This is a genomic window from Micromonospora sp. CNZ297, from assembly GCF_007827625.1.
The window spans coordinates 1-57,671 of the sequence record NZ_VISU01000014.1 but is presented as its reverse complement, the minus strand read 5'-3'; the positions used below and the strand labels follow the sequence as shown (position 1 = coordinate 57,671).

Genomic DNA, 57,671 nt, shown 5'->3' with positions numbered 1-57,671 from the left:
CGGCGAGCACCCGGCCGATGCGCAGCCCGGCCAGGTTGTCGGTGATCCTGGTGACCCGGTACCAGCCGGGCAGGTCGCGATAGAGCTGTCGCTCCGCCTCGGACGTGCAGCTGTGACTGCTGCGGCGCAGCACCCCGCCGGCCGGCAGCGTCGCGCGCAGGGCGTCGGGCTCGCCGGGGTCGCCGTTCACCGCGCGTACGGCGGCGGCGCCGCGCTCCGGGGGCAGGTCCCGTACGTACCGCGCGTTCGGGTCGGCCGCCATCGTCTCCTGGAGGCGGCGTTCCAGGGCGGTGCCGTATCCGTGCCGGCGGGCGTAGGACACGTCGTCGAGGACGTACGGGAATTCGCGCAGCTCCGGCACCGGCTGCCGGGGCACCGGCCAGTAGCGGAACCCGCGACGCTGCATGCAGTCGCGGATCAGCGCCTGCGTGGCGGCGTACCGCACCTCGGCGGGCGTACCGGAGACGGGCGGGACCGGCACGGCGGCCGCGCTCGCCGCGGGCGGCCCGGCCGAGGCGTGACCCTCGGACGGCGGCGCGATGTCCGGGTGGGCGCCCAGCGCCCCGGCCACCGCCGCCGCGAGAGCGGCGGGGACCGCGACGGCGTACCACAATGACCGCGTTCGGCGCGACACCACCGCCATGACATGCACCTCGGCTGTCCGGGGCGCCCGATGCGCCCGTCAGAAGACAGCTTCGGCGCGGGGCGAGCCCCGGGACAGAGACCTTCGATCAGGCTCGAACGACAGGCCCCGGCGTACGGCGGATCAGGTCTGCGCGGCGCGGGCGATGCTCGCCCGGATGGGCGCGTAGTGCTCGGCGACGGCCGAGCGCAGCGCCGCCGCGTCGGCGGCGGTGAGGGCGGCGACGATCGCCTGGTGCCGCTGGGCGGTGATGACCCGGTCCTCCGGCTCGGTCTGCAGCGTGGGCGCGACGATGGCCTGCACCTGCCAGAACGCCTCGGTCAGCTGGACCAGCAGGTCGTTGCCGAGGGGTTCCATCAGCTTCAGGTGGAACGCGCGGTCGACGTCGAGGAAGTCCTCGCCCCGGGCCGCCCGGCTGTGCATCTCGTCGGCGAGCGCGGACAGCTCCGACCGGTGCTGCTCGTCCAGGGCGTCGATGACGGTGGCGGCCAGCCCTTGCTCCAGCGTCTGGCGGATGTCGACGACCTGGGCCAGTACGCGGTGGTCGTCCTCGCCGCTGAGCAGCCCGCGGAAGGTCAGGCTCTCCACCAGGGCGTTGAGGGACATGCGGCCGACGAACGTGCCGTGCCCGTGGCGCACCTCGACGATGTCGAGCGCGGAGAGGATCTTGACGGCCTCGCGGACGCTGGATCGGCTGGCGCCGACGGCCTCGCACAGTTCCGCCTCGGTGGGCAGGAGGTTTCCCGGCTTCAGGCGGTTGCGCAGGATGTACTCCTTGATCCTGGTGGCGACCTCCTGCCTGCGAGGGCTGGGCCGCTCGGCGCCGCGTAGCGGACTGGCGTCAATGGTCGTCATCTGCCCCTTGCCCTTCGTTCCCGAATCTGACACCCTCACCCTACCGGCATCAGACGTCAGACGTCATACACCTTATGCTTCACATCCCCGAGCGCGAGCGGTCACGCGAGCGCATGAAGAGCCTATGGAGGCAGCTACGTGAGCACCACCGGTAAGCCGTCGAGGAGCCGGCACGTCCCCCGGGGCCGCGTCCGCTCCCTGGCCGTCGCCACCCTCGCGGGTGGCCTCGCGGTCGCGCTGGCGGCCTGCAGTGGCGGTCCCGCCTCGACCAACGCCGTGGGCGACGGGAAGGGGGGCACGTCCATCGAGGCCACGCTGGCCTTCACGCTCTCCAGCGGTTTCGATCCCAGCAACGCCTCCTCGGCCGTGGCGACGGCGGTCAACCAGCACGTCTTCGAGGGCCTCGTCGACCTCGACCCGATCACGCGGGAACCCTACAACGCCCTGGCCAAGAGCGACCCGACCCCCGGGGCCGACGGCCGGACCTACACCGTGACGCTGCGTGACGGGGCGAAGTTCTCCGACGGCACCCCGGTCACCGCCGAGGACGTGGCCTGGTCCTTCACCCGCGTGCTCAAGCCCGCGGACCCGAAGGCGCCGCCGCTGATGCAGGGCTTCGTGTCGTTCCTCGACAGCGTCGCCGCCAAGGACGCGACGACCGTCGAGTTCAAGCTGAAGTACCCGTTCGCCCTGTTCAGCGAGCGGATCGCGGTCATCAAGATCGTCCCCAAGGCCAAGACCGGCGACGCCGCCGCGGCCAAGGCGTTCGACACCGCCCCTATCGGCTCCGGCCCGTTCAAGGTGGACAGCGCGTCCAAGGAATCCGGCATCAAGCTGAGCAAGAACGCGAACTACAACGGCCCGCGCGCCGCCAAGGTCGAGACGATGACGTGGAACACCACCACCGAGGCGTCGGCCCGCGTGTCGGACCTGCAGGGCGGCCGGGTGCAGGCCATCGAGGCCGTGCCCTACCTGAACGTCGACTCGCTCAAGGACAAGTACACGATCGACGTGAAGCAGGCCTTCAACCAGGTCTTCCTCATGTTCAACAACTCCGCCGCGCCGTTCAGCGACAAGCGGGTGCGCCAGGCCCTGCACTACGCCATCGACAAGGAAGCGGTCATCAAGACCGCGCTCAACGGCTACGGCAGCCCGGCGACCAGCTACCTCGACGAGGGCAACAAGGCCTACCAGAAGGCCGCCACCGTCTACGACTACAACCCGGACAAGGCCAAGGCCCTGCTCCAGGAGGCCGGCGTCACCAACCTGTCGTTCCGGCTCGACACCACCGACAGCTCGGTGGTCAAGGACGTCGCCCCGCTGGTCATCGAGCAGTGGAAGAAGATCGGCGTCAACGCCACGCTGAACACCGTGCCGTCCTCGGCCATCTACGGCGACATCGTCCCCAAGGACACCTTCCGGGTGCTCATGGCCACCGGTGACCCGAGCGTCTTCGGCGTCGACACCGACCTGCTGATGCGCTGGTACTACTTCGGCGAGACCTGGCCGGGCCAGCGCTACCGCTGGAGCGACGCCGACCGCAAGGCCATGGGCGACCTGCTGGACAAGGCCGCGCAGACCTCCGACGAGACGGCCCGCAAGGCGCTGTGGAAGCAGGCCCTGGACATGGCGGCGGACCAGGTGCCGCTGTACCCGATCCTGCACACCAAGGTCGTCACCGCGTACGACCCGGCCAAGGTGGACGGCTTCTCCGGCGCCTCCACCACCGGCCTGTACTTCCTGGGCACCGGCCGGACCGGCTGAGCCCACGCGCGGGGTTCCGGCCCCGCAGACGTCCCGCCCGGCCCACGTGACCCGTGCGGCCGGGCGGGACGTCCCGGCGCCCCGCCACGAGAAAGAGAATCCATGCTGACCGTCCTGAACCTGGTCGCACGACGATTCCTGACGCTGATCCCCCTGGTGCTGGGCATCACGCTCTTCGTCTTCGTGATCATGCAGTTCTCCCCGATCGACCCGGCGTTGTCAGTCCTCGGTGACCAGGCCACGCCGGCGCAGGTCGAGGCGTTCCGTGCCGCCAACGGCCTGAACGACCCGCTGCCGCTGCGCTACCTGCACTTCCTCGGCGACCTCGTCCGCGGCGACCTGGGCATGACGTTCCCGCCGTCGGTCCCGGTCGCCGAGAAGATCGCCATGGCGCTGCCGCTGACCATCCAGCTCACCGCGCTCGGCGTCGCCGGCGCGCTCGTCATCGCACTGGCGCTCGGCATCCCGGCCGCCCTGTACCGGGACCGCTGGCCCGACCAGGTCATCCGGATCGTCTCCATGGCCGGCATCGCCACGCCCTCGTTCTGGCTGGCCCTGCTGTTCATCCAGGAGTTCTCCGTCCGCCGACCGATCTTCCCGACCGGCGGCTACGTCAACCCCGCCGACTCGGTCGGTCTGTGGTTGCAGTCGCTGGCCATGCCCGCTCTGGCGCTGGCCGTACCGGTCGGCTGCTCGCTGGCCCGCATCGTCCGCACGTCGATGGTCGAGGAACTCGACAAGGACTACGTCCGTACCGCGATCGGCGCCGGACTGCCGCCGCGCGTCGTGATCGGCCGCAACGTGCTGCGCAACGCGCTGGTCAACCCGCTCACCGCGCTCGGCCTGCGGATCGGCTACCTCATCGGCGGCACCGTCGTCATCGAGGCCATCTTCTCGCTACCAGGCATGGGCACCCAGATCATGAGCGCCGTCCAGCAGAACGACACCGCGCTGGCCCAGGGCACCGTGCTGACCATCGCGCTGTGCTTCGTCCTGGTGAACCTGGTCGTCGACATCCTCTACCTCTTCGCCAACCCCCGACTGCGCGGAGGCCACTGATGCGCCGGTCCCTCACCACGCGGCTGTCCCGCCCCGGCATGGCCTTCGCCCGGCTCGGACTCGCGGCCCGGTTCGCGCTCGGCTTCGTCGCGCTCATCGTCGTGGTCGGCGTGCTCGCCCCGCTGCTGCTGCGCCACGACCCCACCCAGACCGGGCTCGGACCGGCGCTGACCGGCCCGAACGGCGACTTCTGGTTCGGCCTGGACAAGCTCGGCCGCGACGTCTTCTCCCGGCTGGTCGCCGGCACCCGGCGCTCCCTGGTCGTCGGGTTCGGCGCGGCCGGCATCGCGCTGGTGCTCGGCGCGATCCTCGGCGCCGTCGCCGGCAGCAGCCGCACCGTCGTCGACGAGATCATCATGCGCTGCCTCGACGTGGTCATGGCCTTCCCCACGATCGTGCTCTCCGCGCTGCTGATCATCTCGTTCGGCAAGAACAGCCTGCTGGTCCTCGTGATCGCGATCGGCTTCGTGTTCACGCCGTCGGTCGCGCGCATCGTCCGCGCCAACGTGCTGTCCCAGTACGGCGAGGACTACGTGGCCGCCGAGCGCATCATCGGTGCCCGGCGACCGCACATCCTCTGGCGGCACGTCCTGCGCAACTGCGCCGCCCCGATCCTCGTCTTCGTCACCGTCATGGTGGCCGACGCGATCGTCTTCGAGGCGTCGCTGTCCTTCATCGGCGGCGGTCTCGCCCCGCAGGAGGCGGCCTCCTCGTGGGGCTCGGTGATCGCGTTCGGCAAGGAGATGGTGCAGATCGGCGGCTGGTGGGCCACGTTCTTCCCCGGCCTGCTGATCCTGCTCACCGTGCTGGCGCTCAACGTGCTCTCCGAGGGCATGTCCGACGCGTGGGCCGCCCCGGCCGCGCGCCGTGCCACGTCCACCACCAGCGGTGACGCGCTGGAGCAGGCGAAGCCCGGCACCGGTGAGGTGGTCGAGCTGCCGGGTCTCGCCGAGGCGGCGCAGCGGCTGCGCGAACGCGCCCGTCCGCTGCCGCAGGGCAAGCCGGTCCTTCAGGTCAGCGACCTGTCCATCGGCTTCGAGGGCCGCCACCGCGGCGTGGACATCGTCGACGGGCTCTCCTTCGACGTCCGCCCCGGCGAGGTCGTCGGCCTGGTGGGGGAGTCCGGCTCGGGCAAGTCGCTGAGCGTCCTCGCGGTGATGGGCCTGCTGCCGCAGGGCGCCCGGGTACGCGGCGAGATCCGCTTCCAGGACACGAACCTGCTGAAGCTGAACGCCAGGGGCCGCCGCGCCCTGATGGGCCGCGAGATCGCCATGGTCTACCAGGACGCGCTGTCGGCGCTGAACCCGGCGCTGCGAGTCGGCACCCAGCTCGCCCAGATGATCCGCCGCGGCGGCACCCGCTCGGCCGAGGAACTGATGCGGCTGGTCGGACTGGACCCGCAGCGCACGCTCGCCGCGTACCCGCACGAGCTGTCCGGAGGGCAGCGGCAGCGCGTGGTGATCGCCATGGCGCTGTCCCGCGACCCGAAGCTGATCATCGCGGACGAGCCGACCACCGCGCTCGACGTCACCGTGCAGGCCCAGGTGATGAAGCTGCTGCTGGACCTGCGCGAGCGGCTCGGCTTCGCCCTCATCCTGGTCAGCCACGACCTCGCCCTGGTCAGCGACGTCTCCGACCGGGTCGTGGTGATGTACGGCGGGCAGATCGTGGAGACCGGCGTGACCGCCGACGTGATGGAGGCACCCGCCCACCACTACGCCCGCGGCCTGCTCGGTTCCGTCCTGTCCCTGGAGACCGGCGCGGAACGGCTCACCCAGATCCGCGGCGTGGTGCCGTCACCCGCCGACTTCCCGAAGGGCTGCCGGTTCTCCGACCGCTGTCCGATGGCGACCGAGATCTGCCGGGACACCGCACCCGCCCTGGAGGGCACGGACGGCCACGGGTACGCCTGCCACCACCCCGCCGTCACCGTCAGCGAGAAGGAGCCGGCCCGATGAGCGCCACCGCCGAGCACCGGCCGATCGCCGAGCTGAGCGACGTGCACGTGGTGCACGCCGCGCGCGGCGGCGGCATGTTCAGCCGGGAGAAGGTCTACGCGCTCACCGGCGCCGACCTGGTCATCCGGGCCGGCGAGACGGTCGGCATCGTGGGCGAGTCCGGCTGCGGCAAGTCGACGCTCGCAAAGGTGCTCGTCGGCCTGCAACGGCCGACCGCCGGCACGGTGTCGTTCGCCGGCAAGGACGTGTGGTCGATGAGCGCCGCCGAGCGGCGTGAGCACATCGGCGCAGGCGTCGGCATGATCTTCCAGGACCCGGCCACCTCGCTGAACCGCCGCATGCCGGTACGCGACATCCTGCGCGACCCGCTCGACGTGCACCGCCGGGGCACCCGGCAGCAGCGCGAGCAGCGGGTGGCCGAGCTGATGGCACTCGTGGGCCTGCCCCGCTCGGTCGCCGACGTGCTGCCCAGCCAGCTCTCCGGCGGCCAGCGCCAGCGGGTGTCAATCGCCCGCGCGTTGGCCCTGGAACCGGGACTGGTCATCGCCGACGAGCCGACCAGCGCGCTCGACGTCTCGGTGCGGGCCCAGATCCTCAACCTGCTGCTGGACCTCAAGGACCGGCTCGGCCTGGCGATGGTGCTGGTGTCGCACGACATCCAGACCGTCAAGCGGGTCAGCGACCGGGTCGTCACCATGTACCTGGGCCGCATCGTCGAGCAGACGCCCGCCGACCTGCTGCCCGAGGGTGGCCGGCACCCATACACCCGGGCGTTGTTCTCGGCCACGCCGGGCCTGCTCTCCCCGATCGAGCCCATTCCGCTCGTCGGCCCGGTCCCGTCGGCCACCCGGCCGCCGAGCGGCTGCCCGTTCCGGACCCGCTGCTGGGCCGCCACCGACGGCTGCGCCGTGGACATGCCGGCACCGCGCCCCGCCGAGGGCGAGGGCCACGAGTTCCGCTGCCACCACCCGGTGCCCGCCGGAACCGCCAACACCGAACTGGTCGCGCTCGCCACCTCGGCGACCGGCCGCACCACAACTGAGTCTGTCGAGGAGAACTTGTGACCACCCCAGCCCCGCGGTTCGCCGGAGTCGTGCCGCCGGCCGTGACCCCCCTGACCGATGAGGGCGAGGTCGACGTCCACTCGCTGGAACGGCTGGTCGAGTGGCTGCTCGACGCCGGCGTCGACGGCATCTTCGCCCTCGGCAGCTCCGGCGAGACGGTCTTCCTCACCGACCGGCAGCGGGACCTGGCCCTGGAGACCATCGTGAAGACCGCCGGCGGTGCCGTGCCGGTCATCGCCGGCTGCATCGAACCCACCACCCGCCGGGTCGTGGAGCGGGCCGAGGCGTCCACCCGGCTGGGCGCGGACGGCCTGGTCGTGACCGCGCCGTTCTACGCCATCGTCGGCCCGCACGAGATCGAGCGGCACTTCCGCGCGGTCGCCGCGGCGGTCGAGCTTCCCCTGCTGGCGTACGACATCCCGGTCTGCGTGCACAGCAAGCTCTCCGTCGACCTGCTGACCCGGCTCGCCGCCGACGGCGTGCTCGCAGGTGTCAAGGACTCCAGCGGTGACGACGTCGCGTTCCGCCAGCTGGCGCTCGCCGTCGCCGAGCACGCGCCGGAGCGCGACTTCAGCCTGCTCACCGGCCACGAGGTGGTGGTCGACGCGATGATGCTCGCGGGCGGCTCCGGCTCGGTGCCCGGACTGGGCAACGTGGACCCGGCCGGGTACGTGCGGCTGCACCGCGCCTGCATGGCCGGCGACTGGGCCGCCGCCCGCCGGGAGCAGGACCGCCTGACCCGGCTGTTCCGCATCGTCGACGCCGCCGACCCGGCCACCTCGGCGGGCGCCACCCGGGGCGTCGGCGCGTTCAAGACCGCGCTGTCCCTGCTCGGCGTCATCGCCGGTAACGCGGTGTCGCTGCCGCTGCGGCCGCTGGACGCCGCCGAGACGGGCCGCGTGCGTACCCAGCTGGAACTGGCCGGGCTGCTCTGACCATGCCCGAGGTGAGCACGACCGGTCTGGTCGCCGCGCTCGACATCGGCGGCACCAAGACCACCGCCGCCCTGGTCACCGCCGGGGGAGAGGTCGTCGGCCGGCGCACCGCGCCGACGCCTGGTCGCTCCGGCGCCGCCGCGGTGCTCGACACCGCCGCCGGCCTGGTGGAGAAGCTGCGGGCGGACGCACCGGGCGTCGTACGGGCGCTCGGCGTCGGCAGCGCCGGAGTCATCGACAGCGGCTCCGGCCTGGTGCTGTCCGCCACCGACGTGCTGACCGGGTGGACCGGCACGGATTTGCGCGGCGACCTGAGCCGGCGCCTGGGCGTGCCGGTCACCGTGATCAACGACGTGCACGCCCACGCGCTGGGCGAGGCGCGTCACGGCGCCGCCGCCGGGTACGACACAGTGCTCTACGTCGCCGTCGGCACCGGCGTCGGAGCGTCGTTCGTCCTCGGCGACTCGGTGCTCGCCGGTGCGCACAGCGCCGCCGGGCACGCCGGGCACCAGCCGTCCCCGTACGCCGGAACGCTTGCCTGCACGTGCGGCGGGCGCGGGCACCTGGAGGCGATCGCCGCCGGTCCCGCACTCACCGCCGAGTACGTCCGGCGTACCGGCCGGCCGGTGGCCGACCTGCGGGCCGTCGCCGCGCTCGCCGCGGACGGCGACGAGGCGGCCCGGGAGGTCGTCCGGCTCGGCGGCTCGGCTGCCGGTTCCGCCGTCGGCGGCCTGGTCAACGTGCTCGACCCCGCCGCCGTGGTGATCGGCGGCGGCGTCACCGGCCTCGGTGAGCCGTGGTGGCGGGCGCTGCGCGACGCGGTGCGCGCCGAGACGCTGCCCGGCCTGGCCGGCGTGCCCGTGCTCGCCTCCACCCTCGGCCCCGACGCGCCGCTGCTCGGCGCCGCCTCGCTCGCCTGGAAGGTCTCATGAACGCGCTCGTCGACCAGCTCCGTGACCGCCTGGTCGTCTCCTGCCAGGCGTACCCGGGTGAGCCCATGCGCGACCCGGACACCATGCGCCGGGTCGCGCTCGCCACCGCCCGGGGCGGCGCCGCCGGCATCCGCGCCCAGGGACTGGCTGACATCGCCGCCATCCGCGCGGCGGTGGACCTGCCGCTGATCGGGCTCTGGAAGGACGGCGACGACGACGTCTTCATCACCCCGACGCTGGAGCACGCGCTCGCCGTCGCCGACGCCGGGGCGCACGTCGTCGCGCTCGACGGCACGTCCCGGCCCCGGCCCGACGGCCGCACCCTCGCCGACACGATCGCGGCCGTGCACGAGCGCACCGGCGCGCTGGTGATGGCCGACTGCTCCACGCTGGACGAGGGCATCGCGGCGGCCGCCGCCGGCGCCGACCTGGTCGGCACCACGCTCGCCGGGTACACCGCGTACACCACCAAGGGCGACGGACCGGACCTGGACCTGGTCGCCCGGCTCGCCGCCGCGGTGGACGTCCCGGTGGTCGCCGAGGGGCGCATCCACACGCCCGAGCAGGCCGCGCAGGCGCTGCGGGCGGGCGCGTGGACGGTCGTTGTCGGCACCGCCATCACCCACCCGAGCACCATCACCGGCTGGTTCGCCGCCGCCGTGCAGGAGGCCGCGTCGTGCCGCTGACCGACCTCGACCTGGCCGGCTGCCTCGCGTACCGGCCGGAGCTGGACGTGCCGGCGGACCTGGACGCGTTCTGGTCGCGCACCCTCGACGGCGGCGGCGACCCGGAGGCGGCGGTCTACGAGCCGGTCGACACCGGCCTGACCCAGATCCGGACGTACGCGGCCAGGATCCCCGGCTTCGGCGGCGAGCCGGTGCGCGGATGGCTGCACCTGCCCGCCGGGGCCGACGGGCCGCTGCCCTGCCTGGTCGAGTACCTCGGCTACGGCCGGGGCCGCGGCCTGGCGCACGAGAAGCTGTTCTGGGCGGCGGCGGGCTTCGCGCACCTGATCATGGACAGCCGGGGCCAGGGCTGGAGCGCCGCCACCGGCGGCACGCCCGACCCGCACCCCTACCCGGCCGGCACCGTGCCCGGCTTCCTCACCCGGGGCGTCGCCGACCCGGCCGACCACTACTACCGGCGGCTCATCACCGACGCGGTGCGCTTCGCCGAGGCCGCCCGGCGGCACCCCGCCGTCGACCCCGCGCGGGTGGCGGTCACCGGCTTCAGCCAGGGCGGCGGCCTCGCTCTCGCCGCCGGCGCGCTGTGCCCGGACGTCGCCGCCGTCATGCCGGACGTGCCGTTCCTGTGCGACATCCGCCGGGGCGTGCGCGTCGCCGGCCCGGACAGCCCGTACGCCGAGGTCGTCGACTACCTCGCGCTGCACCGCGACCGCGCCGACCAGGTGTTCCGCACCCTGTCCTACCTGGACGCCGCGGTGCTTGCGCCCCGCGCGACCGCGCCGGCGCTGTTCTCGATCGCCCTGCGGGACCAGGTCTGCCCACCGTCGACATGCTTCGCCGCCTACCACCGCTACGGCGGCGACAAGGACGTGCGGGTGTACGAGTTCAACGACCACGAGGGCGGCGAGGCCGAACACCAGCGCGAACAGCTCACCTGGTTGCGCGGGATCCTGGGCGGCTAACGGGCGCGTTCCACCACGTAGTCGGTCAGCTCCAGCAGGAAACGGCCGTCCTCGGTGTCGGCAGCGTCGCCGAGCGCCCGCTCACCCTCGCGCCGGGCGGCCAGCGCGAGATCCCGGGCGCTGCGCCGCGCCGACTCCACACAGTCGTACGCGAGCAGCCGCCCGTGCAGCCAGCGCACCTCGGCGGTGGTGCGCTGCGCCCGGGTACGGCTCAGCAACCGCACGAGCCGTTCGCGTTCCTCCGGCGTGCACCGCCGCATGAAGTCGATCAGGATCAGCGTGCGCTTGCCCTCCCACAGGTCACCGGCGATCTCCTTGCCGTACCGGGCGTAGTCGCCGGTCAGGTTGAGCGCGTCGTCCTGGATCTGGAACGCCGCACCCAGGTACCAGCCGTACCGGTCCAGCACGTCGACGGCGTTCTCTCGGCCGGTCGCCGCGAGGATCCCGGTGCGGCACGGGTAGATGCACGTGTACCAGGACGTCTTCTTCAGGCACATCCGGTAGTAGTCGTCCGCGTCCAGGTCGCACACGTTGTCGCGGATCCAGCCGATCTCGATCGCCTGACCCTCCAGCGAGTGGCGCATCATCAGCTCGGTCTCGGTGAACAGCCGCCAGGCGATCCCGGAGCCGAGCGCCGCCCGATTCGCCGCCAACCGTCGCAACGCCAGCAGGTTCGTCATGTTGCCGACGTTCAGGGCCACGCCCACGCCGTACTCGGCGTGCAGCGTCCGCCCGCCGCGCCGCTGCTCGCTGGAGTCCTGGATGTCGTCGTGGATGAGGAAGGCGTTGTGGAACAGCTCCACAGTCACGGCGGCGTTGAGGCCCACCGCGTCGCCGCCGCCGAACGCCCGGCACGTGGCCAGGCACAGCGCGGCGCGCAGCCCCTTGCCCCACCGCCGTGGGTACTCCGCGACCAGGTCGTAGAGGTATCGCGGGCCGCCGTCGGGCACGTCGTCGAGCAGCGCGCCGAGGGCGAGCCCGCGATAGCGCTCCAGCATCCGTTCCACGTGCCCGCCGGCCACCCCGGTGGTCGGCGCCATCGCGCGGCTACCGGTCCGTCGGCCGCTTCGGGGCCGGCGACGCCAGCCGGTCCGCGAGACCGTTTGCGACCTCGGGGGCCAGCCGCGCCAGATTGAGTACGGTGTCCAGGGCGTCGTGCGCGTCCGACGTGTACCGCCGGATCACCTCGCCGCGCTGGTCGTCGGCCATCTTCAACTGCCCGACCACGGTGTCGATGAGGGCGTGCCCGTCGGTGCGGACCCGCGCGACCAGTTCGTCGAACGCCTCCGGGTCGACCCGGCGGCTCTCGGTCAGCTTCTCCTCGAGTCGCCGTGCGCCGGCCAGCCCCGCCGCGAGTTCCTCCTCCAGCACCGTGGCCGCGTGGGTCACGGTCTCCGAGGTCTCCTCGGCCACCTTCTCGAAGCGCTCGTTCGTGCGCTCACGCTCCACGTTCTCCATGCGGCGGAGTCTTCACCGGCCCCCGGCGGCGGGCTAGAGATGTGTCGCGATGGTGACTGGCGGTAATGATGACGAGCTCGGCTCGCCATCCGGCGGTGACTGGGTACGCGTACTCAGCGCAGTACCGTCCCGTCGCTCATGTGCGGGCGCGGCGGCGTCGACAGGATGCTTGTCATGGCCGAGACGCTGCACCGACACGCCGCTGCACGTACCGTCGACACGCCCCTGCCCGCCGAGGCCGCGCTGGCCCCCGCCGGCCGCGCGGTCGCCGCGCTGGCCCGGCTCGTCGCCCACCACCCCGCCGGCTGGCGCTGGCTGGCCCGGCGCCACCACCCGGTCCTCGACCGGCTCGCCGCCGCGAACGCGCGGTCGACCTGCGTGCGGGCCGCCCGGCGGGTGCCGGCTTACCAGGCGTTCCTGCGGGCCCGCCCGGGCGGCCTGCGCCGCCGGCTGCGGGACTTCCCGGAGACCGACAAGCGCGGGTACGTCATGGCGTACGACGCCTCCGCCCGCTGCCGGGACGGGCGGATGCCGGATCGGGGCGTGGTGGTCGACGAGTCGGCCGGCTCGTCCGGGCGGCCGTTCAACTGGCCACGCGGCGAGCGGGAACTACGGGCGGTGCACCGGGACATCGCCGGCTACACCGGACTGGCGTTCCCGATGCGCCGGCCGTTCGTGATCAACGCGTACTCGATGGGCGCCTGGGCGACCGGCACCACCACCGGCGCGGCGATGGCCCGGATCGCGACTGTGAAGAACACCGGCCCGGACCTCGGGAAGATCGTCGACACGCTGCGCGAGTTCGGTCCCGGCCACGACTACCTGGTGACCGCGTACCCGCCGTTCCTCAAGCACCTGCGGGACCGGCTCGACGCCGAGGACTTCCAGTGGTCGCGGTACCGGATCTTCGCCAGCTGCGGCGGCGAGGGGATGACCGAGGCACTGCGCGACTACCTGGAGCAGCGGTTCGTGCGGGTGCGCTCGGCGTACGGGGCGTCGGACCTGACCATCGGCATCGGTGCGGAGACCCGGTTCACGGTGTGGCTGCGGCGGCGGCTGCGCACCGATGCGGGACTGCGCGCGGAACTGCTCGGCCGCGGCGAGCAGCGGCTGCCGATGGTGTTCCAGTACAACCCGTTCGCCACCTACCTGGAGACGAACGAGCGGCGGGAACTGCTCTGCACTGTGGCCAGCCCGCACATGCTCCAGCCCCGGCTGCGCTACAACGTCGGCGACGAGGCGCTGCTGGTGCCGTACCGGCGGATCGTCGAGCTGGCCAACGCCGACCCGGTACGCCGCGCCGAGTTCCGTACCGCGGTGTCCGAGGAGCGGATGACGCTGCCGCTGCTGCTGTTGTTCGGCCGCAGCGACTCCACCGTGTCCTACCTGGGCGCGAACCTCTACCCGCAGGACGTCGAGTACGGCCTCTACACCGGCAACCCGTACGCCGCCGAGATCAACAGGTTCTGTCTCACGCTGCACGAGGACGCGGCGCTGGAGACCCGGCCGGTGATCCACGTCGAGCTGCGCCGTCCGCTGGACGCCGCGGCACGCGCGGCGCTCGCCGACGCCTGCCGCGACGGGGTACGCGCGCACCTGACCTCGGTGTCGCGGGACTTCGCGCAGTCCCTGGTGGAGGACCCGACCGCCGGCGACCTGCGGGTCGAGCTGCACGAACCGGACGGCGGCCCGTTCGCCGACATGCAGAAGCTCAAGAACGTCTACCTGGTGAGGTGAGCGATGCGTACCCGTGACTTCTCCCGCGCCCCCGCGCAGGCCCGCGCCGGCGCCATGTTCATCGGCGGCACCCGGTACGCGAACCCGCTGGTGCTGCTGCGCCTGGCCCCCGACTGGATCCGGATGGTGCGCGACATGCGCCGGATGTCCGGCTACTGCTGGCACACCGTCTACTGGCAGTTCCCGCTGACGCTCGGCACGATCGCGTTCTTCACCGACCGGGACGCGCTGCTGCGCTTCGCCCGGACCCGGCACCACCGCAAGCTGATGATGTGGCTGACCGACGGCGACCGCAACGCCACCGCCGGGTTCATCCGGCTCTACACCGCCTCCCCGGACGGCTACTCCAACGGCGCGTGGCGGGCCGAGGACGGCGCGATGGGCCACATCGAGCGGTTCACGCCGCTGGGCGCGGAGACGACCGGACCGGCGGTGCGCCGGTGACCGGCCACCGGTTCGAGCGCGTGACCGGCCGGCGCGGCCTGCGCGACTTCCTCGCCCTCACCGACCGGCTGTACGCCGACGAGCCCCGGTACGTGCCGACGCCCCGGCAGCAGATCCGCCGCTGGTGGCGCGACGGCGTGCCGATGTACGTGCTGCGCGACGCCACCGGCGCCGTGGTCGGGCGGACCACGCTGCACACCGACGCGGACTTCGACGCCGAGATGGGGCGCCGCTGCCAGCTGTTCGGGCTCACCGAGTTCACCGCGCCGGCCGCCCGGCCGCTGTTCGACGCGATCGGCGCGTACGCGACGCCCGGCCGGGACCTGCTGTTCGGGCCGGTGGCGCTGCTGCCCAACCAGGCCGGCGGCGTGATCACCTCCGGGTACGCCGACCGGGGTTTCGTGGACAGCGCGTGGAACCCGCCGTACTACCCGGACGCGTACGAGGAGAACGGGTTCACCGGGCGGTTCGTCTCCGATACGTGGATCTGCCCGGTCCCGCCGCCGGTCGAGCCGCCGCCCGCGCTGGGGGTCCAGCCCGACGGCGCGCGGCTGGAACTGCACCGGGGGAACACGCGGCGGCTCGACGAGCAGCTCGACCTGCTGCGCGGGATGCTCAACGACTCCTTCGCCCAGCTCGGCTACTACACGCCGATCTCCGCGGCGCAGCTGCGGCGGCAGACCGACGGCCTGGCGTATTTGCTGGACGAGTCGCTCCTGCTCTACCTGACCCGCGACGGGCGGCCGGTGGCGTTCGTGCTCTGCGTGCCGGACATCAGCGACTTCCTGGTCGCGGTCCGCGGCGACCTGAACCCGGTCAACCAGCTGCGGCTGCTGGCCACCCGCCGCCGGTACCGGCGGGAGGCGGTGCTGATCGTCAAGGGCGTGGTGCCGGAGTTCCAGGGGCGCGGCTACCAGCGGCTGCTCTCCGCGCACCTGCACCACAACCTGCACGACGGCGGCTACACGGCGCTGCGCAGCACGTACGTCGGGCGGGACAACCCGGCGTCGGCGGCCCAGTACCGACGCCTCGGCGGGCGCCCGCTGCACGGCTACACGTTCTACGCCAGGGAGCGGTGAGCATGGACCTCGCCGCGTTCCACGCGCTGGAGCCGCTGTGCTGGCGGGCGCCGAGCGCACACAACACCCAGCCGTGGCGGCTGCGCTACGAGCGCTGGGCGATCACCGTCGGCTGGGATCCGGCCGACGCGCTTCCCGCGGGCGACCCGACCGGGCGCGACCTGCGGCTGTCGCTGGGCGCGTTCGTGGAGACCTGCCTGATCGTCGCCGCCGACGCGGGGCTGCGGCTGGACTGGGCCGCCGACCACGACGAGTCCGACCGGCGGGTGGGGCGGCTGCGGCCGGGACGGCAGCCGTACCGGACGCCGTTCCGCACCGCCGACGTGTGGGACCGGCGTACCCACCGGGGCCGGTTCACCGCCGGGCCGGACGCCGACGTGGTCGCGGCCGTGGACGCGGTCGCCCGGCGGGCCGGTGGCGCGGTCCGTGCCGTGCCGGCGGCCGGGCGGCTGCGCGCGCTGCTGCGCACGGCCGACCGGCAGGTGTACGCCGACCCGGCGGTGGTCGCGGAGCTGCGCCGCTGGCTGCGCCTGGACCGGTCGGGCCCGCGCTACCGGGCGGACGGGCTCAGTGACAGGTGCCTCGGGCTGGGCCGGGCCACTGCCACCGGACTGCGGGCGGCGCTCGCGGCGTACCCGGCGTTGCGCCCGCTGGGGCTGCCCCGGCTGCTCGCCGCCGCGGGCGGTGACCCGCTGGCGCAGGGCGGCGGGGTGCTGGCGCTCGTCGCGCCGCCCGGTCTGGACGCGGCCGGGCAGGTCGAGTTCGGACGCGTGCTCATGCGGATGTGGCTGACGCTGCACACGGCCGGGCTGGCCGCGCATCCGCTCAGTCAGCTCGTCGACGTGGCCGCCACCCGGGACGCGCTCGGCACGCTGCTGGACGTGGCGCCGGAGCGGATCGTGCACGTGGCCCGGGTGGGCCGGCCGGCCGTGCCCGCGCCCCGCTCGGCGCGCCGGGTCGAGCGCACGGGTGGGGGAGTGCTGATGCGGGACGCCGCGGTGCGGGTGGGGTAGGACCGCCGGGGGTCATCGCGACGGCGGCGCGGTGCTGGCCCGCACCACGAGAGTGGTGCCGAGTTCGTACCGCTCCTGGGCCGGGGCGCGGCCGTCGGCCAGGGTCAGGGCGAGCCGGGCGGCCGTGGCGCCGATCTCGGCGAACGGCTGCCGCACCGTGGTCAGCGGTGGCGCGAGCCAGGCCGCCTGCTCGACGTCGTCGAAGCCCACCACGCTGAGATCCTCCGGTATCCGCAGACCGGCGTCCCGGGCCGCCGCGTAGACGCCCATCGCCTGCAGGTCGTCGCCGCAGACGACAGCGGTCGGCGGGTCGGGCCGGGCGAGCAGCTGAGCGCCGAGGTCGCGGCCGTCCTCGAAGGTGAACACGCCCCGCTGTTCGAGGCTCTGGTCGAACGGGACACCGGCGTAGTCCAGCGCGGCGTGGAACCCGTCCAGCCGGGCGCGCGCGGACAGGTCCCGGACCGGTCCGGTGATCACGCCGATCCGGCGATGGCCGAGTTCGAGCAGGTGCCGGGTGGCGGCGAGCGCGCCGCTCCAGTTGTTGGACCCGACGGCGGGGGTGGGGAACAGGTCGCCGGTCGGGTCGATGGCGACCAGCGGTATCCCGTCGGCCTCGAACCGTTCGCCGTCCTCGGCGGTGACCAGGGCGAACGCCGTGATGACGGCGGTCGGCTGCCGCACCAGCAGTTGCTCCGCCCAGGGCAGCCCGGCCGACACGAGCCGGTGCACGTCGGTGAAGCCGACGGTGTGGTCGTGGGCGGCGGCGACCTCCTGGACGCCGCGCAGGATCTGCATGGCGATCGAGGACAGCATCCGGTGGAAGACCACCTCGACGCAGAGGGCCGCGCCGGTGGTCTGCCGTCGCCGGTAGCCGTGGTCGCGGAGCAGGGCTTCCACCCGCTGACGGGTCTGCTCGCCCACCCCGCGCCGGCCGTTGAGGACCTTGGAGACGGTGGGTGGGGACACCCCGGCGAGTTCGGCGATCGTCGCGAGGGGCAGGTCACCGCGCCGGGGCTTGCGCAGGTGCGGCCGCGGTCCTTCTTCGATCACGAGGGAAGTCTATGGCTGCGGCGCGAGGGCGAGTACGGGCCGCTCAGACCGCCCGCGAAAGGTTATCGATAACATTTCGCGCCCCGGATGACTTCGCCGGGTCGGGTCGTGGATCTCCGGCTTTCCGCGGGAACTTTCGCGAAACCTGTTCGTCACATCTTGACGGCCGACGCCTCCATCCATGAGAGTCCATATAGGCAGATGCGGCGCACGGACGGGAGCCCGGCGCCGGTGGGGTGGCGGAGCGCGTACGGAAAGGATGCCTGGGCAGCATCCTGTTAGCGCTAACACCAGCCCTTCCTGCCGACATCAGACGCCGGTCCGGCCCGCGTCATCACGTCCCACCCATCCACGCGCACGAGCGTGGCGGCAGAGGGGTTCCGATCCGTGGCGATCAGTCGACGAGCACTCATCAAGGCCGTGGCCGCATCCGGCGCACTCACCGCGGCGTCGGTCACCGGCCTTCCCGGCGTGGCGTGGGCGGCGAACACCGCGTACGCGATGGCCTACTTCACCGAGACGCCGAACTTCCAGGGCGCGGACTACGGGCTGCACCTGGCGGTGAGCCGGGACGGTCTGAACTGGACGCCGCTGAACCAGAACAACCCGGTGGTCACTCCGACGCAGGGGCAGATGGGCCTGCGGGATCCGTTCGTGTTCCGCAAGCGGGACGGCAGGTTCGTCATCCTGGCCACCGATCTCAAGGGCACCAACTTCGGCCTGAACAGCCAGTACCTGCACGTGTGGGACTCGACCGACCTCACCGCTCTCACCGGCTACCGCCGGATCCGGATGCACACGCTGCCCAGCTCGCACACCTGGGCGCCCACGGCGTTCTGGGACGCCGGCCGCGGCCAGTACGGCATCGTCTACTCCTGCAACAGCGGCGGCGACGTGCTGATGGTCAACTACACAAGCGATTTCATCACAGTCGGCCCGCAGCAGGTGTTCTTCAGCCCCGGCTTCGGGGTGCTCGACGGTGACGTCGTCGTCGACGGTGGCACCACGTACCTCTACTTCAAGAACCTGTCCACCGGCCTGCTGCACGGCGCCCGCTCCTCGACCGGCGCGCCGAACAGCTTCACCACGTACACCAGTGGACTGCGGCAGGGCAACGCGATCGAGGCGCCACTGCTGGTCAAGAACAACGACGGCAGCGGCTGGCGGCTCTGGGGCGACTCGTTCAGCCCGGTCAACGCCGACTACTACATCTGGTCCACCTCGAACATCGGCGGCAACTCGTGGACCGCGCTCAACCAGCGCGACTACACGCCGCCGCTGAACGCCAAGCACGGCTCGATCGTCGGGATCAGCGACGCCGAGTACAACGCGATGATCTCCCGGTGGGGCACCCCGAACTGGGTCCGGCTCAAGTCGTCGAACCTGCCCGACCACGTGGTACGGCACAGCAACGGGGTCGGCCGCGTCGACGCGTACCCGTTCGATCCCTACCAGGACCAGATGTGGCGGATGGTGGCCGGCCTGGCCGACCCCGCCGCCGTGTCGTTCGAGTCGGTGAACCGGCCGGGCAGCTTTCTGCGGCACAGCAACTACGCCATCCGCCTCGACCCCAACGACGGGTCGGCCACGTTCCGGGCGGACGCCACCTTCCACCGCACCGCGGGACTCGCCGACGCCTCGTGGACGTCGTTCCGGTCGCACAACTTCCCGGACCGCTACCTGCGGCACGCCAACTACCTGCTGCGGATCGACCCACTCGGCTCGGCGTCGAGCGCGAGCGACCGCCAGGACGCCACCTTCCGCATCACGCCCTGACCGAGGAGGCCGTCATGACCAGAAGACTCCTGCGACGCGGCGTCGCGCTGTTCGCGAGCATGCTCTGCGCGGTCGCGCTGACGCCTGCTGTCGCCCACGCGGACAACCCCGTCGTCCAGACCATCTACACGGCCGACCCGGCGGCGCTGGTGCACAACGGCCGGGTCTACCTCTACACCGGCCACGACGAGGACGGCTCGACCTACTTCACCATGAAGGAGTGGCGGGTCTACTCGTCGGCCGACATGGTCAACTGGACCGACCACGGCTCGCCGATGAACCTGGCCACCTTCAGCTGGGCCAGCGCCGACGCGTGGGCCGGCCAGACCGTCTACCGCAACGGCCGCTTCTACTGGTACGTCCCGGTCAAGAACCGGGCCACCGGCCGGATGGCGATCGGCGTCGGTGTCTCCGACAGCCCGACCGGCCCGTTCCGGGACGCCATCGGCCGTCCGCTGGTGGAGAACGGTGAGATCGACCCGCACGCCTTCGTCGACGACACCGGGCAGGCGTACCTGTACTGGGGCAACCCGAACCTCTGGTACGTGCGGCTGAACGCCGACATGGTGTCGTTCTCCGGCGGCCCGACCCAGATCCCGCTGACCACAGCGGGCTTCGGCGCCCGCAGCGGGAACACCAGCCGTCCCACGCTGTACGAGGAAGGGCCCTGGGTCTACAAGCGCAACGGGACCTACTACAACGTCTTCGCGGCCGAGTGCTGCTCGGAGTTCATCGGCTACTCCACTGCACCCGGCCCGACCGGTCCGTGGACCTACCGCGGCACGATCATGCCCCGCCAGGGCGGCAGCTTCACCAACCACGCCTCGATCATCGACTTCAACGGCGGCTCGTACTTCTTCTACCACAACGGCGCGCTGCCGGGCGGCGGCGGCTTCACCCGGTCCGTGGCGGTGGAGAAGTTCAGCTACCGCTCCGACGGCACCATCCCGACGATCAACATGACCAGCGCCGGCGCACCGCAGGTCGGCACGCTCAACCCGTACGTGCGCCAGGAGGCGGAGACGATCGCCTGGTCCGCCGGCGTCGAGACGGAACCGTCGAGCGAGGGCGGGATGAACGTCGGCTGGATCGAGAACGGCGACTACATCAAGGTCAAGGGCGTCGCGTTCGGCGCCGGCGCCGGCTCGTTCACCGCCCGGGTGGCCTCGGCGACGGCCGGCGGCCGGATCGAGGTGCGGCTGGGCAGCCCCACCGGCGCCGTGGCCGGCACCTGCGTCGTCGGCGGCACCGGCGGCTGGCAGACGTGGACCACGGTCACCTGCCCGGTCAGTGGCGCCACCGGCACCCAGGACGTGTTCCTGCGCTTCGCCGGCGGCAGCGGCTACCTGCTCAACGTCAACTGGTGGCAGTTCCGCTAGACCGGCCCACCCCACCATCACCGGAGGAGACCTCAGATGTCGAAGCGCAGAACGAGAGCCGGGTCGGTCACCGCCGCGATCCTGCTGGCCCTGGGCATGGGCGCCGCCATGGTCGGCGGCTCACTGGGCGGCAGCGCCCGGGCCGCGGACGCCGGCGCGGCGGCCGCGACGGCCGGCTGCGGGAAGGCCCCGACGCTGGCCAGCGGGACGCACACCGTCACCAGCAGCGGCAAGAACCGCACGTTCATCCTGCGGGTGCCCGACGGCTACGACGTCAACCGCCAGTACCGGCTGGTCGTCGGCTTCCACTGGCGCGGCGGCACCGCCACCGACGTCGCCACCGGTCAGACCGTCCAACGCGACGTGTGGTCGTACTACGGGTTGCAGCGGCTGGCGAACAACAGCACCATCTTCGTCGCGCCGCAGGGGCTCAACAACGGCTGGGCCAACGCCGGCGGCGAGGACATCACCTTCGTCGACGACATCCTGCGCCGTGTCGACGCCGGCCTGTGTGTGGACACCAGCCAGCGCTTCGCGCTCGGGTTCAGCTACGGCGGCGCCATGAGCTACGCGGTCGCCTGCGCCCGGCCCACCGTCTTCCGGGCGGTGGCCGTCTACGCCGGCGGCCAGCTCAGCGGATGCAGCGGCGGCACGCAGCCGATCGCGTACTTCGCCGCGCACGGCATCCGCGACGGCGTCCTCGGCATCGCCGGCGGGCGGACGATGCGCGACCGGTTCGTCCGCAACAACGGCTGCGCCACGCAGAACCCGCCCGAGCCGGGCCAGGGCAGCCTGAGCCACCGCACCACCACGTACACGGGCTGCCGGGCGGGGTACCCGGTGGTGTGGGCGGCCTTCGACGAGGGGCACATCGCCGCCCCGCAGGACGGCGCGCCGGGTGACAGCGGCTCGCGTACCTGGCTGCCGGGGGAGACGTGGCAGTTCTTCACCCAGTTCCAGAGCACGACGCCGCCGCCCACCACGCCCGCGCCGACCACCCCGCCGCCGTCCGGCGTCGCCTGCAAGGTCACCGCGACGGTGAACGCCTGGAACACCGGCCTGACCGAAGACCTCACCCTCACCAACACCGGCGGCAGCGCGATCAACGGCTGGTCGCTGGTCTTCACCCTGCCGGGCGGGCAGACCATCACCTCCGGCTGGAACGCCACCTACTCGCCCGGGTCCGGTCAGGTGACCGCCCGCAACGTCTCCTACAACTCCACCATCGCGGCCGGCGCCTCGGTCAGCCTCGGCTTCCAGGCGAACCACACCGGCAACACGGCCGCACCGGCGGCGTTCACCCTCAACGGCGTCGCCTGCGCGAGGTAGCCACCGCACCCGGTGCGCGGGCGGGCCGACGCCGGCCCGCCCGCGCACCGGCCGCACCACCATCCGACCCGCCTGCGAGGAGAAGACCATGTCCGACGTGACCCGAAGGAACATCCTCAAGGCCGGCGCGGCCGGGGCCGGTGCCGCGCTGGTGCCGGCCGCCTGGAGCGCCGCCGCACGCGCCGGCTCGGCGGCGCCACCACAGGTGCTGGCCGCGAACGACCTGGCACTCTGGTACGACGAACCGGCCGGCACCGACTGGCTGCGTGCCCTGCCGATCGGCAACGGGCGGCTCGGCGCGATGGTGTTCGGCAACGTCGACACCGAACGGCTCCAGCTCAACGAGGACACCGTCTGGGCCGGCGGCCCGTACGACTCGGCGAACACCAGGGGCGCGGCCAACCTGGCCGAGATCCGGCGTCGGGTCTTCGCCGACCAGTGGACCTCGGCCCAGGACCTGATCAACCAGACCATGATGGGCAGCCCGGGTGGTCAGCTCGCGTACCAGACCGTCGGCGACCTCCGGCTCGCCTTCGGTTCGGCGAGCGGGGCGACGCAGTACAACCGGACGCTCGACCTCACCACCGCCACCGTCACCACCACGTACGTGCAGGGCGGCGTCTGGTACCAGCGGGAGATGTTCGCCAGCGCGCCCGACCAGGTCATGGTGCTCCGGCTGACCGCCGACCGCGCGAACGCGATCACGTTCTCCGCCGCGTTCGACAGCCCGCAGCGGACCACCGTGTCCAGCCCGGACGGCGCGACCATCGCGCTCGACGGCGTCTCCGGCTCGATGGAGGGGGTCACCGGCTCGGTGCGGTTCCTCGCGCTGGCGAACGCCGCCGTCACCGGCGGCACGGTCAGCAGCTCCGGCGGCACGCTGCGGGTGTCCGGCGCCACCAGCGTGACGGTCCTGGTCTCGATCGGGTCCAGCTACGTCAACTACCGCACCGTCAACGGCGACTACCAGGGCATCGCCCGCAACCGGCTGAACGCCGCCAAGAGCGTCGCCGTCGACCAGCTCCGCACCCGCCACCGCGCCGACTACCAGGCGCTGTTCGACCGGGTCACGATCGACCTGGGCCGCACGGCCGCCGCCGACCAGCCCACCGACGTACGGATCGCGCAGCACGCGAGCACCAACGACCCGCAGTTCGCCGCGCTGCTGTTCCAGTTCGGTCGGTACCTGCTGATCTCCTCGTCGCGGCCGGGCACCCAGCCGGCGAACCTCCAGGGCGTCTGGAACGACTCGCTGACGCCGTCCTGGGACTCGAAGTACACGGTCAACGCCAACCTGCCGATGAACTACTGGCCGGCCGACACCACGAACCTGTCCGAGTGCTTCCTGCCGGTCTTCGACATGGTCAAGGACCTCACCGTGACCGGCGCGCGGGTCGCCCAGGCGCAGTACGGCGCCGGCGGCTGGGTCACCCACCACAACACCGACGCCTGGCGGGGCGCGTCGGTCGTGGACGGCGCGTTCTGGGGCATGTGGCAGACCGGCGGGGCCTGGCTGAGCACGCTCATCTGGGACCACTACCTGTTCACCGGCGACAGCGGTTTCCTGCAGGCCAACTACCCGGCGCTCAAGGGCGCCGCCCAGTTCTTCCTCGACACCCTGGTCGCCCACCCGACGCTCGGCTACCTGGTGACGAACCCGTCGAACTCGCCGGAGCTGGCGCACCACGCGAACGCCAGCGTCTGCGCCGGCCCGACGATGGACAACCAGATCCTGCGCGACCTGTTCGACGCCGCGGCCCGGGCCAGCGAGGTGCTCGGCGTCGACACCACCTTCCGGTCTCAGGTGCGCACCGCCAGGGACCGGCTGCCGCCGAGCCGCGTCGGCTCGCGGGGGAACGTGCAGGAGTGGCTGGCCGACTGGGTCGAGACCGAACGCACCCATCGGCACGTCTCCCACCTGTACGGGCTGCATCCCGGCAACCAGATCACCAGGCGCGGCACCCCGGCGCTGTACGAGGCCGCCCGCAGGACGCTGGAGCTGCGGGGCGACGACGGGACCGGCTGGTCCCTCGCCTGGAAGATCAATTTCTGGGCGCGGCTGGAGGACGGCGCCCGCGCCCACAAGCTCCTGCGCGACCTGGTGCGCACCGACCGGCTCGCGCCGAACATGTTCGACCTGCACCCGCCGTTCCAGATCGACGGCAACTTCGGCGCCACCTCGGGCATCGCCGAGATGCTGCTGCACAGCCACACCGGCGAGCTGCACCTGCTGCCCGCGCTGCCGACCGCCTGGCCCGCCGGGCAGGTCGCGGGCCTGCGCGGCCGGGGCGGCTACACGGTGTCGCTGACCTGGAGCAGCGGCCAGGCCGACGAGATCACCGTCCGCGCCGACCGCGACGGCACGCTGCGACTGCGGTCCCGGCTGTTCACCGGGAGCTTCACCCTCGCCGACGTCACCGACGGCAGCACACCCGCCACCACCCGGCCGGAGTCCGACGTCGTCGCGCTCACCGTCCGCGCCGGGCACACCTACCGCGCGGCCCGGCCCGGCGTGACGCCGTCGCCGACCCCGACCGTCACACCCACATCGAGTACGACGCCGAGCCCGGCGCCCACCACCAGCTCCCCGGCGCCGTCCGGCGCGCGTGCCACGTACGCGATCACCGGCTCGTGGTCCGGTGGCTTCCAGGCCGAGGTCACGGTGACCGCCGGCGCCACCGCGATCCGCGGCTGGACGGTCTCCTGGACGTTCCCGAACGGGCAGGTGATCAACCAGATCTGGAGCGGCACGCACACCCAGAACGGCGCGAACGTGACGGTGCGCAACGTCGACTACAACGGTTCGGTGCCGGCCGGCGGCTCCACCACGTTCGGCTTCATCGGTGCCGTCAACGGCAGCAACAACCCGCCGGCGAACCTCACCTGCACGACCACCTGAGCACCGACGCACCCCGCTTCGGCCACCCGGCCGGGGCGGGGCGTGCCGCCGGTCAGGCCAGCAGCGTCTCGCGCAGCCGCGCGCCCAGGTTCAGCTCGCCGACCACGCGGGGACCGGCCGGGTCGTACACGGCGATGCGGTGATTGCGGCGCATCATCTCCCGTACCGCCGGCGGCAGCCGGGGCGGGTCGTCCATCGTCGCGAGCACCCGCGCGCCGGTGCCCATCAGCCGCTCCACGAGCGTCGCGCTGTCGGTGTCCACACGCACCCGGCCGAACTCCCAGCCGGCGGTGGTCAGGTCGAGCACCTCGAACAGGCGCGTCACGAACGGCTGCAGGTCGGTCACCCGGTCCAGCCGGTCGGCCCGCCCGCCGACCACCGCCACGGCGGCGCTGACCTGCGCGTACGGGTGCAGCCCGCTGGGTAGCGCGCCGAGCGGCCAGCGCAGCGCCGGCCCGGCCTCCTTCCACAGGGGCCGGTAGTTGCGGCGGTGCACCAGCAGCCGCCGCCCGGTGCGCCGGAACACCTCCTGCGCCTGGCCCTGGAGGTCGGCGTGCGCCTGGTCGGCGGCCTCGCAGACGATCCCGGCGGCCACCACGAGACCGTCGTCATCGGACAGCAGCCGGGTGATCGCGTCGGCCTGCTCCGGGAACCGGAGGCGGGCGTGCGCCCCGTAGGACCGCCGCACGTCCCGCAGCAGCTCCTGCTGACGTGCGGGGTCCAGTTCGACCCGTCCGCCACCGAGCAACCGCTGGAGCCAACCCATCGCGCCTCGCTTCCGTCGCCGTCTGCGGACCGGGCAATGCTAGTTCGTCGGCCGATGCTCGTATGGTGACGGGGTGACCGATCGATCCCTGACCCTGATGGCGGTGCACGCGCACCCCGACGACGAGGCGACGAGCACCGGCGGCGTCCTGGCGCGCTATGCGGCCGAGGGCGTCACCACTGTGCTCGTGACGTGCACCGACGGGGGGTGCGGCGACGGTCCCGGCGGGATCAAACCGGGCGACCCCGGGCACGACCCGAAGGCCGTGGTCGAGATGCGCCGCGCCGAGCTGGCCGCCAGTTGCGAGGCGCTCAAGGTCACCCACCTGGAGACGCTCGACTACGGCGACTCCGGGATGATGGGCTGGGCGACGAACGACGCGCCCGGCGCGTTCTGGAACACGCCGGTGGCCGAGGCGGCCGACCGGCTGGCCGAGCTGATCCGGCGCTACCGCCCCGACGTGGTGGTCACCTACGACGAGAACGGCTTCTACGGCCACCCGGACCACATCCAGGCCCACCGGATCACCATGGCCGCTGTGGAGCAGACCGGCATTCCGGCCAAGGTCTACTGGACCACAGTGCCGCGCAGCGCGTTCCAGCAGTTCGGCACCGTCATGAAGGAGATCGGGGTGGAGTTCCCCGAGCCGGAGGCGACCGACGAGATGCCGGCGCTGGGCCTGCCGGACGACGAGATCACCACCTGGGTCGACACCAGCGGCTACGGCGGGCAGAAGTTCGCCTCGCTCGCCGCGCACGCCAGCCAGGCGGAGAACATCTTCTTCCTGCGCCTGGGGCAGGAGCGGTTCACCGAGCTGATGAGCATGGAGACGTTCGTGCGGGTGCGGGACACCACCGGCGCGGCCACACCCGAGGACGACCTGTTCGCCGGGTTGCGCTGACCGGTCGCCGGTCCGGTCCGGGGAGGTCATCGACTCACGTCGAGACGGTCTGTGCGGCCAGGTGCGCCAGCACGGCGCGGACGTCCCCGTCGGTCCCGGCCATGATCCGTCGTTGCCGGGTGGCGCCGGTGCCGTCCCGGCGCACCCGGTCCAGCTCGCGCCGGACCAGATCCAGGTCACCGTGGCGGGCCAGCGCGGGCGTGACGGTGACGACGAGGTCGTCGACGAGGTCCCAGGCCGGCCGGGGCCGACCGGAGCGCAGGTCCACGAGCTTGCCGTCGACGCCGTCGTGGGCGGCCCGCCAGTGCGCGGCGGCGACCAGGCAGTCCCGGATGCGGGGTGCCGGCACGCCCGCGCGGACGTCGTCTATCAGGGTGGCCACGAGCGCCCGGACCAGCCCGGCGACCAGCACCGTGTCGTCGACTGTGGGGCACACGTCGCCGACCCGGACCTCCACCGTCGGGTACGCCGCGGACGGGCGGGCGTACCAGTAGACCATCGCGGCGTCGAGCATGATCCCGGCGGTGATCAGGTCCGCCACCGTGGCGTCGTAGTCGGCGGCGGAGTCGAAGTGCGGTGTCGGTCCGATGCTCGGCCACCGTTCCAGCTGCATCGAGCGCCAGCTCGCGTGGCCGGTGTCCCGCCCGTCGTGCAGCGGCGAGTTCGCGGTGAGCGCCTGCACCACCGGCAGCCACGGGCGCAGGTGGTTGCAGACCTGCACTGCCAGTTCCCGGTCCGGCACGCCGACGTGGACGTGGCAGCCGCAGACCGCCGGGTCGTGGGCCACCGGGCCGAACCGGCGGGACATGTCGTGGTAGCGCTGCTCGTCGGGCACCGTGCGGTGGGCCTCGCAGACCGGGGTGGCACCGACGGCGACCAGCCGTGCCCCGGCCGCGCCTGCCGCCTGCGCGGCCGCCCGGCGCAGCGTGACCAGGTGCTCCCGCAGCTCTCCGAGATCGGGACTGACCGGCGTCACCATCTCGACCATGCTGTGCCGGAACTCCTGCCGGCTCTGCTCGCGGGCGGTGCCGGACAGCGCGCCGCGTACCCGGTCGGCGACCGGCATGCTCTCGCCGGTGGCCGGGTCCAGCAGCAGGAACTCCTCTTCCACCCCGAGGGTCAGGACGGTGGGGATCTGCGGGGTGGTGGTGGCGGTGGTGGTGGGCCGCGGCCTCACCGACGGCTCCACCGGCACGGAACGGTCGGCGTGTCGTCGTGAGGCGGAGTCATGTCTCGACGGTACGAGGGCGGGGGCCGGCCCGAGGCCGTTTCCGCCGACCACCGCCCCCGCGGGTGGCGGGGGCGGTGGCGGTACGGCTCAGCAGTCGAAGTAGAGCGCGAACTCGTGCGGGGTCGGGCGCAGCCGGACCGGGTCGACCTCGTTGGCGTTCTTCCAGTCGACCCAGGTGGAGATCAGGTCGTCGGTGAAGACCCCGCCGTCGAGCAGGTAGTCGTGGTCGGTCTCCAGCGCCGCCAGCGCCTCGGGCAGCGAGCCCGGGACCTGCTTGACGTCGCCCCACTCCTCCGGCGGCAGGTCGTAGAGGTCCTTGTCGATCGGCGCGGGCGGCTCGATCTTGTTCTTGATGCCGTCCAGGCCGGCCATGAGCATGGCGGAGAACGCCAGGTACGGGTTGCTCGACGGGTCCGGCACCCGGAACTCGACGCGCTTGGCCTTCGGGTTGCTGCCGGTCACCGGGATGCGGGTGCACGCGGAGCGGTTGCGCTGGGAGTAGACCAGGTTGACCGGCGCCTCGAAGCCGGGGACGAGACGGCGGTAGGAGTTGATGGTCGGGTTGGTGAAGGCGAGCAGCGAGGGTGCGTGGTGCAGCAGGCCGCCGATGTACCAGCGGGCGGTGTCGGACAGGCCGGCGTAGCCGGTCTCGTCGTAGAACAGCGGTTCGCCGCCGCGCCAGAGGCTCTGGTGGGTGTGCATGCCGGAGCCGTTGTCACCGAACAGCGGCTTCGGCATGAACGTGGCGGTCTTGCCGGCGGCCCACGCCTCGTTCTTGATCAGGTACTTGAACAGCTGAAGCTCGTCGGCCGAGTGCAGCAGCGTCGAGAACCTGTAGTTGATCTCGGACTGCCCGCCGGTGCCCACCTCGTGGTGCGACCGCTCCACGGTGAAACCGGCGTCCACCATCCGGCGGACCATGCTGTCGCGCAGGTCGGCGTAGTGGTCGACCGGCGGCACCGGGAAGTAGCCGCCCTTGTACGCGGTCTTGTAGCCGCGGTTGCCGCCTTCCTCGATCCGGCCGCTGTTCCAGGCGCCCTCGATCGAGTCGATGTAGTAGAACGACTGGTGTGCCGAGGTCTCGTGGCGGATGGAGTCGAAGATGTAGAACTCCGCCTCGGCGCCGAAGTAGGCGGTGTCGGCGATGCCGCTGGCGGCGAGGTATGCCTCGGCCTTCTTCGCCACGTTGCGCGGGTCGCGGGAGTACGCCTCCCGGGTGAACGGGTCGTGGACGAAGAAGTTCAACGCGACGGTCTTCTGCGTGCGGAACGGGTCCACGAACGCGGTCGCCACGTCCGGCAGCAGCAGCATGTCCGACTCGTGGATCGACTGGAAACCGCGGATCGACGAGCCGTCGAAGGCGAGACCGTCGGTGAACACGCTGTCGTCGAACGACTCGACCGGCAGGTTGAAGTGCTGCATCACGCCGGGCAGGTCACAGAAACGTACGTCGACGAACTTCACGTCCTCGTCGGTGAGGTATCGCAGGAGTTCCTCGGAATTGGCGAACACACGTCCTCCTGGCAGGCGTCGTTGATCCTGGCCACGTCCCGTGGCCGGACCGCCCGGGGACATGGCCCGTACCGCCACCGTACGACGGCGCGCCGTGCCCGGCTCGCCAACAGCCCATCCGGGTTTCCTTCGCCACAGGCCGGGTAGTCGCCGTACCCGGCGGACCGCCCGGGAGACGACGTGGCGGGAGGTTGGCGTGGTGGGTGCTCCCCGACTGACCGGTGGACGCTGAGATGTGCGGGATCAGCGGTGAGGCCAGATTCGACGGGGCCGCCCCCGACGCCGCCGCGGTGACCCGGATGACCGCCGCCATGCGCTCACGCGGCCCGGACGGCGAGGGCACGTGGAGTGACGGCTGGATCACCCTCGGACACCGACGGTTGACAGTGATCGACCTGTCCGAGGCCGGCGCCCAGCCGATGGTCCGCGACGACCTCGGCCTGGCCCTGGTCTTCAACGGCTGCGTCTACAACTACCCGGAGCTGCGCGACGAGCTGCGCGCGGCCGGGCACACCTTCCGCAGCACCAGCGACACCGAGGTGATCCTGGTGGCGTACGCGCAGTGGGGGGAGCGGTTCGTCGACCACCTGGTCGGCATGTTCGCGGTCGCGCTGGTGGACCGGCGGCGCCGCCGCCTCGTGCTGGCCCGCGACCGGCTCGGCATCAAGCCGCTCTACCTCGCCGAGTCGCCCGGCCGGATCCGGTTCGCCTCCACGCTGCCGGCGCTGCTGGCCGGCGGTGACGTCGACACCGGCATCGACCCGGTCGCGCTGCACCACTACCTGTCCTGGCACTCGATCGTGCCGGCGCCCCGCACGATCCTGCGCGGGATACGCAAGCTGCCGCCTGCGACCGTCCGGGTGATCGAGGCCGACGGGCGCAGCCGGGAGCGCGTCTACTGGCGGCCCGAGTACCGGCGCGACCCGGCCCACGACGGCATGGACGCCGCCGACTGGCGGGCCGCCGTCGGGGACGCGCTGCGCACCGCCGTACGCCGCCGGCTGGTCGCGGACGTGCCGGTCGGGGTGCTGCTCTCCGGCGGGCTCGACTCCAGCATGATCGTGGCGTTGCTCGACGACGCCGGACAGCACCACCTCCAGACGTTCAGCATCGGCTTCGACAGCCGCGGCGACGAGACCGGCGACGAGTTCCACTACTCCGACCTGGTGGCCCGCACGTTCGGCACCGACCACCACCGCATCCGGCTCGCCGACGGCGATCTCGGTCCGGCCGTACGCGCCACCGTGGCGGCCATGACCGAACCGATGGGCAGCCACGACGTGGTGGCGTTCCACCTGCTCTCCGAGCAGGTCGCCAAGCACGTGAAGGTGGCGCAGTCCGGCCAGGGCGCCGACGAGGTGTTCGCCGGCTACGGCTACCACCACCGGCTGGCCCGCTCGTCCCGAGAGGACGCGACGGCCGAGTTCACCGCCGCGTTCTTCGACCGCGACCACGCCGAGCTGACCGAGGTGGTCGAACCGGCGTACGCCTGCGACGGTGACGCCTCCGGCGAACTGGTCGCCGCGGACCTGGCCGCGCCGGGCGCGCAGACCGCCGTGGACGCGGTGCTGCGCCTGGACACGCACCTGATGCTGCCCGACGACCCGGTCAAGCGGGTGGACAGCATGAGCATGGCGTGGGGGCTGGAGGTGCGTACGCCCTTCCTCGACCAGGACCTGGTCACGCTCGCCGCGGCGTGCCCGCCGGAGCACAAGCTGGCGCAGGGCGGCAAGGGTGTGCTCAAGGACGTGGCCCGCGAGGTGCTGCCGGCCGAGGTCATCGACCGGCCCAAGGGCTACTTCCCGGTGCCGGCGCTGCGCAACGTCGACGGTCCCGTGCGAGAGTTGGTGGTCGAGGCGCTGGGTGCGCCCGAGGCGCGCCGGCGCGGGCTGTTCCGCCGGGCGTACGTCGACGAGCTGCTGGCCGAGCCGGACCGGGCCCAGGCCGCCGCCGGCAGCAACAAGTTGTGGCAACTGGGCCTGCTGGAGCTGTGGTTGCAGACGCACGGCGTGAGCTGAGCTGAGCGGGAGGAGCGCTGTGAAGTTCGTCATCGAGAGCGAGGCCGACGGCAGTGTGGGGTTCACGGTCGTCGGCGGCGACGGTCAGGTGCTCGCCACCGGGGCGCCCTGCCCGGACAAGGGCTCGGCGCTCGCGGTCGTCGGGGAGCTGATGCACGGGCTGGGCGACGCCTGCGTGGAGGACCGGACCGAGGCCGGTGCCGGGCCGGTGGCCGGCACCCGGACCGAGATCGGCGACGACATGTCGGACATCGGCCGCTCCGGCATCCCGCCGGTCTGACCGCGGCACGTCCTGGCGGCGTGACGGCGATCCGCCGGTCCGGCCGCGACACGTCCCGTCCGGCCGACGAGCCCGGGCGGGACGGTGCGCTCACTGCTCGTCGTCGAGCACGTCCGTGTGGCCGTCCCGGGTGACGGTGGGCGGCAGGTGCTCGTCCGGCTGGGGCGCCTCGGCGAGCGTGTGGTGCGGGTCGCCGTCGGGCGAGAACAGCACCCGATCGGTCTTGCGGGTCTTCTCCTGCTCCTCCTCCGGCTCCGTCACCGCGTTCTCCCTCCGCTCACCGGCGCCCCGGGCAGGCCGCCCCTCGTCCCACGCTAAGCGCCGGACGGGCGCCGGGAGCCGGTTTCCGCGCGACGGCCCCGCGGTCACCCACCGGGACGGTACGGCCGCCGGGTGAGGCTCGCGTACGCCATCGTGGTCAGCGTGACGATGTCGAACACCGGCACACCCAACCGCGCCTGGATCCGGTGGGCGAACGGCACCAGGTCGGTGCACTCGACGACCAGCGCCCCCAGGTCCGGGTGCGCGCGGGCCAGCGCGTCGACCCGCTCGTCCACCTCGGCCGCCAGCCGCCCGACGTCGAGGGCGTCGCGCCGCCCCTCCAGCATCACCTCGCGGAACTCCGGCTGCCCGGCCATGCCGGTGACCGCCACCGGGACGTCGGCGGCGCCGATCGCGGCCAGGTGGCGCGGGGTCAGCGCGGCCTCGTCGGCGACCAGCAGCCCGACCGGGCGCCCGACCATGCGGTGCACCATCGGCAGTTGCACCAGGCTCGACGACCACAGCGGGACGCGCACCGCGGCGGCGAGTTCGGCCTGGAACAGCACGAGGAACCCGCACGCCCCGGTGATCCCGGCGACCCCGGCCGCCTCCAGGTCGCGGGCCGCGTCGACGAACGGTCGCAGCAGCGCCGGGTCGGCCTCGCGGACCAGCCGCTGCGGCGTGGCGCCCTCCACCACCCGGTAGCGCACCGGGAAGTCGAACGTGTCCGGGTTGCGGATGTGCCCGGGGATCTTGTCGAAGCTGGTGTCGAGGCAGAGCACGCCGATCTCCGGCCGGTCGCTCACGAGATCCCCTTCCGGAAGCGGTCCAGGGCGAACGTCTCCAGCGGCAGGTCCGGCTCGGCGCCGGAGACGAGCTGGGCGAGCAGCCGTCCGCCGGCCGGGGCCAGGCCCATCCCGATGTGCCCGTGCCCGGTGGCCACGCTGACGTTGTCGTAGCCGTCGGCCCGCCCGATCAGCGGCAGGCTGTCCGGGGTGCACGGACGCAGGCCGCTCCACACGTCCAGCCGGCGGCCGGTGTCCAGCGCAGGCAGGTACCGCCGCGCGGTGTGCAGGATCCCGTCGACGCGGCGCGGTGAGATCGACGTGTCCAGCCCGGACAGCTCCAGCGTGCCGCCGACGCGTACCCGGTCACCCAGCGGCATCACGGCGACCTTGCCCTCGCTGAGCAGCACCGGCCGGGTGGGCGTGCCCGGCCCGGCGGGCAGCGTGACGGTGTAGCCCTTCGCCGGTTGCAGCGTCAGCCCGACGTCGAGCATCCGGGCGCAGGCCGCCGACCACACCCCGGCGGCGATCACCACCTCGGCCGGGCGCAGCTCGCCCCGGGCCGTGCGCACCGCGCGTACGCGCCGCCCGGTCACCTCGAAGTCGCGTACCTCCGCGCCGGTGACGACGTCCACGCCCCGGGCCCGCAGCGCCCGCGCGAGTGCCACCAGGAACGCCGGGATGCGCAGCGCGGCGCCCTCCTCGTTGAGCAGCGTCCCGGCCACCGCGAAGTCGACGCCGGGTTCCAGCCGGGCCAGCTCGGCCCGGTCCAGCTCGCGCAGCGGCACGCCACGCGCGGTCGCCGCCGGGATCGTCCGGCGCGCCTTCGCGTACCCCTGCTCGGTGTGGCAGGCGAGGATCATGCCGCGTTCGGTGAGCGTCCCGGCCAGCTCGTCCTCGGCGCAGATCTCGCGCAGCAGCGCGAGGCTGCGCTGTTTGAGCGCGAGCAGCGTCTCGAACCCGGCGCGGGCGTGCCGTTCGGTGCAGTGCCGGCGGAAGTGCCAGAGCCAGGCCAGCAGCGCGCCGTCCAGCCGGGGCCGGACCGCGAACGGGCTCTCCGGGCGCAACAGCCAGCGGATCCCGGTGGCCGGCACCCCCGGCTCGGCCAGCGGCGCCGAGCCCTGGGTGCCGACGAAGCCGGTGTTCCCGGCCGAGCAGGCCGCCGCGTCGCCGACCTCGCCCCGATCCACCACCGTCACGCTGAGCCCGGCGCGGCGCAGGAACCAGGCGCAGCACAGGCCCACCACGCCCGCGCCGACCACCAGCACGTCGGGGTCGGTACGGCCCGGCGTCGTCATCAGTCGCCGCCGGTCAGAGCGTCACGACGAAGAAGCAGGTGGGCAGGTTCACCACGACCCGCTCCCAGATCTCGGCGCGCAGTGCCACCCCGGGTTCGGCGAACGTGCCCGGCGGCGGTTCGGCGAACGCGATGGTGGACCGGCCGGCGTCGAACAGCAGCGCGCCGTGTCCGAAGTCCCCGACGATCGCGGTGCCCGGGTCGACCAGCCGGGTACGCACGATGAACACGCCGTTGTCCTCCACGTCCCGCATCAGCGAGCCGCTGCCCAGCAGGCGGTAGTAGTCGGCCGGGTTGATGATCAGCCCGTCGGCGGTGCTGCCCATCTGCTCGACCTCGTTGCACGCGGCCAGGACGGTGGACGCGAACGGTCCCGGGTCGGTGAGCCGGCCCAGGTCCGGCATGGTCAGCAGCCCGCCCTCGCCGCGCAGGATGGTGTGGTTCTCGGCCGTGGCCAGCCGCACCACCAGCCGGTAGTCGATGAACTGCGCGAAGCTGACCGGGTCCTCCCACAACGTGTCCGGCACCTGCACCCACGCGGTGGTGGTGAGCAGCGGCGGGATGGGGGAGCGGTGGAAGTGGTTGGCCGCCTCCCGGCGCAGGTCCGCGCCGTCCACCGCCGGGTCGTCCGGGCGGGGCGGGCTCTCGTGCCAGTAGTAGTCCTGCGGATCCCGGGACAGGTCCACCACCTTGAGCATGTTCCGCGACGGGTAGCGGGGCTTGCGCCGGGAACTGGTGAGCGAGTCGGTGATCGTCACGTCGTAGTCGACGCTGGTGTCGAAGCCGTTCTTGGCGAACGCCTCGACGAACGTCGCGCCGGGCGACATCTGCGTCTTCCGTTCGGCGACCACCTCGGCGATCGTCCGCTTCACGGTGTGGGTGCGCTGCGACATCTGCTGTCCCTCCCTCAGGCCGGCTTGCGGGCGACGAACATGCCCCAGCCGAACTCGCCCCTGTCGATCGCCGCCTGGATCTCGTCGCACGAGTCGGCGAAGCCGAGGATCCAGGTCCGCGCCGCCTCGTCCGCCGTCGTCTCCGCGCGCTCCCGGGCGGTGCGGCCCAGCACCCGGTACGTCTGCCTGATGTGCGCGTCGAGACTGCGCGCGACCACGTCCACGAATCCGGCCTCGGTCAGCGCCCGGCGGTAGCCGTCGAGCGAGTAGCCGTCGTTCCAGCGCACCCGGTCGTAGACGTGCCTGCGGGCCGCCTCGCCGATCCGCTCGGTGGGCTGGAGGAAGTCGGACACCGCGAGCACCCCGCCGGGGGCGAGCACCCGGAACATCTCGGCGTGGCTGCGCGGCTTGTCCGGCACCAGGAACAGCGCGTCCTGGCTGACCACGTGCGTGAACGTGCCGTCGTCGTACGGCAGGGCGGTGGCCGAGCCGTGCCGGAACGACACCGGAAGCGAGGCGCCCCGCTCGGCGCGCCGCTGCTCGGCGAAGCGCACCCGCTCGATGCTCAGGTCCAGCCCCTCGCCCCGGCACCCGGTACGGGCGGCCAGGCGCAGCAGGAAGTTGCCGCAGCCGCAGCCCACGTCGAGCACGTTCGACGACGCGTCGATCCCGGCGTCCGCGGCCAGGATGTCGGAGGTCCGGTCGGCCGCCGCGTGGTAGTCGGTGTCGTCCTCCCCGGCGAAGTAGCCGGTGTGCAGCACGCCCTCGCTGTCCCAGAAGCTGAGGTACGTCTGCGTGGTCTGGTCGAAGAACTCGGAGACGTCCCGCTCGGTGAACCGGCTGGTCGTGGACATGGGCACTCCCTTGTGCGGCGATCGGTGGGTCAGGCGTAGGTGTCCTTGCGGACGCCGGTGAGGTGGGGCAGGTCGGGGCCGGTGGCGGCGGCGCCGCCGTCGATCAGGTGCACCCCGGCGGTCACGTACGACGCGCGTTCGCCGGCCAGGAACGCGGCCACCGCGGCGACCTCCTCGGGCCGGGCCAGCCGCCCGACGGCGCTGTGGTGGCCCATCGCGGCCAGCCGCGCCTCGACGTCGCCGTCCGCGCCGGCGAGCCGGGCCGCGGCGCGTTCCATCGGCGGCGTCCGCACCCCGCCGGGCGCGAGCACGTTCACGGTGATGCCGTCGCGGCCCACGTCGACGGCGAGGCCCTGGGCGAAGCGGACCAGCGCCGCCCGGGTCACCCCGGACAGCACGAGCGGGCCGATCGGCACGCAGGCGGTCTCGGAGGCCACAAGCAGCAGCCGGCCCCAGCCCGCGGCACGCATGTGCGGCAGCGCGGCCATCGACACCGCTACCGCCGGCAGCAGCACCCGGTCCACAGCCGCCCGGTAGTCGTCCGTGCCGAACCCGGTGGCGGTGCCCACAGGCGGGCTGCCGCCGCTGACCAGCAGCACGTCCACCCCGCCCAGCTCCTCGGCGACCCGGTCCACCCAGCGGGCGGCGGCGCCGGTGTCGGTGAGGTCCACGCCGGTCGCGCTGACCCGGCCGGACGCCACAGCCGTCAGCTCCCGTTCGGCGGCGGCCAGCCGCTGCGGGTCACGCCCGCAGACCGCCACGTGCGCGCCCTCCGCGGCGAACTCCCTCGCGCAGGCCAGCCCGATGCCGCTGGTGCCGCCGGCGACGAGCGCCACCCGGCCCTTGAGCCCCAGATCCACGTCCTCACCTCTCCGTCTCGCCGACGCGGGCCGCCGCGCCGGGGTACGCCGGGTCGCCGTCCGGCCCGCCGGACCGGTAGCCGTACCGGGTGGACAGCGGCCAGCCCAGCGCCGCCACCGCGAGGCGCTGCCGGCCGGTGAGCGTGCGCCGCCACCCGTCGTCGCGGTCCCGGATGACGGTCGGCCCGGTCCGGAACCGGTCCGGGTTGCCGGTGACCGTGTGGTTGCCGCGCAGCTCGACGGTCCGGTCCCGTACCGGGTTGGCCGCCGGGTCCACGCCCACCAGCCGCAGCAAGGCGCCGATCGTGCCGGCCGGGTCGGCGGTGAAGTCCTCGTAGCGCAGGAACGCCGACCGGTCCGGGTACCGCCTGTTGATCGCCGCCGACGCGAGGTTGAACCCGTGCCAGTACGCGGTGCTGCGCGCCGCCGACATCGCGTAGACGTATTCCTTCGGCTCCCGCCACGAGTGCGCCACCGCACGCGGGTCGCGCACCAGGTGCAGCCAGTACGCCTCGACGCCCGGCACGTGCGGCAGCAACGCCGACTCGCCGGGGATCTTGGTGCTGTCCACGATGACCCGGGCACCGGTGCGGGCGGCCACCTCCCGGTAGACCGCGCCGAGCAGGTCCGCGTGCGCCCGGGTGTCCGCGTCGTACGCGCCCCGGCGCAGAACCCGCCACGTGTGCCGGGTTCGCAGCCGGGCGCGTTGCCGGCGGATCACCTCGGCGGCGTGCGCGTCCGCCGGCATCCCGGCCGGGCGGCCCAGCGGCAGCACCGCCGACCACAGCGGACACGCGGTCAGCGCGGCGCCGCAGCCGCACCTGTCGTTCACCCCGCGCCCGGTCGAGTTCTTCCACAGGAAGTGCAGCTCACCGACGTGCACCACACCGGGCGCCTCGCCGAGGACGTTGCCGATGATGGTGCTGCCGTTGCGGCACCAGCCGTTGACGCTCAGGACGGTCACCGGTGCGCTCATGCCGCGCGTACCTCCGCCGCCTGGGCGGGCGCGGGCGCCGGCCGGCCGATGCGCAACGCCATCGCGGCGGCGACGGCCGCGCCGGCCGCGCCCGCGACGAACACCGCCGGATAGCCGAGACCGGCCGCGACCAGGCCGGTCGCCGGCCCCCACACCGCCAGGCCCAGATCCCAGAACGAGGTGTACGCCCCGATCGCCGCGCCCTGCCGCGCCGGGTCGGTGCGGTTCATCACCATCAGCGCCAGCGACGGGTGCAGCAGGGAGAACCCGACGCCCATCACCACGCTGCCGGCCACAGCCACCGGCAGGTTCGGCGCGACGGCGATGACCAGCAGCCCGACCGCCTCGCCGACCCCGCACCAGGTCGCCACCCGGCGCGGGCCGAGCCGGTCCGGCAGGTGCCCGATGACCAGGCGGGTGCCGGCGTACACGGCGCTGAAGCAGCTCAGCACCACCACGCCGTGACCGATGCCCCGGGCGTCCAGGTGCAGCACGACGAACGCTGCAAGACCCGCGTACCCGGCGGCACCGAAGGTGAGCGCGATGCCGGGCAGCAGCGCCGGGCGCAGCAGCAGCCCGGCACCCTTTGCCGCGGGTGCGGTACGCGCCGGCGCGGGCACCAGCGCGACGAGCGCCGCGCCGACCGCCGGAGCGACCGCGCTGAGCAGCCACACCGCCGGATAGCCGGCCTGCTGCACTGTGGCGCCGAGGAACGTGCCGGCGGAGATGCCGCCCCACATGCTCACCCCGTACAGGCCGATGAGCTGGCCGCGCCGCTCGTGCGGGGCGAGCTGCACGATCCACACCGCACCGGCGGTGAACAGCGCCGCCTCACCGGCACCGAGCAGCAGCCGGACCGCGACCAGCGCGGGCACGCTCAGCGGGGCCAGGTAGAGCAGGCCACCACCGGCCACCACGAGCGCCCCGGCCAGCATCACCGTCCGATGGCCGTGCCGGTCGGCGAGCGCGCCCGCGACCGGCCGGACCAGCAGCGCGGTCACCGCGGTCACCGTGACCACCACGCCGACTGTCAGGTCGCCGGCGTCGTGCCGTTCGCGCAGGAATCCGGGCAGCACCGGGATCACCGCTGTCAGTCCGAGGTAGCCGGTGAACAGCCCGCCGAGCAGCCCGGCGAGCGCGAGCCGGGGCAGGGGCCGGGCGGGGGCCTGCGTGCCGGTCACGACCCGACCAGGGCTGTCTCACGGGCGGCGGCCACCTTGCGGACCGCGCGGACCAGGTCGTTGCAGTCCCCGGGCGTGAGGTTGGACGACAGCGGCACGTCGACGGTCTCGGTCAGCAGCCGTGCGGTACGTGGCAGCGTCGCGCGGATCTCGCCGGGGTCGGCGCTGTCGTACAGGAACCGCCAGTTCCAGAACGCCCGCACGTTGAGGTCGTCGTCCGCGCCGATGTTGCGGGCGTCGATCCCCTCGGCCCGCAGCGCGCGGGCGAACCAGCCCGCGTCGCCGCCTGGTACGCGGAACACGAAGGCCTCCCCGAGGTACGCCCCGGGCGCGACCGGCCGCCGGACCGCGATGCCGGGCAGCCCGGCCAGGGCGGCGCTGACGTGCGCGTAGTTGCGGTGGAACAGCGCCAGCCGCTGCGGCAGCCGGGTCAGCTCGGCGCGCAGCAGTGCCGCCCGGATCTCGTCCATCCGCAGGCTCAGCAGCGGCAGGTCCAGGCCGGTCAGCGGCGGCTCGCCGTCCGGGAAGTGGCGCCGCAGCCGCCCCTCGTACGCCCCGGACAGCGCCACCGCCCGCGCGAACAGCGTGCTGTCGTCGGTGATCAGGAAACCGCCCTCGCCGCAGTTGAGCGCCTTGTCGGACTGGGTGCTGAACGCCCCGGCGGCCCCGAACGTGCCGAGCTTGCGGCCGTTGAGTTCGGCGCCGAGCGCGGGCACCGCGTCCTCGATGAGCGGCACGCCCATCTCGGCGGCGAACGCGGACAGCGCCTCGACGTCGGCGGCGAAGCCGCGCATGTGCACGACCATGACGGCGCGGATCTCGGGGTGCCAGCGGCGGCGCAGGTCGTCGAGGTCCATCCGCAGGTCGTCGTCGACCTCGACCAGGAATGGCCGGCAACCGGCCAGGACAATGGCGCTGGGGGTGGCGACGAAAGTGAATCCGGGGCAGGCCACCAATGATCCCGGCGGCACTCCGGCGCCCATCAGGGCGAGCGCCAGTGCGGCGGTCCCGCTGGAAACGGCCAGCGCGTGCCGGGTGCCGAAATAGCGACACAGTTCGTCCTCGAACCGCCCGCATTCGGTTTCGTTCGGCGGCCGATGGTCGTATCGGAAGTAGAGGTGACTGCGGACGGCGCGAATAGCCGCGTCCTCGTCTTCGGTGTGCACGAAGACCGCGCCCTTGTCGTACGTCGGCCAGGGCGTGCGCCGCACCGGCTGTCCGCCGTGCAGGGCGAGCTGTTCGGGCAGCTCAGAGCCGTTCTGCACCGGCCTCGGCGGGCTCGGTGCGGGAGCGTCGTTGTTCCCGTCCACCGGCGGACTCCTCGGGCGAGCGGCGACAATTCCTATTAGCTCGGTAGGATTGGCCGGGCGTGCGCCGGGCATGGTCGCCCGGCGGAATCGCAGTCCCGGCGCGATCCCGTCGAGGGGTAAGAAATGCCACCAGATCCGACATTCATGGTACGTCGATCCAGCGAGAGTAATGATTGTCGTCGATCCCGCACTCGTCAACAGATAGACGTGAATATGTTCGGCGCCGGGCCGTGCCGACAGTGGACTATGCGGAATTGTCGCTGCCGTCCCGCTGATCCGTCGGCGTGGCCCGGCGCCTCCGACCGCCGGACCCGGCGCCCGTCCCGTGGCCTCGATCCACTGCCCCAGGGGTCGCCCGGCACGTCGGGCGGCCCCTGGTCGCGCCGGGCCCGATCGCAGCCGGCCTGATCACACCGGGCCTGATCGCACCGGGCCTGGTCGTGCGGCGCCTGATTGCACCGCGCCCGATCGTGCGGGATCAGGCCGCGCCGAGGTCCGGCCGCCGTCGGGACTTGCCGTCACCGACAGTAGCCTCCGCAGCTCCCCGGCAGAACTCACCCCGCGCCCTTTGCTCTGCAGCCATCGGCGCATCGGTGACTCACGGCCACTGCCGCGTATGTGGCTGCAGAGCAAAGGGCGCGAAGGGGTATGCGTCCAACTCTCGGCTCGCCGCGCATCGTCGCTGTTCAGGAGCATGCTGCGGACAATCCGACCCATTCGGCCCCGGCGACTGCCGTCACCCTCCGTGATTCACTGTCGAGTCGGGCCGCAGTAACGGAAAGTTACGCGCAGGGGTGAGCGCGCGTCGTCGAGACCCGGACTGACAAGGCCCGTCGATCAGGCGGCTCGCCAGTCGCGGACCAACGCGGACACAGTGGCGTACCGCTCCGCCAGATCGGACCGGGCGGCCCGGTCGGCGACCGCGCGCTCGGCGGCGGTGCCCCGCCAGCCGGACGGACCGTCGAGCAGGTGGTGCAGCGTACGACCGAGCGCATGGACCGTGGTGCGCTCGTCGATCGTCGCGCCCCGGGTCAGCTCCTCGGGCGACAGGTAGCGATGGGAGCCGGGCAGCCGGTCGGAGTCGAGCACGAACGGTCCCGGCCGGTACTCGTCCAGGTCGATCAGCCGCATCCGGCGGGCGTCGAAGTCGTAGAGGAAGCAACCGTCGTACAGGTCGACCGCCACGTATCCGGCCGCGCTCACGGCCAGGTGGGCGTCGAGGATGATGTCCAGCGCCGCGCGTACCTCAGCGACCGGCAGCCGCTGGAAGCGGTCCAGCCCGCTCCGGTCGCTGCGACCGCCGATGGTGGCGTGGTTGAGCACGACGCCGTCGCACCACGGGTACACCAGCGTCGGGCCGTCGGTGCCGTCGCGGACCAGCTCGGGCCGGACCACTGCCGGGTGCCGGACCGCGGCGTGCAGGCCCAACGCGCGGGTCAGCGACTCTCGCGCCGCGGGTGCCCCGGCCCGCTTCACGAACCAGCGCCGGCCCGCCGACTCCACGCCGTAGGAGACGCATCCGGAGTCCTGGTCGCCGAAGACCACGAACGCGGCGGCCGGGTCGAAATCCCACACGCGTCGAGGCTACGACGACCGCCGCGCCGGCGGTGGCCCTCCGGACCGCGCCGGGTCACCGCGGCGGGTCCACCACCTCGATCACGTCGGTGGGCGCGCGGCGCGGCGCCGGCGGCAGCTCCGCGTCCGGGCCCCAGCCGACGCGCACCACCAGGTACGGGTCGCCGATGCCGGCCAGCAGGTCGCGCATCATCCGGCGGGGCCAGGCCAGCTCCACGGCGTCGCTGAGCGGCGCGCTGGCCAGTCCCTCGGCGGTGGCGGTGAGCAGCAGCGCCGACAGCGCCTCGCCGCCGCGCAGCCAGGCGGCCGGCTCGTCGGACTCGCCGAACAGGATCAGGTACGCCGCGCCCCGGTCGAAGTCCGCGCCCGCGCTGAGCCCGGCCGCCCCGCCGGGGGCGTAGTCGCGCAGCGGCACCCGGCGCGGGGACGGCCGCACGGCGGTGGCGGCGGGCACCCCGTCGCCGCTGCCCTCCGGGCGGTGGGTCCAGCGGTGCAGCTCCTCCCGGTACGCGGGGTCGGCCAGCTCCGCGTCGGCGGCGCGACCGGTGGAGACGGCGAGCATCGGCATCTGGTCCGGCCGGACCACGTGCAGGTGCGCGCCCTCGGCCTCCACGGCGTCGCCGAGCCGGGCCAGCACCGCCTCCGGCACCGGCCGGTCCCCGTACGCCCGCCGGTCGGTGCGGCGGCGCGGAATGGCGTCGACCAGGCGGCCCGCCGGGACGTCCAGGTCGGCCGGGCCGGTGGTACGCACCCGGGCCAGCAGCGACGGGTCGCCCGGGTCGGGCAGCCGCTCCACGGTGACCGCCCAGCCGACCGCCGTCAGCGACACGCGCGCGTGGTGCAGGGCGGCGCCGCAGCTCAGCATGAGCAGCCGGCCGTCCGGGTCGGTGTGGGCGAGCTGCCGGTCCGCGTCGGCGCGCAACTCCAGCGCGTCGCCGGTGACCTGCCAGCGCCAGGGCTGGGTGTTGAACACCGACGGGGCGTGCAGGGACTGCCGGGCGGCCGCCTCCAGCACCCGTACCCTCGGGTCCTGCTCGATGCGGGTCGATGAGCTGTTCATGGCGGCCCTCCTGGTTGCTCGTCCCCTTCCGACCCTGCCCGCCACCGTCGCGGGCGGACAGGGCCGGAGGTCCCGGCCGCACCGGGCCGTGCGCCCCGGCGCGGCGTCAGGCCTCCTCCGGCTCCGGAGGTACGGCCAGAGCGATGGTCAGGTCGAGCACAGTGGCCGGGTCGTGCAGCCGGTCGCCGAACAGCTCCCGCAGCTTGCCCATCCGGTAGCGGACGGTCTGCGGGTGCACGAACAGGTCGGCCGCCACGTCGTCGCGGCGTCCCTGGTGCAGCAGCCACGACCGCAGCGTCTCGGCCAGCCGGTGCGCGGTGGCCGGGGGCAGCGCGGCCAGCGGCGCGAGCGCCTGCGCGCGCAGGTCGGCCAGGGCTTCCGGATCCATGCTGAGCAGCAGCGTCGCCAGGTGACGCTCGGTGTCGACCGGCCCGGCGTCCGCCTCGCCGAGGCCGAGCGCGAGCGCCCGGGTGGCCCGCTGGTACGACGCGGCGACCCGGTGCCAGGGCCGGGCCGGGCCGAGCACCGCCCGGTGCCCGTGCAGCAGCCGGGTGAGCTGGCGGCGCCGGCCGCCGTGCATGTCCGGCACCAGCAGTACGGCCAGCTCCTCGACCGGGTTCATGCCGGGCAGGTCCTCGCCGCTCTCCAGCGTGTACGGGCTGAGCAGCGCCAGCACCGCGCGCAGGTGTCGGCGCGGCAGCAGCACCACTGTGAGGGTCTGCGGCGGCGGCCAGTCGGCGCGCTCCGCGCTGCGCCGCAACGACTCCTCCGGCTCGCCCGCCAGCAGTTGCTGGGTGAGCCGTTCCAGGCTGCGGCGGCGCATCCGGCCGGCACTGGCCAGTTCGTCGGCGTGCCCGGCCACGCTCGCCGCGGACAGCTCGTCGATGTAGGCGAACATCAGCTCGGCGAACTCGGCCACCGTCTCGGCGGCCAGCCCGCTGCGTACCGTCGTGGTCGACACCTCGCGCCAGGCCACCCGGGCACCCACCCGGTACGCGGCCAGCAGCGCGTCCATGCTGCGCCCCGAGCGGGCCTCGCCGCTGCCCAGCGCGTACGCCGCCTCCAGCGCCGGGGCCAGGGGAGTGCTCGGGTCGAACGCCTGGGTACCCTCGATGAGCTGGAGGAACGTTCCCAGCGCGATGCGCACCGCGTTCTCGATCTTCGCGCGCATGGCGCCGGTGAGCGCGCCGGAGTAGTCCGGCACCTCGGCGGTGATCGCGGAGACCGTCCGCTCGGCCACCATCGGCAGCCGGGCGCGCAGCGTCTCGGCCATCCCGGCGTCGAGGTTGAGGTGCGCGGCGCGCTGCCCCGTACCGGCCTCCGACGTCATGTTGTTCCCTCCGAACAAAAACCCGCGACATTTTCACCTTTGTCGGTCAAGATGTTATGCGATCGGGCGGTCACGCTGGTCATATGACCACAACTGCCTCCCGCCGCCCTCAGAAGGTCACCTTCCGGGACAGGCTGCTGCGGCTGGCCGAGACGGTCACCACGCCCGTGCTGCCGGACGACTACCTCGACCTGATCGCCCCGCTGCGTGCCGGCGCTCCGCTGCGCGGCCGGATCGTCGCCGTGCGGCCGCAGACCCGGGACGCGGCCACGCTGGTGATCCAGCCGGGCCGCGCCTGGCGGGGCCACATGCCCGGGCAGTACATCCGCCTCGGCGTGGACGTCGACGGCGTGCGCCAGTGGCGCGCGTACTCGCTCACCTCGCCGCCGGACGCCGCCGACGGCCGGATCTCCGTCACGGTGAAGGCGATCCCCGACGGCAAGGTCAGCAACCATCTCGTACGCCGGATCCGGCCCGGCACGATCGTGCACCTCGACCAGGCCCAGGGCGAGTTCGTGCTGCCCGCCGCGACGCCCGAGCGCGTCCTGTTCCTCACCGCCGGCAGCGGCATCACCCCGGTCATGGGGATGCTGCGCTCCGGGCTGGCCGACCGGGCCGACGTGGTGCTCGTGCACTCGGCGCCCACCCGCGACGACGTCATCTTCGGTACGGAGCTGCGCGCGCTCGCCGAACGCGGCGCGCTGCGGCTGATCGAGCGGCACACCGACACCGACGGCCTGCTCGACGTCGCCGAACTGGCCGGGCTGGTGCCCGACCACCTCGACCGGGAGGCGTGGGCCTGCGGACCGATCGGCATGCTCGACGCCGTTGAGGGGTATTGGTCATCCAACGGCCTCGTCGAGCGGTTGCACACCGAGCGGTTCCGCCCGACGGTGATCACGCCGGGCGAGGGAGGCACCGTGACCTTCACCGGGGCGGGCGTGACAGTCGAGTCCGACGGCGCCACCACACTGCTCGACGCGGGGGAGAACGCCGGAGTGCTGATGCCTTCCGGGTGCCGGATGGGCATCTGCTTCGGCTGCGTCGTACCGCTGCGTCAGGGTGCCGTCCGCGACCTGCGCAACGGCGACGTCACCACTGCCGTACCGGGGGACGGCGTGCTGGTCCAGACGTGCGTGTCGGCCGCCGCCGGTACCTGCGACATCGATATCTGACAGGAGCCACCCACGTGACCGTGATCCAGAAGAAGGCTGTCAACCCGATCGCCCACCTGAGCGCCGAGGACATCGAGATCATCGGCAAGGAACTGGACGCGATCCGGGACCGGGTCCTCGCCGACCGGGGGGAGCGGGACGCCCGCTACATCCGCAAGGTGGTCAAGACCCAGCGGACACTGGAGATGAGCAGCCGTGCGGTGCTGCTGTTCTCGCTGTTCCCGCCGGCCTGGATCGTCGGCACGGCCGGGCTCACGGTCGCCAAGATCCTGGAGAACATGGAGATCGGGCACAACGTCCTGCACGGCCAGTGGGACTGGATGCGTGACCCGAAGATCCACTCCACCACCTGGGAGTGGGACCACGTCTCCCCGGCCGACCAGTGGAAGCAGTCGCACAACGAGCTGCACCACAGGTACACCAACGTGGTCGGCAAGGACAACGACCTCGGGTACGGCATCATGCGCGTGGACGAGGACCAGCCCTGGCACCCGATGCACCTCGGGCAGCCGCTGTGGAACCTGCTCAACGCCGCGTTCTTCGAGTACGGCATCGCCGCGTACGACATGGAGCTGGGCGACCACCTCAAGCAGCGCAAGCTCAAGGACCCCAAGTTCCGGGCCAAGGCCAGGGCCGTCGGGCGCAAGATCCGCCGCCAGGTGCTCAAGGACTACGTGGTGCACCCGCTGCTGTCCGGGCCGTCGTTCCTGTCCACGCTCGCCGCCACGTTCACCGCGAACCTGCTGCGCAACGTGTGGAGCCACTCAGTGATCATGTGCGGGCACTTCCCCAACGGCGTGGAGACGTTCGAGAAGACCTCCATCGACGGCGAAACCCGCGGCGAGTGGTACCTGCGGCAGATGCTGGGCTCGGCCAACATCAGCGGCAGCCGGCTGCTGCACATCATGACCGGCAACCTGTCGTACCAGATCGAGCACCACCTCTTCCCCGACCTGCCCAGCAACCGCTACCAGGAGATCGCCCCGCAGGTGCGGGCGCTGTTCGACAGGTACGGCCTGCACTACACCACCGGCCCGCTGCCCAAGCAGGTCGCCTCCGCGTGGTGGAAGGTCATCCGCCTGTCGCTGCCCAACCGCAAGGACAGCCGGCAGCCGGTCGCCCCGGCCGCGCTGGCCTCCTCCGGTACGGCCTGACCCGCCCGTCCGGTGCACGGCCGGTGAACTTCCACCGGCCGGCACCTGACCGTCGGCTGCACAGTCGGCGTCACCGCAGCTCAGAGCCGGTTTCGCGGCCGTCGTGACGGTCCCGCGTCCCCGTACACTCGCGCCCGTCCGGGCGTACGGGTGAAGGGGTGGAACGCCGATGGGGCGCGACGACACGACGCGGCTCGGCCGGCGCGTGGTCATGCTCGTCGACAACGCGGTCGAGGGTGACTCGCGGGTGCAGAAGGCGGCCCGCTCGGCCGCCGACGCGGGCTGGGACGTCACGCTGATCGGCTGCGCCCACGTCGACGCCGAACGCCGCTGGCGGCTCGGCGACGCCGAGGTGCGCGTCCTGCCGCTCGCCGCTGCGCGCGCCACTCCACCGTCCGCCGTCTCCGGCCCGCGCGGCGTGTCCGGGCTGCGGACGCGGCTGGTGGCCCGGGGCGGGCTGCCGCTGCGCGCGGCCCGGCTGGCCCGCCGGCCGGTCGAGCACGCCCAGGTCCGCTACTGGCGGGCCCGGCTGCGCGACGGGGCCTGGCGGCGGCTGGAGCCGGGGCTCTGGGACTACGAACGGGTCGCCCGACCGGTCGTCGACGAGCTGCGGCCCGACCTGATCCACGCGCACGACTTCCGGATGCTCGGCGTGGCCGCGCGCGCTGTCGAGCGTGCCCGCGCCGCCGGACGTGACACCAAGCTGGTCTGGGACGCGCACGAGTGGCTGCCCGGCGCCCGGCCCCGCCGCGACAACGCCCGCTGGCTGCCCGCGCATCTCGGGTACGTCCGCGAGTACGTCGGCGCCGCCGACGCGGTGGTCACCGTCTCCGACACGCTCGCGGACCTGCTGGTACGCGACCACGCCCTGCCCGAGCGCCCCACAGTGATCCTGAACGCCCCGGTCACTGCCGCCTCCGAGCCGCCCGCCCCCGAGCCCGCCGACCTGGCCGCTCCCGACCTGCGGAAGCGGTGCGGTCTGCCCCCGGACACGCCGCTGCTCGTCTACAGCGGGGCGATGGCCGCCCAGCGCGGCGTGGACACGGTGGTCGAGGCGTTGCCGCTGCTGCCCGGCGTACACCTGGCCCTTGTCGTCGCCGACCCGGACGCCGCCTACGTCCGCCAGGTCGTCGCCCGCGCGGCCCGGCATCAGGTGGGCGACCGGGTGCACGTGCTGCCGTACGTGCCGCACCGGCAGCTCGTCGCGTTCCTCGCCACCGCCGACATCGGGCTGATCCCGCTGCATCACTGGCCGAATCACGAGATCGCGCTGATCACGAAGTTCTTCGAGTACGCGCACGCGCGGCTGCCGATTGTGGTCAGCGACGTACGGACCATGGCCGAGACGGTCCGCGCCACCGGGCAGGGCGAGGTGTTCCGCGCCCGCGACGCCGCCGACCTGGCCCGCGCGGTACGGGCGGTCCTCGCGGATCCGGCCCGGTACCGCGCCGCCTACGAGGGGCCGGACTCGCCGCTGCCCGGGTGGACGTGGGAGGCGCAGGCCGAACGCCTGACCGCCCTCTACCGCCGCCTGCTCACCCCCACCCGCTGACGCCCGCCGCCTGCCCGAGTGGAACGCCATGGGTGTCTCCGGCCCGTTTTGACACCCATGGCGTTCCACCCACGTCTCCAGGGGCCATGGTCAACTCCAGATCGGCGAAGTGGCGGCATCCGAGGGCCGGTGACCCCGCCTTCTCGGGGGAGTTGCGTTGATCTTGCGCTGGCGCGGGGCGCGGGGCGCGGGGCGCGGGGCACGGGGCGCACGGGGCACGCGGGCGCGCGGAAAAGGGTTGGGCGGGACGGTGCGGGGCGGGCTACCGTCGGAGTATGCAGAGCAGGCGTACCTTTACCGCCGCGGCCGCGCGAGCTTCCCGCTCGCCGGTTGCCGCCGCCTGACCTGCCCCACACCCACGCCGGCGACCGGAAACGGTCCGCCGGCGTCGTCGTGTCGACGCCGTCAAACGCGCGCGGCGGGCCGTCCGGTCACCCGTACCCGGAAGGCACCCGCCATGACACCCGACGAGATCACCCGGACGTTCCTCGACCACTACCAGCGGCACGACCATCGGCGTGCGCCGGAGAGTTCGCTCGTTCCGCCACCCGGCGACCCGGTGCTGTTCACCACGTCCGGCATGCACCCGCTCACGCCGTACCTGCTGGGGCGCCCGCACCCGGGCGGGCGGCGACTGGCGAACGTGCAGCGGTGCCTGCGCACCACGGACCTGGACGAGGTGGGCGACAGCACCCACCTGACCGTGTTCCAGATGCTCGGCTCGTGGTCGCTCGGCGACTACGACATCGCGACCAGCCTGCGCTGGGGCTTCGAGCTGCTCACCGACGGGTTCGGCATCCCGGCGGGAGAACTGCACGCGACGGTGTTCGGCGGCGACGACCGGCTCGGCCCGGACGACACCGCGCGGGACACCTGGACCGGGCTCGGCGTCCCGGTGGAGGCGCTCGGCGAGGACAACTGGTGGTCCAACGGCCCGACCGGCCCCTGCGGACCGGACTCGGAGATCTTCGTGTGGACCGGCGACGGCCCGCCCACCGGCACACCGAGCACCGACACGCGCTGGGTGGAGGTGTGGAACCACGTGCAGATGCGCTACCACAGGCACCCCGACGGGCGGCTCACGCCGCTGCCGCACTCCAGCATCGACACCGGCATGGGCCTGGAACGGCTGGAGATGGTGCTGCGCGGCGACCGGTCCGTGTTCACCGGCGACGGGCTGCGGCCGTGGGTGGACGTCGTCCGCGACCGGTGGGACCTGCGCGGTGAGGACCTGCGCGTGGTTTCCGACCACCTGCGGTCCGCGGTGGTCGTGCTCGGTGACGGGGTACGCCCCGGCAACACCGGCCGCGGGTACGTGCTGCGGCGGCTGCTGCGCCGCGCGCTGACAGTGCTGTGGCGCGACGACCCGGCGCGCACCCTGGACGACCTGCCACCCCGGGTGTACGCGGACACGCTGCGTCGCTTTCGCCAGGTGCCCGATCCGAGCACGCGGCCGGTCGACGTCGGCTCGCTGCACACGACGCTGGTGGACGAGGAACGCCGCTTCCGCGGGCTGCTGCGACGCGGACGGCCGCTCGTCGACCGGGTACGGGCGCGCGGGCCGCTGACCGAACGCGACTACCACTGGCTGCACGACACCCACGGGCTGCCCCGCGACCTGGTCGACGGCCTGCTCGCCGAGGCGAGCTGAGCGGTGGCCGCCCGGCCGGGCCGGTGCCAGACTCGGAGGCGGACGCCACGCGAGGGAAGCGGACGCCGCCGCGAGGAGAGGGCTGCCGATGACCGAGGTACGGCTGGACGAGGAGACGGTGCCGCTGCTCGGCGCCGAGGTGCGCATCACCGACGCGGCCGGGCTGCTCGCCGCCGCCGTCGACGGGCCGGTGGACCTGCTGTCCGGCGGCGACTTCCCCGCCCCGGTGCGGGAGGTCCGCTGCACCGTGCGCGCCGACACCGCCGCCGAGCCGCCGGTGCACCGCTTCGAGGCGTACCTGCGGGTGGAGGCCGCACCGGCGGGCCTGATCGCCCTCGGGCTGGCCGGGCCGGTCGGCCTGCTGCTCGCCGAGCGGCTGGCCGCGCGCGGCGGCGACGGCCCGGCCGCCGCGGTGGGCCGGATCGCGGCGGAGGCCGGGCGGCGGATCTGGCCTCGCCCGGTCGCCACGCTCGTCGCGCCGCCGCGCGACCCGGCCGGCCGGGAGGTGCTGCGCGCCGCCGAGGAGGCAGGGCTGCGCCCCCGCGTCGACCAGGACAACGGCACGGTACGCATCCGCGCCGAAGTGCCCAGCGCCGACGTGGATCCGGCGCACCTGCGGGCGATGCTGGGCCTGCTGCTCCAGGCCGTACGCGAGTTGTCCGGCGACAGCGAGGAGCCGGCGGTGCTGCGCGGACGGACGTACCTCGTGGGGCGGCGACCGGTCACGGTGGCCGGGCCGCGCAGCGCGGCGGTGACCCTCGACCAGGTCGGCGGCCTGCCCGACGTGGTCGCGCGGTTCCGCGAGGTAGCGGTGTCGTTCCGGCACCCGCAGGCGATGGCCCGCTGGGGCGCGCGCAGGCCGCAGGGCATCCTGATGTACGGCCCGCCGGGCACCGGCAAGACGATGCTGGCCCGCGCGCTGGCGAACGAGGTCGGCGCGGACTTCGTGGAGATCCGTACCCCGGAGATCCTGGACAAGTACCTCGGCGGCTCGGAACGCAACATCAAGCGCATCTTCCGGGAGGCGCGCCGCTACCGGCGGCCCACCGTGATGCTGTTCGACGAGTTCGACTCGATCATCAGCTACGCCGGTGCCGGCGGCGACGCGGCCAGCCAGGCCGTCAACGCGGTCGCGGGCATCTTCAAGCAGGAGATGAACACGCTGTTCGAGGAGAACCCCGACGTCATCGTGGTCGCCACCACCAACTTCCCGCAGCGCGTGGACGCGTCGCTGATCCGCTCCGGCCGCTTCGACCTGAAGATCGCCATTCCCGCGCCGGACGAGGCCGGGCGCGCGGAGATCCTCACCAAGATGGTCCGCGAGCTGATCGACCGGCACGAGCGGCCGGGATTCCGGATGTTCGCCGACGACCTCGACCCGGCCGCGCTCGCCGCCGACACAGCGGGGCTGACCGGCGCGGACCTCCGCGAGGCGCTGCGCCGGGTGCAACTCGCCAAGGCGCTCCGGGAGGCGGCGGAGGGTGCGCCACCGGCTCCGATCGGTCAGGATGACCTGCGGGAGGCCGTCGCCGGGTTGCGCCGCGGCTGACCGGAAGGAGTCCACGTTGTCCTCGTCCGATCTGCTGCTGTCCCGCCGCGACCTCGCGTTCCTGCTGCACGACTGGCTGGACGTGACCCGGCTGACCGAGCGGCCCCGCTACGCCGAGCACACCCGCGAGACCGTCGACGAGGTGCTGGACCTCGCCGCCCGGGTCGCCGCCGAACGGTTCGCCCCGCACAACCGGGCCGCCGACACCGGCGAACCCACGTTCGACGGGCAGCGCGTGCGGACCATCCCGCAGGTCAAGGCCGCCCTGGAGGCGTTCGCCGAGACCGGGCTGCTCGCCGCCACCATGGACGAGTCAGTCGGCGGCCTGCAACTGCCGCACACCGTGGCCGCCGCCGCCTTCGCCTGGTTCCAGGCCGCCAACGTGGGCACGTCGGCGTACCCGATGCTCACCCTCGGCAACGCCAACCTGCTGCTGGCCCACGGCAGCGCCGAGCAGATCGACACCTGGGTACGCCCGATGGTCGAGGGGCGCTTCTTCGGCACCATGTGCCTGTCCGAGCCGCAGGCCGGCAGCTCCCTGGCCGACCTCACCACGCGGGCCGAGCCGCAGGACGACGGCACGTACCGGATCGTCGGCACCAAGATGTGGATCTCCGGCGGCGACCACGAGCTGGCCGAGAACATCGTCCACCTGGTGCTGGCCCGCATCCCTGGCGCACCGCCCGGCGTGAAGGGCCTGTCGCTGTTCATCGTGCCGAAGGTGCTGCTCGACGACGACGGCAACCTCGGGCCGCGCAACGACGTGGTGCTGGTCGGGCTCAACCACAAGCTCGGCTACCGGGGCACCACCAACACGCTGCTGAACTTCGGCGAGGGCGTGCACCGGCCGTACGGACGGGCCGGGGCGGTCGGCTACCTGGTGGGGCAGCCGCACCAGGGGCTCGCGGTGATGTTCCACATGATGAACGAGGCGCGCATCGGCATCGGGGCCGGCGCCACAGCGCTCGGCTACACCGCGTACCTGAAGTCCGTCGCGTACGCCCGCCAGCGCCCGCAGGGACGGCCGGTCGCCGACAAGGACCCCACCACGCCGCAGGTGCCGATCGTGGCCCACAGCGACGTACGCCGGATGCTGCTGGCGCAGAAGAGCTACGTGGAGGGCGCGCTCGCGCTGGTGCTCTACTGCGGACGGCTGCTCGACGAGCAGAAGACCGCACCCGCCGAGGCCGACCGCGAACGGGCACAGCTGTTGCTGGACCTGCTCACCCCGATCACCAAGAGCTGGCCGGCGCAGTGGTGCCTTGTCGCCAACGACCTGGCCATCCAGGTGCACGGCGGGTACGGCTACACCCGCGACTACGACGTCGAGCAGCACTGGCGGGACAACCGGCTCAACGCCATCCACGAGGGCACCCACGGCATCCAGGCGCTGGACCTGCTCGGCCGCAAGGTCACCATGCGCGACGGGGCAGCGCTGGAACTGCTGCTGGAGACGATCCGCGGCACCGTCACCCGGGCGTGGAAGGCCGAGGGGTTCGCCTCGGAGCTGGCTGGTCAGCTCGGCGCGGCGGTGGACCGGATCGCCGTGGTGACACGGCGGTTGTGGGCCCCTGGTGATCCGGAACTGGCGCTGGCGAACGCCTCGGTGTACCTGGAGGCGGTCGGGCACGTGGTGATCGCGTGGATGTGGCTGGAGCAGGTGCTCGCGGTGGAGGCGCTGGGGTCGCCGGATGGAGCCGAGGGGGAGTTCCTGGCGGGGAAGAGGCAGGCGGCGCGGTACTTCTACCGGTGGGAGTTGCCGAAGGTGGGGGCGCAGTTCGACCTGCTGGAAGGGCTGGACCGGACGACGCTGGACATGCGCGAGAGTTGGTTCTGAGGCAGGTACACGACGCCGACGTGTCAGGTCACACTGGAGCGGATTCGTGTGTAAGAATGCGAGCGTGAACGATCCCTCTATTGCCACAGAGAGCAAATCCCACCAGCCGACCGTGTCGATCTATCAAAATGCCGAACACGTAGGCGGAATCCTTCAGCAGATATTCGGTGAGCCCCTTATTTCCAGTGAGAGTCGGGAAGTCGCGACTGGTCAGGCTCAAAATTCGGGGAGTGTTCGCAAGGGGCAGGCGTCGTTGAGCGCCAAGGCAACTGTGCCGATAGTTGGCGCTGTGGGGGCCAACCTGGGAGGTGATCGAACCGGCTCGAACTCCGATTCGTCCAGTGCTAGCCAAAAGTCGCAGCAAAACTTCGTTTACTCGCAAGCTTATTATCTATATGTAATCCGCAACTGGCTACGGGACGAGGGTAAACTTAAGCGCGTAGAAAGCGTAAAGGATGCGCTGGCCCTATTGCCCGGCCAATTTGTTGAGTATCAAGCGACATTCAAGGCGAATGAGCTGAATGCGATCCTGGATATCTTGACGCCTGACTTGGTTGCGGCAATCACTGATCATCAGGTGAAGAGTAGCGGTTTCAAGGTCTTTCCGCAATATGGGGACTTCGACTCGCTGCAGCGGTTCTCGTACGAGTTGATGGAGCGGTCGAAGGCTCACGCGGAGTTGGCGCGCGCCATCGCGGAGGCGGTCAGGGTCGACTTTCGTAGTCAGAAGACTCGGGAGTATTACGGAAAGATTGGCTTGGCGTCGTCTGCCGTAACTGCGGTGACGATTTGTGATACCCGGCATTTCGTTGTTGAAGACGAAGATCGCATCTTGGACGGTCTGTTTACCGTGCTGGGTAAAGTTACTTCTTCGGGTGAAGTTGATGTGCCGGTCCTGAAGCGCAATAAGGTGCTTGACCGGATTAAGCCCGAGGCGGTTGATTGGTTGTTCGATGTTGCCCGGCGTTCGGTCAGTGAGCAGGCCAACAAGCTTGATGGCTCCCAGTTGAGCGCGCTCGCGGATGCCGAGACTCCATCGGTAAGCGACGTTTTCGATGCTGCCTTCTCGTCGCGAATCGAGGGCACATCGTTCCGAGTTGTGCCGATAGCAATTTACATTTGAGTGATCTTTTGCTGGTTCGGGGGTGCCGTTCTGGTCCCCCCGGGGGTACCGTCGATTTTGGCGGCGTGATGCGCTCGCGTGACCCAGGTGGGGAGTGGATCGTGACTAATCCCGCAGCATTCGGAGCCCGACTTCGGGCGCACCGCGAGCGTGCTGGCAAGACGCGTCCGGTCCTCGGCGGCCTGGTGGGCCGCAGTGCCGAATGGGTCAAGGCTCTGGAGAACGGCCGTCTGCTCCCGCCCCGCCTTCCCATGCTCATCCGTCTGGCCGAGGTGCTCGACATCTCCGATCTGGCGGACTTGACCGGTGACCAGTCTCTGCCGGTGGCTTCGGTGACTCGTGCCGGTCACCCGGATGTCGACACGGTGGCTGCGGCGATGCAGCGGGCGGCTGCTCCGGCGGGCGATCTCAAGCAGAGCGATGTGCTGCGTGGGTTGGTCGACCAGGCGTGGTCTCTGTGGCATCGGTCCAGCGTCGAGCGTTCGGCTGTCGCGGCTGTCCTGCCAGGGCTCCTTGGCGACGCCCAGCGCAGCGCTCGACGGCTGGACGGGCAGGCACGCCGGTCGGCTCTGGTCGAGCTTGCTCGCGTCTACCACCTCGCGCAGCTGTACCTCGCCCACCAGCCTTACCCGGAACTGGTGTGGCTCGCCGCCGACCGGGCCATGCGGGCGGCCCAGGACGCCGACGACCCCGCGGCCATCGCTGTGGCCGCCTGGTACTACGCGCATGTTTACCGCAGCTCGAATCAGATCGACGTCGCGGAACACCTGCTCATCGATGCCGCAGCGATGGTCGATCCGGCTGCGGGGACGGAGCAGCTGGCGAGATGGGGACAGGCGCAGCTCGGCATCGCCCTCGGGCACAGCAAGGCCGGTCGTGCGGGGCAGGCATGGCGCGCGTGGGATGCCGCCGAGGAAGCGGCCGGCCGGCTCGGTGACAGGTACGCCCATCCGTGGTTGATGTTCGGTCCGGCGGCGTGCCTGGCCTACGGCGTCACGATCGAGACGGACCTGTGCCGCCCGGGTGAGGCGATCCGGCGTGCCGACACGGCGGACTACTCGATGCTGCCGTCACGAACCCGTCGCGCGGCAGCGCTGATCGACGCTGCCCGCGCGCACCTGCTCGATCGCGGCGAGGTGGCGGCTATCCATCTGCTCGGCCGCGCGCTGCGAGAAAGCGTCGATACAGTGCGGCACAACCCCTATGCCCGTACGGCAGCGCTGGAACTGTCGAATCGTCCTGGCACGGTCGGGGAGGACGCTCGTGAACTGGCGCTGGCGATCGGCATCCAGGGGTAGTCCTCCCTCGGGTACAAACCTTCCCCGTCGCCGCGCGTGACACTTCGTAGTGTCCAGGTCACTGGCGGCGGCGGATCTTTCGCCACCCGAATGTGCCCGGGTGAGCGTTCCGCGCCGCGTCCTGACCCTGGTCGAGGAGGCGGAATCGGTGTTGAGGTGGTACGGCCTGTACAAGTTGGTGCGCCTGCTGCGTAGACGTCCGGTACCACAGTCGGCTGTCGGGCTGCGATATCAGGAGCGTGAGCAACGGGCCGCGCAGCAGCGATTGCTCGACCAGGCGCAGCGGCTGCGTGAAGGGCGCTCGCCGAGGCACGCGGAGCTGGCGGAGTGAGGAATGCGGAACAGGCGATCCTGGCGGTGCACGTACGGGGTCTGGACGGGATGTGCGTGGGTTGCCGGCTGTGGTGGGCGCGGCTGACTCCGTACCCCTGCTGGCAGGTCGCGTGGGCGACCAGCCGGCAGGCGCGCGCGAGCGTCGCCCGCTTCCTGGGGGTGCGCGGGTGAGCACCCACGGGCCGGTGCTGCCGATCTGGACGTGCGGCGGGTGCGGTGCGCCGTGGCCGTGCGCGACGCGGCGGCGGGAGCTTCTTGCGGAGTACGAGGGTGCGCCGGTGTCGCTGGCGGTGTACCTGGGGGCGCAGTTGGTGCGGGCGACGGCGGATCTGAGCTGGGCGCCGGCCGGGACGTTGCACAGGCGGTTCCTGGGGTGGCTGCGGTGAGCGTGTTGCGGGCAGGGGACGAGAAGTTCCACTACAGCGACGGGTCGCATCGGTGGATGGCGCCGGATCCGGAGTACGACCAGGAGGTGTGGGAGGAGCAGGTCCGCCAGCACAAGCTGGGTCACCTCCGCAACGAGCACCCGAGGGTACGCATTCGGCGGATCATGTGATTCCGGCTGATCGGGCGGCGGATTGTCGGCTTGGTGCCGGACGCGATCAGTCGGACGTCAGGTTCCATCGTGCGGGCAGGGTGTCACCGCACAGGGCGCACGTGAAGTCGTCATCCCGCACGATGTTGCGCTCGCCGCAGCTGGGGCAACGACGGAAGATCACCTGGTCGGTGAAGCGACCAGGGTGCGGTACGCCGACTCGGTCAAGTGCCTCCGCCACAGCGGGCCAGCAGTCCGGATCGGGGCAGTAGCCGGTCGACTGGTTCGTGACCTCGCTGGCGCGCCAGCCGCCACCGGCCAGAGCAAACGCCATCTCACCTGCGGCGAGCACGTCCCGCCCACCAGCAAGGGCGATGTGTTCGCTTCGACGCGGCGCCAGTCTGAGCACGCCATCGAGATCAACGACGAACGTGACCGGTTCGACGAGGTCCCCAGGGTCACGCCCGGCCAGCCACTCGTCGAGCGAGGCGATCGAGTCCACGGTGACAGCGTCCACCGCGACCGCCCGGTCACGGAACTCCGCCGGCCCGACATAGGCGTACTGCCTCGTCTGTGCCACGGCGCGACGATATCGGACCTGGGACCGAACGCGGCTACTCCAATTCAGGCCTGCGGATGCGCCGAGTAGCACCGTGGGCTACGGCGTGTGCTAGGGCTGGGCCGGGCCGCTGCTGCCGTTGTACGAGTTCTTGGCGGCGACCACTGCGGCCTGGATGTGCTCGGGGTCGACGCCGTGGACGTTGAGCGGCGGGTGCAGACGCCTGACGAGTTCGGCCTCGATGATCGTCGGCTCGGGGTCCTCCGCCCAGGTCAGGCGCAGGTGCTCGTGCATCCACGCGGTCAGCCGCGTCTCGTCCTCGGGCACCAGGACGACGCGGTCGGTCCAGGTGGTGCGGTAGCCCTCGGACACGAGGAGGCCGGCCAGCGTACGGCGCAGGGTCGAGCTGCCCGAACGCCGCAGATGGTTGCGCAGGATCCGGCCCCGCAGGCTGGTCGCCCGGCCGAGATAGAGCATCCGCCGCGACGGGTCGCTGTCGTTCGGCGGCCCGGGGAGGTCCGGGAGGACCGAGGGAGCAGCCCACCAGGCGTAGACGCCGCTGCCACGGCTGAGCCGCTTGACGGCGACTTCGAGCGCGACCGGCACGCCGGAGAGCAACCGCAGGGCCTCGTCGACCCGGGCTTCGTCGGTCGGGACGTCGGCGGATCGCCGTTCGGGGATGGTCACCGGGACCATCCTAGTACTCCAGCCGGGGATTGTGATCACGGCTCGGTGAGGGCTTGTCGGGTGTAGTGGCTGGTCATGGCTTGGGCTTGGTGGCGTCGTCGGCGGA

The 57,671-nt window shown here is 72.5% G+C and carries 53 protein-coding genes (1 of these 53 running past the window's edge); 31 read left to right on the top strand and 22 right to left on the bottom strand.

The window, feature by feature from the left end:
• Both FB454_RS22805 and FB454_RS22800 read right to left on the bottom strand, forming a co-directional pair.
• Window positions 1–643 carry the 5' portion of a hypothetical protein gene (locus tag FB454_RS22805; protein ID WP_047891511.1) on the bottom strand. 314 nt of this gene lie to the left of the window's left edge, so the window shows 643 of its 957 coding nt (coding positions 1–643); it begins with the start codon at window positions 641–643; its stop codon lies beyond the left edge, outside the window.
• 123 nt (window positions 644–766) lie between these two features.
• The gene (locus FB454_RS22800; protein ID WP_013285834.1) at window positions 767–1,498 is read right to left on the bottom strand and encodes a FadR/GntR family transcriptional regulator; all 732 of its coding nucleotides are present in this window, start codon (window positions 1,496–1,498) and stop codon (window positions 767–769) included.
• 138 nt (window positions 1,499–1,636) lie between these two features.
• Between FB454_RS22800 and FB454_RS22795 the strand changes: the two genes are divergently transcribed.
• The 8 genes from FB454_RS22795 to FB454_RS22760 all read left to right on the top strand — a co-directional run bounded on the left by FB454_RS22795 (window position 1,637) and on the right by FB454_RS22760 (window position 10,858).
• A complete protein-coding gene (locus FB454_RS22795; protein WP_145823446.1) occupies window positions 1,637–3,262 on the top strand; it encodes an ABC transporter substrate-binding protein in 1,626 nt (541 codons plus the stop codon).
• Between the two features lie 102 nt (window positions 3,263–3,364).
• Window positions 3,365–4,321, top strand: a complete 957-nt coding sequence (locus FB454_RS22790; protein ID WP_047891512.1) for an ABC transporter permease — start codon at window positions 3,365–3,367, stop codon at window positions 4,319–4,321.
• On the top strand, window positions 4,321–6,279 hold the full coding sequence (locus FB454_RS22785; protein ID WP_071095455.1) for a dipeptide/oligopeptide/nickel ABC transporter permease/ATP-binding protein: 1,959 nt from the start codon (window positions 4,321–4,323) through the stop codon (window positions 6,277–6,279). The genes FB454_RS22790 and FB454_RS22785 overlap by 1 nt, the downstream gene beginning before the upstream one ends.
• Window positions 6,276–7,343 carry an oligopeptide/dipeptide ABC transporter ATP-binding protein gene (locus tag FB454_RS22780; protein ID WP_013285838.1) on the top strand — a complete coding sequence of 356 codons (1,068 nt, stop codon included), beginning with the start codon at window positions 6,276–6,278 and terminating at the stop codon, window positions 7,341–7,343. The genes FB454_RS22785 and FB454_RS22780 overlap by 4 nt, the downstream gene beginning before the upstream one ends.
• The gene (locus tag FB454_RS22775; protein ID WP_013285839.1) at window positions 7,340–8,278 is read left to right on the top strand and encodes a dihydrodipicolinate synthase family protein; all 939 of its coding nucleotides are present in this window, start codon (window positions 7,340–7,342) and stop codon (window positions 8,276–8,278) included. The genes FB454_RS22780 and FB454_RS22775 overlap by 4 nt, the downstream gene beginning before the upstream one ends.
• 2 nt (window positions 8,279–8,280) lie before the next feature.
• Window positions 8,281–9,210: an ROK family protein gene (locus tag FB454_RS22770; protein WP_145823445.1), complete on the top strand. Its 930-nt coding sequence runs from the start codon at window positions 8,281–8,283 to the stop codon at window positions 9,208–9,210.
• Window positions 9,207–9,896, top strand: a complete 690-nt coding sequence (locus FB454_RS22765; RefSeq protein WP_030268955.1) for an N-acetylmannosamine-6-phosphate 2-epimerase — start codon at window positions 9,207–9,209, stop codon at window positions 9,894–9,896. The genes FB454_RS22770 and FB454_RS22765 overlap by 4 nt, the downstream gene beginning before the upstream one ends.
• Window positions 9,887–10,858, top strand: a complete 972-nt coding sequence (locus tag FB454_RS22760; protein WP_145823444.1) for an acetylxylan esterase — start codon at window positions 9,887–9,889, stop codon at window positions 10,856–10,858. The genes FB454_RS22765 and FB454_RS22760 overlap by 10 nt, the downstream gene beginning before the upstream one ends.
• Here the strand turns inward: FB454_RS22760 and FB454_RS22755 are convergent.
• Together FB454_RS22755 and FB454_RS22750 are read right to left on the bottom strand one after the other, a co-directional pair.
• Complete coding sequence (locus tag FB454_RS22755; protein WP_145823443.1) at window positions 10,855–11,898, bottom strand: polyprenyl synthetase family protein; 1,044 nt, start codon at window positions 11,896–11,898, stop codon at window positions 10,855–10,857. The genes FB454_RS22760 and FB454_RS22755 overlap by 4 nt on opposite strands.
• 7 nt (window positions 11,899–11,905) lie before the next feature.
• Complete coding sequence (locus tag FB454_RS22750) at window positions 11,906–12,316, bottom strand: hypothetical protein (protein ID WP_013477142.1); 411 nt, start codon at window positions 12,314–12,316, stop codon at window positions 11,906–11,908.
• A gap of 174 nt (window positions 12,317–12,490) precedes the next feature.
• On the opposite strand from FB454_RS22750, the gene FB454_RS22745 reads away from it, so the two are divergent.
• Genes FB454_RS22745 through FB454_RS22730 form a run of 4 tightly spaced genes read left to right on the top strand, consistent with a single transcriptional unit; the run spans window position 12,491 to window position 16,589 of the window.
• Window positions 12,491–14,053, top strand: coding sequence for a phenylacetate--CoA ligase family protein (locus FB454_RS22745; RefSeq protein WP_145823442.1), 1,563 nt, complete (start codon window positions 12,491–12,493; stop codon window positions 14,051–14,053).
• Window positions 14,054–14,056: 3 nt separating this feature from the next.
• Window positions 14,057–14,497, top strand: coding sequence for a hypothetical protein (locus FB454_RS22740; RefSeq protein WP_013285846.1), 441 nt, complete (start codon window positions 14,057–14,059; stop codon window positions 14,495–14,497).
• Window positions 14,494–15,576, top strand: coding sequence for a GNAT family N-acetyltransferase (locus FB454_RS22735; RefSeq protein ID WP_145823441.1), 1,083 nt, complete (start codon window positions 14,494–14,496; stop codon window positions 15,574–15,576). Before FB454_RS22740 ends, FB454_RS22735 begins: the two co-directional genes overlap by 4 nt.
• 2 nt (window positions 15,577–15,578) lie before the next feature.
• Window positions 15,579–16,589: a nitroreductase family protein gene (locus FB454_RS22730; RefSeq protein ID WP_145823477.1), complete on the top strand. Its 1,011-nt coding sequence runs from the start codon at window positions 15,579–15,581 to the stop codon at window positions 16,587–16,589.
• Between the two features lie 12 nt (window positions 16,590–16,601).
• On the opposite strand, the gene FB454_RS22725 is transcribed toward FB454_RS22730, so the two are convergent.
• Window positions 16,602–17,639, bottom strand: a complete 1,038-nt coding sequence (locus FB454_RS22725) for a LacI family DNA-binding transcriptional regulator (protein WP_013285849.1) — start codon at window positions 17,637–17,639, stop codon at window positions 16,602–16,604.
• A gap of 387 nt (window positions 17,640–18,026) precedes the next feature.
• Between FB454_RS22725 and FB454_RS22720 the strand changes: the two genes are divergently transcribed.
• From FB454_RS22720 to FB454_RS22705, 4 genes are all read left to right on the top strand, one after another.
• A complete protein-coding gene (locus FB454_RS22720) occupies window positions 18,027–19,415 on the top strand; it encodes a glycoside hydrolase family 43 protein (RefSeq protein WP_145823440.1) in 1,389 nt (462 codons plus the stop codon).
• Window positions 19,416–19,429: 14 nt separating this feature from the next.
• The gene (locus tag FB454_RS22715) at window positions 19,430–20,794 is read left to right on the top strand and encodes a glycoside hydrolase family 43 protein (RefSeq protein ID WP_013285851.1); all 1,365 of its coding nucleotides are present in this window, start codon (window positions 19,430–19,432) and stop codon (window positions 20,792–20,794) included.
• Window positions 20,795–20,830: 36 nt separating this feature from the next.
• Window positions 20,831–22,123: a CE1 family esterase gene (locus FB454_RS22710; protein ID WP_013285852.1), complete on the top strand. Its 1,293-nt coding sequence runs from the start codon at window positions 20,831–20,833 to the stop codon at window positions 22,121–22,123.
• Window positions 22,124–22,211: 88 nt separating this feature from the next.
• Complete coding sequence (locus FB454_RS22705; RefSeq protein WP_145823439.1) at window positions 22,212–25,022, top strand: glycosyl hydrolase family 95 catalytic domain-containing protein; 2,811 nt, start codon at window positions 22,212–22,214, stop codon at window positions 25,020–25,022.
• 52 nt (window positions 25,023–25,074) lie between these two features.
• Here the strand turns inward: FB454_RS22705 and FB454_RS22700 are convergent, their stop codons facing one another.
• Window positions 25,075–25,788: a hypothetical protein gene (locus tag FB454_RS22700; RefSeq protein ID WP_145823438.1), complete on the bottom strand. Its 714-nt coding sequence runs from the start codon at window positions 25,786–25,788 to the stop codon at window positions 25,075–25,077.
• A 73-nt stretch (window positions 25,789–25,861) separates the two neighbouring features.
• On the opposite strand from FB454_RS22700, the gene FB454_RS22695 reads away from it, so the two are divergent.
• Complete coding sequence (locus FB454_RS22695; protein WP_013285855.1) at window positions 25,862–26,689, top strand: PIG-L family deacetylase; 828 nt, start codon at window positions 25,862–25,864, stop codon at window positions 26,687–26,689.
• 34 nt (window positions 26,690–26,723) lie between these two features.
• On the opposite strand, the gene FB454_RS22690 is transcribed toward FB454_RS22695, so the two are convergent.
• A complete protein-coding gene (locus FB454_RS22690) occupies window positions 26,724–27,866 on the bottom strand; it encodes a glutamate--cysteine ligase (RefSeq protein WP_145823437.1) in 1,143 nt (380 codons plus the stop codon).
• A 141-nt stretch (window positions 27,867–28,007) separates the two neighbouring features.
• Complete coding sequence (gene glnA / locus FB454_RS22685; RefSeq protein WP_145823436.1) at window positions 28,008–29,432, bottom strand: type I glutamate--ammonia ligase; 1,425 nt, start codon at window positions 29,430–29,432, stop codon at window positions 28,008–28,010.
• A gap of 233 nt (window positions 29,433–29,665) precedes the next feature.
• On the opposite strand from glnA, the gene FB454_RS22680 reads away from it, so the two are divergent.
• Together FB454_RS22680 and FB454_RS22675 are read left to right on the top strand one after the other, a co-directional pair.
• A complete protein-coding gene (locus tag FB454_RS22680; RefSeq protein WP_145823476.1) occupies window positions 29,666–31,450 on the top strand; it encodes an N-acetylglutaminylglutamine amidotransferase in 1,785 nt (594 codons plus the stop codon).
• A gap of 19 nt (window positions 31,451–31,469) precedes the next feature.
• Window positions 31,470–31,730, top strand: coding sequence for a YegP family protein (locus FB454_RS22675; RefSeq protein WP_013285859.1), 261 nt, complete (start codon window positions 31,470–31,472; stop codon window positions 31,728–31,730).
• 90 nt (window positions 31,731–31,820) lie between these two features.
• Here the strand turns inward: FB454_RS22675 and FB454_RS34980 are convergent, their stop codons facing one another.
• The 12 genes from FB454_RS34980 to FB454_RS22620 all read right to left on the bottom strand — a co-directional run bounded on the left by FB454_RS34980 (window position 31,821) and on the right by FB454_RS22620 (window position 44,112).
• Window positions 31,821–31,991: a hypothetical protein gene (locus FB454_RS34980; protein WP_013285860.1), complete on the bottom strand. Its 171-nt coding sequence runs from the start codon at window positions 31,989–31,991 to the stop codon at window positions 31,821–31,823.
• A 104-nt stretch (window positions 31,992–32,095) separates the two neighbouring features.
• Complete coding sequence (locus FB454_RS22670) at window positions 32,096–32,797, bottom strand: aspartate/glutamate racemase family protein (protein ID WP_030268990.1); 702 nt, start codon at window positions 32,795–32,797, stop codon at window positions 32,096–32,098.
• Window positions 32,794–34,074: an NAD(P)/FAD-dependent oxidoreductase gene (locus FB454_RS22665; RefSeq protein ID WP_030268992.1), complete on the bottom strand. Its 1,281-nt coding sequence runs from the start codon at window positions 34,072–34,074 to the stop codon at window positions 32,794–32,796. The genes FB454_RS22670 and FB454_RS22665 overlap by 4 nt, the downstream gene beginning before the upstream one ends.
• Window positions 34,075–34,087: 13 nt before the next feature.
• Complete coding sequence (locus FB454_RS22660; RefSeq protein ID WP_145752367.1) at window positions 34,088–34,966, bottom strand: family 3 encapsulin nanocompartment shell protein; 879 nt, start codon at window positions 34,964–34,966, stop codon at window positions 34,088–34,090.
• 14 nt (window positions 34,967–34,980) lie between these two features.
• Window positions 34,981–35,820, bottom strand: a complete 840-nt coding sequence (locus FB454_RS22655; RefSeq protein ID WP_030268995.1) for a class I SAM-dependent methyltransferase — start codon at window positions 35,818–35,820, stop codon at window positions 34,981–34,983.
• Window positions 35,821–35,849: 29 nt separating this feature from the next.
• Window positions 35,850–36,680 carry an SDR family NAD(P)-dependent oxidoreductase gene (locus FB454_RS22650; protein WP_013285865.1) on the bottom strand — a complete coding sequence of 277 codons (831 nt, stop codon included), beginning with the start codon at window positions 36,678–36,680 and terminating at the stop codon, window positions 35,850–35,852.
• A gap of 4 nt (window positions 36,681–36,684) precedes the next feature.
• A complete protein-coding gene (locus tag FB454_RS22645) occupies window positions 36,685–37,656 on the bottom strand; it encodes a sulfotransferase (protein WP_145823435.1) in 972 nt (323 codons plus the stop codon).
• Entirely contained in the window at window positions 37,653–38,837 is a 1,185-nt protein-coding gene (locus tag FB454_RS22640; RefSeq protein WP_114920188.1) for an MFS transporter, read from the bottom strand. Before FB454_RS22640 ends, FB454_RS22645 begins: the two co-directional genes overlap by 4 nt.
• Complete coding sequence (locus FB454_RS22635; RefSeq protein ID WP_114920189.1) at window positions 38,834–40,147, bottom strand: DegT/DnrJ/EryC1/StrS family aminotransferase; 1,314 nt, start codon at window positions 40,145–40,147, stop codon at window positions 38,834–38,836. Before FB454_RS22635 ends, FB454_RS22640 begins: the two co-directional genes overlap by 4 nt.
• 837 nt (window positions 40,148–40,984) lie before the next feature.
• Window positions 40,985–41,722 (bottom strand): serine/threonine protein kinase, encoded by a 738-nt coding sequence (locus tag FB454_RS22630; protein WP_145823434.1) that lies wholly within the window; start codon window positions 41,720–41,722, stop codon window positions 40,985–40,987.
• Window positions 41,723–41,777: 55 nt separating this feature from the next.
• On the bottom strand, window positions 41,778–42,782 hold the full coding sequence (locus tag FB454_RS22625) for an Acg family FMN-binding oxidoreductase (RefSeq protein ID WP_030269006.1): 1,005 nt from the start codon (window positions 42,780–42,782) through the stop codon (window positions 41,778–41,780).
• 106 nt (window positions 42,783–42,888) lie between these two features.
• A complete protein-coding gene (locus tag FB454_RS22620) occupies window positions 42,889–44,112 on the bottom strand; it encodes a helix-turn-helix domain-containing protein (protein ID WP_145823433.1) in 1,224 nt (407 codons plus the stop codon).
• A gap of 83 nt (window positions 44,113–44,195) precedes the next feature.
• Here FB454_RS22620 and FB454_RS22615 point away from each other — a divergent pair, with 83 nt between their 5' ends.
• The 12 genes from FB454_RS22615 to FB454_RS34970 all read left to right on the top strand — a co-directional run bounded on the left by FB454_RS22615 (window position 44,196) and on the right by FB454_RS34970 (window position 56,340).
• Window positions 44,196–45,287 (top strand): ferredoxin reductase, encoded by a 1,092-nt coding sequence (locus FB454_RS22615; RefSeq protein WP_145823432.1) that lies wholly within the window; start codon window positions 44,196–44,198, stop codon window positions 45,285–45,287.
• A 14-nt stretch (window positions 45,288–45,301) separates the two neighbouring features.
• Entirely contained in the window at window positions 45,302–46,441 is a 1,140-nt protein-coding gene (locus FB454_RS22610; RefSeq protein WP_013285873.1) for a fatty acid desaturase family protein, read from the top strand.
• A 169-nt stretch (window positions 46,442–46,610) separates the two neighbouring features.
• Complete coding sequence (locus FB454_RS22605; RefSeq protein ID WP_145823431.1) at window positions 46,611–47,993, top strand: glycosyltransferase family 4 protein; 1,383 nt, start codon at window positions 46,611–46,613, stop codon at window positions 47,991–47,993.
• Between the two features lie 457 nt (window positions 47,994–48,450).
• Window positions 48,451–49,644: an alanine--tRNA ligase-related protein gene (locus tag FB454_RS22600; RefSeq protein ID WP_145823430.1), complete on the top strand. Its 1,194-nt coding sequence runs from the start codon at window positions 48,451–48,453 to the stop codon at window positions 49,642–49,644.
• A gap of 88 nt (window positions 49,645–49,732) precedes the next feature.
• A complete protein-coding gene (locus tag FB454_RS22595) occupies window positions 49,733–51,193 on the top strand; it encodes an ATP-binding protein (RefSeq protein ID WP_030269012.1) in 1,461 nt (486 codons plus the stop codon).
• Between the two features lie 16 nt (window positions 51,194–51,209).
• The gene (locus FB454_RS22590; RefSeq protein ID WP_030269013.1) at window positions 51,210–53,030 is read left to right on the top strand and encodes an acyl-CoA dehydrogenase; all 1,821 of its coding nucleotides are present in this window, start codon (window positions 51,210–51,212) and stop codon (window positions 53,028–53,030) included.
• Window positions 53,031–53,094: 64 nt separating this feature from the next.
• On the top strand, window positions 53,095–54,153 hold the full coding sequence (locus FB454_RS22585; protein ID WP_145823429.1) for a DUF6414 family protein: 1,059 nt from the start codon (window positions 53,095–53,097) through the stop codon (window positions 54,151–54,153).
• A 101-nt stretch (window positions 54,154–54,254) separates the two neighbouring features.
• A complete protein-coding gene (locus FB454_RS22580) occupies window positions 54,255–55,451 on the top strand; it encodes a helix-turn-helix domain-containing protein (protein WP_232236613.1) in 1,197 nt (398 codons plus the stop codon).
• 100 nt (window positions 55,452–55,551) lie between these two features.
• Complete coding sequence (locus tag FB454_RS22575) at window positions 55,552–55,782, top strand: hypothetical protein (protein ID WP_030269018.1); 231 nt, start codon at window positions 55,552–55,554, stop codon at window positions 55,780–55,782.
• Entirely contained in the window at window positions 55,779–55,955 is a 177-nt protein-coding gene (locus FB454_RS34975) for a hypothetical protein (RefSeq protein ID WP_170215103.1), read from the top strand. Before FB454_RS22575 ends, FB454_RS34975 begins: the two co-directional genes overlap by 4 nt.
• Window positions 55,952–56,170, top strand: a complete 219-nt coding sequence (locus tag FB454_RS22570) for a hypothetical protein (protein WP_030269020.1) — start codon at window positions 55,952–55,954, stop codon at window positions 56,168–56,170. Before FB454_RS34975 ends, FB454_RS22570 begins: the two co-directional genes overlap by 4 nt.
• Window positions 56,167–56,340, top strand: a complete 174-nt coding sequence (locus tag FB454_RS34970; RefSeq protein ID WP_186461637.1) for a hypothetical protein — start codon at window positions 56,167–56,169, stop codon at window positions 56,338–56,340. Before FB454_RS22570 ends, FB454_RS34970 begins: the two co-directional genes overlap by 4 nt.
• A 46-nt stretch (window positions 56,341–56,386) precedes the next feature.
• Here the strand turns inward: FB454_RS34970 and FB454_RS22565 are convergent, their stop codons facing one another.
• Both FB454_RS22565 and FB454_RS22560 read right to left on the bottom strand, forming a co-directional pair.
• The gene (locus FB454_RS22565; RefSeq protein ID WP_222433936.1) at window positions 56,387–56,821 is read right to left on the bottom strand and encodes a hypothetical protein; all 435 of its coding nucleotides are present in this window, start codon (window positions 56,819–56,821) and stop codon (window positions 56,387–56,389) included.
• A 168-nt stretch (window positions 56,822–56,989) separates the two neighbouring features.
• Window positions 56,990–57,574 (bottom strand): GIY-YIG nuclease family protein, encoded by a 585-nt coding sequence (locus tag FB454_RS22560; RefSeq protein ID WP_030269023.1) that lies wholly within the window; start codon window positions 57,572–57,574, stop codon window positions 56,990–56,992.
• Window positions 57,575–57,671 lie beyond the last annotated feature (97 nt).

Coding starts and splice junctions, on each gene's coding strand:
- FB454_RS22800 (WP_013285834.1), bottom strand. CDS start 1,498: ATGACGACCATTGACGCCAGTCCGCTACGCGGCGCCGAGCGGCCCAGC.
- FB454_RS22790 (WP_047891512.1), top strand. CDS start 3,365: ATGCTGACCGTCCTGAACCTGGTCGCACGACGATTCCTGACGCTGATC.
- FB454_RS22785 (WP_071095455.1), top strand. CDS start 4,321: ATGCGCCGGTCCCTCACCACGCGGCTGTCCCGCCCCGGCATGGCCTTC.
- FB454_RS22780 (WP_013285838.1), top strand. CDS start 6,276: ATGAGCGCCACCGCCGAGCACCGGCCGATCGCCGAGCTGAGCGACGTG.
- FB454_RS22770 (WP_145823445.1), top strand. CDS start 8,281: ATGCCCGAGGTGAGCACGACCGGTCTGGTCGCCGCGCTCGACATCGGC.
- FB454_RS22765 (WP_030268955.1), top strand. CDS start 9,207: ATGAACGCGCTCGTCGACCAGCTCCGTGACCGCCTGGTCGTCTCCTGC.
- FB454_RS22755 (WP_145823443.1), bottom strand. CDS start 11,898: ATGGCGCCGACCACCGGGGTGGCCGGCGGGCACGTGGAACGGATGCTG.
- FB454_RS22750 (WP_013477142.1), bottom strand. CDS start 12,316: ATGGAGAACGTGGAGCGTGAGCGCACGAACGAGCGCTTCGAGAAGGTG.
- FB454_RS22745 (WP_145823442.1), top strand. CDS start 12,491: ATGGCCGAGACGCTGCACCGACACGCCGCTGCACGTACCGTCGACACG.
- FB454_RS22740 (WP_013285846.1), top strand. CDS start 14,057: ATGCGTACCCGTGACTTCTCCCGCGCCCCCGCGCAGGCCCGCGCCGGC.
- FB454_RS22730 (WP_145823477.1), top strand. CDS start 15,579: ATGGACCTCGCCGCGTTCCACGCGCTGGAGCCGCTGTGCTGGCGGGCG.
- FB454_RS22715 (WP_013285851.1), top strand. CDS start 19,430: ATGACCAGAAGACTCCTGCGACGCGGCGTCGCGCTGTTCGCGAGCATG.
- FB454_RS22710 (WP_013285852.1), top strand. CDS start 20,831: ATGTCGAAGCGCAGAACGAGAGCCGGGTCGGTCACCGCCGCGATCCTG.
- FB454_RS22705 (WP_145823439.1), top strand. CDS start 22,212: ATGTCCGACGTGACCCGAAGGAACATCCTCAAGGCCGGCGCGGCCGGG.
- FB454_RS22700 (WP_145823438.1), bottom strand. CDS start 25,788: ATGGGTTGGCTCCAGCGGTTGCTCGGTGGCGGACGGGTCGAACTGGAC.
- FB454_RS22680 (WP_145823476.1), top strand. CDS start 29,666: ATGTGCGGGATCAGCGGTGAGGCCAGATTCGACGGGGCCGCCCCCGAC.
- FB454_RS22665 (WP_030268992.1), bottom strand. CDS start 34,074: ATGACGACGCCGGGCCGTACCGACCCCGACGTGCTGGTGGTCGGCGCG.
- FB454_RS22660 (WP_145752367.1), bottom strand. CDS start 34,966: ATGTCGCAGCGCACCCACACCGTGAAGCGGACGATCGCCGAGGTGGTC.
- FB454_RS22655 (WP_030268995.1), bottom strand. CDS start 35,820: ATGTCCACGACCAGCCGGTTCACCGAGCGGGACGTCTCCGAGTTCTTC.
- FB454_RS22645 (WP_145823435.1), bottom strand. CDS start 37,656: ATGAGCGCACCGGTGACCGTCCTGAGCGTCAACGGCTGGTGCCGCAAC.
- FB454_RS22625 (WP_030269006.1), bottom strand. CDS start 42,782: ATGAACAGCTCATCGACCCGCATCGAGCAGGACCCGAGGGTACGGGTG.
- FB454_RS22620 (WP_145823433.1), bottom strand. CDS start 44,112: ATGACGTCGGAGGCCGGTACGGGGCAGCGCGCCGCGCACCTCAACCTC.
- FB454_RS22615 (WP_145823432.1), top strand. CDS start 44,196: ATGACCACAACTGCCTCCCGCCGCCCTCAGAAGGTCACCTTCCGGGAC.
- FB454_RS22605 (WP_145823431.1), top strand. CDS start 46,611: ATGGGGCGCGACGACACGACGCGGCTCGGCCGGCGCGTGGTCATGCTC.
- FB454_RS22600 (WP_145823430.1), top strand. CDS start 48,451: ATGACACCCGACGAGATCACCCGGACGTTCCTCGACCACTACCAGCGG.
- FB454_RS22595 (WP_030269012.1), top strand. CDS start 49,733: ATGACCGAGGTACGGCTGGACGAGGAGACGGTGCCGCTGCTCGGCGCC.
- FB454_RS22560 (WP_030269023.1), bottom strand. CDS start 57,574: ATGGTCCCGGTGACCATCCCCGAACGGCGATCCGCCGACGTCCCGACC.